Consider the following 53,858-nt stretch of genomic DNA (forward strand, 5'->3'; position numbering starts at 1 on the left):
GGTGGCCGGCTTCATACCGGAATGGTGGCCGGTGTTTGATCGGAATGGCGGCCGGCTTCACGTCGGAATCCGCACGACATTATGGCCTGCTCGCCGGCTCCGCCCACAAGGCCAGCCTCGCACGCGCCCGCGAACTGCTGGACGTTGCTGCCCCGTCCGATGACAACACACCAGACGAACCGGAGGACTTCCGGCCGCCATGCCCCTGCTGCGGCGGACGCATGATCGTCATCGAGACGTTCGAACGGTGGAGGCAGCCACGCGGACCGCCGGACGCAACGGCGACGAACCGGGAGAACTCTCCATGACCCGGCATGGCATGCTCCAGCCTTCAGCCGCAGGCACTCAGCCCCCGGCAACGGACCCACGCGTGTCCATGGTGATCATCGACGCCGAACGGGTCGCATCCGGCCGCGCGACGAGCCGACAATACCGCGTGGCTGAAAGGCGAAACGGTCCGTCCGCATCAAACCCGCCGCTTCCCAGCGGCGGTCGCGCCATCGCCGACACCAGCCGCAAATCGAAATCCCCATAACCATCGCCTGTGGCCCGCGGGTTCCTTCCTCGGGGACTTTCGTACGCCTGCCGGCGCCCGAAACTCTTCACGTGACCAGACTGTCTGCTGTTGGGGAGCACTGAGTCGGTAGCTGCCATTTCGGAAGACACCGCCGCTCCAGCGTTTGCAGGTCAATCTTGAGACAAAGCAATGAAGCGCGATTGAGTGACGGCACTTCCAACCGCATCGTCATCTTCCAAGCTGTCCGGCAGCACCTTAAGGCCCACGGCGCCCACACGATCTGAAGGCTAAGATGCCGATGTCGAGAAAATCATTCGCAGGGATGTCTACGGATGGTTCGTGGATCGGAACGGGGTGTCTGAGACTTTGCTCTCGCTCGACATCACGGGTCCGAAGAAGAGTCAGAGCGTCGCCTCGACTCTTGATCTCATACGTCGATCTTCATCTCGACTCCTTCGCCGAAGAAGCATTCGTGGCCGAAGGCATCGCGCATGGCCTGTGAATTCCAGACCTCAGTATATTTTGTCCGATAGTTGAAATAGAAATGCAGTTCCTTTGGACCGTATTGGATCAGCCTCGCGACCGCTTCCGGGTTCGGGTGTCGGTTTCGAGCGCCGCTGGTCGAAATCGCGACGCGCTTAGCTGCCATGGCCCTTACCAGTGGGATGGTCGTGTTCGCCTTGCTTCCGTGATGCGAGAGCTTTACCAGGTGAAGTTCCTCGGTGTCGAGCTTCCGCAACCCTTCCAAGAGATCCGACGGGTGGGCATCCGCAGCCAACAGGACTCGCCGGCCCTCGAATTCGGCGACGAATGCAATGCTCGATCCGTTCGGGACGGTTCTGTCCTCCACATCCGGCGCGTCCGCCAGCGCAGCGACGTTCCCAGGGACGGTCGCGAGCTTCGGGCCAAGGATCTCAAGCCCGGCTGGGACTGGATCAGGATCCACAGGCAGGGTCTTGGACTGACGATACTCGATCCAGTCCGAGCGTAGCCGGGATAGCGCTTTGATCGTCGGTGTCAGGAGGGTTATCTTCATCCCGCCTACTACGTCAATAACTGGAAGTTTCGCTTCGCGGATTGCCACCGCCTTGCCATCGAAGTCAGCGTTCCAGGGCCATGCTCGTTTCAGAAGACCGTCCGAGAAGGCGTCTCCTTGTCTGGGCCCCAAGATCTCCAGATCCGATAGCTGGTCAAAACCGTTGAACCAGACCTGGGCCACGGATCCTGACAGGTCAGGATCCTCGATCAGGGGCAGTAGTCCTTCGATATGGTCGGCGTCGATATGAGTGAGCACGAGGAGATCGATGCGTTCACTGCGCGCGCGTATATCCTTCAGCGCTGGGGCGATCGAACCGGCGTAGGTGGACCCACGTCCACCATCGATCAGGATATGATGCTGTCGATCCTCCGTTCCGTAATCCAGAAGAAGGCAGTCGCCGTCATCGGCAGGCAGCATCCGGACGCGAAACATGACATCTCTTTCAATGACGTGGGAACTGAAGTGTCGTGAAGGCCTCGCTGATCTCGCATCGAGAACTCATCGAGCGGACGCGGCCCAACATCTGCTTTGCTTCGGCATCGTCAGCCGAGAAGATCGTGAAGATGTCGCGCAGGTGACTGAACCCGACAGTGAAGAACGGCAGCCCGCGGTTAAAGGCTTCCTTGGCAAGTTGAAGGATTTCGGACCGCGTATCGCTAGAGACCGGGCCATCCATCAGTATGCAGGCTCGGATGATCGCACCGTCGGGCATCCACGGAAAGAAATTCATCAAGTTGGGCGCCCAGTTCCGCCAACGTTCGATCTGCTTCCTGTCCGCCGTCGCCAGGCTCACATAGGCAGCCGCGCATGCCGCCAGGGGATTGGAACGCTTGTCCCGGATGGCATGAACGATCGTGTTGTCATCCGAGAACATTGCGACCGATGCCGCTGCGGCCGAAAGCCTGCCCGCTTTGAGATACTCAAGCAACACATCCAGTCTGGAGTCGCGTACGGTGACGCCGAGATGATTACTTACCCGCTCAAACCTGGCTTCAACCGAAGCCCCGGGAGATTGGGTCGCACCGGACAACCAGGCCAGCGGAAGGACTCCGAGGCTCTCCCCGCGATCATGACGCACACGAACCCACCAACGTTCGAACTGCGACCCGAAGTAGTCATGGCCGTCGCCGGCACTGATGGACAAGGCATTGGTGCCAGCATCGAAACTGACGTCCAAGCCGTGCCCGATTTCTCCATCAACTTCGACGATGCGGTCATGCACGTCGGTCCAGGACACGAAGGACGGGGTTTCTGTGCATATATCCAACGTCTCCATCGGTTCGTCGTCGAATCCGGAAGTGAACGCGGGTTGCAACTCGAATGGGTCGTATTCCTTGCTGAGATTCACCCTGTACATTCCGAGGTGGTACCTGGTGTCGGCGGTCGCGCGCGAGATTGGCGGCCTCAATTCCACCGGAGTTTCGGAGGCTTCTTCCACGTCTGCCCTGTACTGCAGGATTTGTCCGGATGGGAGCCAGGCCTGTAGACCGTAGGTTCCCGCATTGACTTCAACGGAGAGGCCGTGAGGAGACGTAGGGACGAGGACTGACCAAGCTGTCGCTTCCCCATCGCTTTCGGAGACCGCTCTCTCGATCCGGACAGCGATGCCCGAGGGCAAATCCCGGATGCCTTCACCACGGGCGAAATAGAGTTTCAACGTGCCCTTCATGGCACGGCCCCGGCTTGTATCGTCAGGGTGTAGACCGTCTCCGGCGGAGCGACCATCACCACTTCGGCTGCGTGATTGTAGGCAGCACCGTGCTTGAAGGCGGCTGCGACCATGTGCTCGCGCAGAGGCACGACACATGACCATTCCTCGATCGGATACGCGGGATCGTGGGTAAAGCTCGCCGAGATGCCCGTCGCACAGCGCGCCTCCATGTTGTCCAGCTGTCCCCAGGCTTCGGCGAGATCGAGAGAGATATGGAGCGGTACGTCCACTTTCGCGGGTTTGGAAATCATGAAGAACTGGCCACGCGATCTCTCCGGAACCTGTATCACGGAGTGCTTTCGCGCGGCCCGTGACACATACGCTCCCAACGCCTGCTCCAGACCACTCGTGCCAACATGCCATTGCAGATGAGGTTGCGCACCCCCGCCGCGCAGTGCACGAAGCAACGCTTCGGTGAACAGACTAACCCCATCCGTCATCCCATAAGCCACGGCGAATTCAGTGGAAGCATGATGGACGCTTTGGAGAGCCAGCTTTCGACCGGTTCCGGTGGGGTCAACGGCGGAAACCAGCCCTACACCCCGGTGCTCGCCGGCGAGTTCGACGGAGGTCTTCTCCGTTGTCCGGCAGGCGTCGATAAGGAACAGCTGCTTTCCGGGAATCATTGTTCGCATTCCACCAAGAAAGTCTTCAAGGTTTATAGAAGTCGCGTATTTGTCGAATGACCGGGCACCGAAATCCTGGAGGAAAAGCAGGGGGGCCGATGAAGATACACCATGCCCTGCGAAGAAGAACACCACCATATTGTCAGGAGACTTCGCAGAACGGCCGAGCCAGCCGTCGATCGCAGCGGTGACGTTCCCGATCGTAGCGGTCGGAGGTACCTTCGGCTCGCCCAGGTGCCCAGGAAGGCTGAACGGTGTATGCGAAGGATCCGAGATCAAAAGCGAGAGGCTTTGAAGGGGAGTGTCGGCGTTCTCGAACTCCGTCAGAAACCATTCGGCGAGGGCGCGCGCCGACTTGGCAGGCGACGCCAGCTGCCCCATGTCGTTGGCGAGGTGCGGTTTCTCGTCGATGCCCCCTAGCAGATGATCGTAAGCGGAGACGCCGATCAGCAGGACGTGAGTTCCGGGACTGTCTGGCGCGGGACCCTCGAATACGAGTGCAGCATCGGTCATGGTCGAGACCATACTTGCGCAGCGCTCATACGTTTGCCGAAACGATGATTGCGTGGGCCGGCACGTTGGCCATCGCCTCAGTGTAAAGGTCGACGTCGGCGTGCGCCGTGCGTAGCGAGATGACTAGGCTGAACGGTGTGGAAAGTCGACATTCGGGCGAACTACGATCAGCCCACCAGCCTTTGACTGGATAGACACATACGCCGCCGCGGACCGCCAGCTCGTGCGCAGGCCCCGTCCATATGTTGTTATGAACGGTACCTATGTCACTGCGGCGCCAATCCATGAACCAACGACCGTCATCGAGGTTCGGGACCTCAACTTCGTCGTCATCCAGGTCGACGAGTTGATTCAATCGACTTTGTGCAGTTGTGGCAGTGTCGTCGGGCTGGTTGAATCGGAACCGCAACCTGTGCGACGCGTACCGATCCTTCCTAGCGCGTTTATCCGCCAAAGGGTCGGGTTCGATGAAATATGATAGGGTGCAGGCAAGCCTGACTTCGGCATTGCCGATCCGTTCGAGTTCACGTTTTGGCCACGGAAGGTCGAAATACTTCATTTCCTTGAGGCCGCATCGACCGTCTCGCGTTTCGAATGGGGTGATTTCGTCTTCAATGACAAGAGTAAGCGAATTGCTGCCGCTTTCCTGAATGTGCCGCTCGTCCGGAACTCCCCAGCCGAACGTGTCGAGTACCCGCTTGCGATCTTCGGAGCCGCCCTCTGCCTGCCGTTGCATCGCTGGTGTCCAAGACGCGCCGTTCACGATCAGGCCTCGAACGCTTTCCGATCGCATCTGAGGATATCGGGAAAGTACACGGGTCGCGAGACCGGCGATCCCGGCTGTCGCTGCACTGGTTTCGCCTGTGAGATCCAACTCCTGCCCGGCTGCCCGACCCGTCGTCAAAACGCGTGTGTCGGCGGAACCACGCGACGTCTTCTTGCCGGGATCGAAAATGTGGTTGCCACCTTCGAAAACCACGTCCGGCTTGTTGGAGGTCCGGTATTTGTTGTCCCACTTCTGGCTGGTGCGCGAGACCGGGCAAAGGTCGCCCTTCGGTGCAACCGACGTGCCGAAGCTGATGTCCTTGTCGGTATAGGCGCCTACCGACAACGCATTTACTGCCTGCCCGGGAGATTGAACGGGGAAATCCGCGTTTCGCCCGTCGTAATGAACTACCTGATAAGGCGTCTCCCGGCTCACGGGAACATTGCCGGCCGCCACGCAGAAAAGCCTCGACCGAACTCCGTCGTTCCATGCCAGCTTGTCGACGGCAGCCGAAGTGGCGCTCTGGCGTCCGCTCTCGTCTTCGCCAGGGATCGTCGCCGACAGAGAGAAGACACGCTCCACTCCGGAATCACGCTCCACCAGTTTGACTGCCTCCTGGATCGCGTCGCGCGGAACGATCAGGTTCGTTGAAGACAACGGTCGGAAAACCTTAACGGACTCCAACGCGGTCGTCAGGATGATCGGCGCGCGAGAGGTAGCAGCGGCCTCGAGGTTCGGGAACAATGCCACACCCGCCATCGCGGTGCCGTGGCCGCTGTTATCGTCCGTTCCCCAATCCACATCGACGGTTTTGAGGTTGGCCCGGGATATCGAGCCTCGCAGCAACGGGTTGGCTGCATATACGCCTGAGTCGAGGATCACGGTGCGAGGCGCGCCGGCTGGCGCGGGAACGATCCGTTGAGCGACCGCATTCGAAATAGCCTGGCGTGCGTCGCCGTCCACGCCTCGATAATCGTGCACGAAATGGGACGAGGGACGGAACTCGATGACAGCTCCCGTGGAATCCAGCAGCGCCTGCATCTGGGCCGCGTTCAGGGTCATGTCGACGACGATGCTGTCCGTGAACTTTGTAGGATTCCCGATGGTGGAAATCCCCAGCCGCTCGGACACCCGATAAAAGTAAGCCGCCCTGTCGGAGCGGATCCAGGTTTCGACGGACTCGGACTTCCGCTTGGGCATGTCGTCGATAGGTCCGGTCCAGATATCTTCCAGCAAAGCAGGGTTGAATTCTGAAGTGCTTTCGAACAGCTGAAAGCGTGCAGGTTTCTTCGTTGAGCTGACGTTCGAACGGCGCCCTTCAAAGGCTGAGTACGCGTCGATTTGGTTCGAAATAGTCTCCAGGCTGTTCCTCGTCACGAACAGTTTCGCCGACGCAGGCTCGTCATCGTGGGCGGCCGAGACGGACAGCAGGCTAACGCCAGGGCTGGAGGCCTTCATTTCGCCGACCCATAGCTTCTGTAATCCGAAGCCAGTGGCGGTGATCACCACTCCCTGCTTGTTCTTGGGGATTCCAGCTTCTTCCTGCGCGGGAGTATGCTCCGCAAGACGATCCGCTATCTTTGCGAGATTCGCTTTCAGGGCACCGGCATGGCCCGCCCTATCCGGAATAGTCGCCGGATCTCTCTTTGTTCGTCCGCTACGATGAGGCCGAAACGGAGTAGCATCCAAGGTAAGGTTTCGTAGATGAAGATGAGGCTGAAGCGGCATCTATATCCTAATCCTTGGAGTGATTCCCTACCTCAGGAATACACCTGATGCCGCCCTTAGTTCGAGTGAATTTGCATCCGTCCCTCGAGCGCCCACACCAATTCTTTGGTCGTAAGCTTTCCACCGTTTTCGAGCACGGCTTTTCGCGCTGCATCGACTGCCGCCGCCGCGAGATCTGCCTGTGACAACCCGCTAGTATGCTTTTGGACCGAATTCCAGTCCACCGAACCCACATCGAAGGTCAGAATGTTGTTTCGAATGACATGGCGCGCTTCGTCACCCGCGGGCAGCTCGTATCGGAAGGCGCTATCGAACCGCCGAAAGACGGCGCGATCCAGAAGAGAACTGTGATTAGTCGCGGCGATAATAATACTATGCGACTTGTCACGGTCCACGAGTTGGAGGAACGAGTTCAGCAGCCTACGAGCCTCCCCGATATCGTTCTCATGCGCCCGACTTGCAGCGATCGCATCGATCTCGTCGAAAAAGTACACGCCTCTGACGCCGGTCATCGATTCGAATATCAACCGCAGCTTGGATGCCGAGGCTCCCATAAACTTTGTGATGACGCCATCGAGTTGAACGGTAAAGAGGGGAAGCCCAAGCTCGGAAGCGATACCGTGAGCAGTCATCGATTTGCCCGTGCCGGGCGGGCCGACGAAGAGAAGCTTGCGGCGTGGCTTCAGGCCATATGCTTCGAGTTCAACACGTCGCTTATGCTCATCGACGATTCGGTCGATGCCATCACGCAATTCCCGACGGAGGACGACATCCGGAAGAAGGATGTCAGGATACGTAACATCGAGGAGCTCGGCGAGGTCGCCCCGCGGCTTCGCCAACTGGATCGTCCCCGAGGTCTTTTCGCTACGCGCGGCAGTCACGAACTTGTGCAGGGACTCGGCAAATTTTCCCCGCCCGGCCTTTTCGGCCTCGAGCGCGATCTGCTCTGCGATCGACAGAAAACGAACGCCATCCCCGGCGATATGGCTCTGAACCATTCCCAGTACCTGTCGAGAAGTCGTCATGGGTTACCCCTTCTGGGTTTTGGCTTCACGCATCAATACATCGAGCTGTTTGAGCAAATCATTAAGTTTATGGGACATCGACAATATCTGTCCCATAATTCTGACTTCCCGATCCGCTTCAGGTTTCGTTACAAACTCCGACGGGGACGTGTCCACCGTCTTCAGCCAACGGGCCACAGCTTCGCGTGAAGCGTACGATACAGTGCCTTTGGATAGAAGTCGATGAAGCGTTGATTTGGGAACGCCCGTTGCTGCACTTACATCTCGGACAGATAAGCTCCGTTCACGACTGACAGTCGCTACCGCAGCGGCCAGCGCATGATCGAGGCTATTTTTGGGACGACCAGACATGTCCCATCAATACGCTTCCCGGTGTTTTCGGTCAAGCGGCGAGCCGTAGCAAACTCGAAGGTGGGCCGACTTCGCGGAAGCTGTCATGAGGCAGACGAGAATGCCCGACGTGTTGAACAGCTTAAACACGGCATCATTGATGAAGCTCGCGCTAGCGGTCGCAAGCTGCTCGGGTACGTCAAGTGCAACATAGTTTCCTACCTTGATTGAAGCTGCCTCCTGCCGGGTTCGTTGAACTCACCTTCCCGTCGGATTCGACCGTGAAGTCGCTTACATGCTCCGATCGCCAGCACAGGCGTCCGCAAGGGGCGCTGGTCCGCGGGCGATCGAATTTCAATGCCTTCCTCGAGCAACAACGCGTAAAGGCCAGTAGCAACCTTCCATCCATGGGGCAGGCATAGGCACCGCGAATCTATTAAGATCGATCTAGGCTGAGGCCCAGCGGCACACGGTAGCTAGCCCTGGCCCCTCAGCGTAACAGACGCTGCCAGGAGATCATCTGGCTGCGGACGGAGCCGGGGGCGGGGGACGCTATCGCCCCCCTTTTGATACTCCGACCGACGTCGGCTTTCAGGAAGTGAAGTGGTCTGTCGCTACAGCCGACTTAGGGCGCAAACCTGCCGTTCAAGAAACGCTTCTTTGATGCAGCTCACGGCCCCCTAACGCGACTTCAGGGTAGTGGTTCTGATCGCCAGCTCAGCGAAAGCCCTCCGCCGACTTGCCCATGGATTGCGTCCTGCCGGAATGCACCCCGTTCACACGTAGCCGCCAGCTTATGCCGAACGAACTAGTCAGGCAGCTTCCGCTTCACGAGGCTCTTCCTATTTTAGCCCACACGATCTCCGCGCTACGAATGGCAACTAGGATGTGGCTTTGTGCTTCGATTCCACTACGCCCGGATCATCAGGACCGAGGCAGCGTCCATGAAGAGTGACGCAATCTCGTATGCCCCACGAGGGCTATCTCGTGAGGAAGCAGCTCGTTACATCGGTGTCGGATCGACGCTTTTTGACGAGATGGTTGCCGATGGGCGGATGCCGAAGCCCAAGCGCATCAATAGCCGCGCTGTCTGGGACCGTGTGGCCTTGGATATCGCTTTTACCTCGCTACCGGACAAAAATGGCGGCCTTCAAGAGCTGTTGCAGCGAAGCAAACGGGACGTAAAATAGAGACTACGCTGATTGCGTATGCGCTGCAGGCGTAGTATAATGATGACCGGCGCGGAAGGGATGACGTGAACGAGAATGAGAAACTTGCGCAAGACGTGAAAGCATGGCGGGCCAAGGGAGGATTCACTGCCGAAGCCGCGGCCAAGGTGCTGGGGATACCGAAGCGCACCTTTGAAGGTATAGAACAAGGCAGAGGCTTTCCATATTCAGTCCTGCTGCGCGTTGCGATGAAAAGTGAGGACTTGTTGCAGAAGCCCCTGCGCGAGGACTTGCAGCGCGGAGACTGATTCAATGGCCAAAAATCCTGACTATCCTGGAGCTTCTTCGCGCCTGGTCAATGGCAAGGAGTACTGGCGCTTCCGAGCTAATCGCCGTGCTCGACAAATAACCTTACCCGGCCAGCCCGGCGACGAAGCGTTTGAGATCGCCTACCGGCGTGCCGTTGAAGGTCGCGCTGCCGGCGCGGAAATTATCAACATGCCGGGGCGCGCCTTGCCGCGTACTTTTGGGCATGCAGCACGTCGACTCGAAACTACTATGGAATGGCTGGACTTTGATGAGGCAACGCAGCGGAAGAACCTGCGGCTCATTGAACGCTTCCTTGAGATGCAGGTCGATCCTGACTATCCACTGACGTGGCGCTATACCCCGGTGGAACATCTCGATGCCGATCGTCTGCGCGCGATAATCGAAGGCATCTTTCTGGCCAATCGGACGGTCGCCAAGCACCTTCTCGTCGCGATCAAAAAACTGCTGTGGGTGGCAATTCAAGTCGAGAAATGGATCAAGCCGCAGGACGACCCATCACTGTCCATTCGTGTACGCGTGCCAAGGTCCACGAAGAACCCGGCCTGGCCAATCGGGATCAGAGAAAAGTACGAAGAGCGGCATCCAATTGGTACGCCTGCGCGGACCTGCTACGCACTCGGTTTCTGGCTCGGCAATCGGCGCGCCGATATCGCCGCTCTTGAATGGTGCGATCTGGTGAGCGAGGAGATCGAGCTGTTCGACGGCTCGCTGGTGTTGATCGAAGCCTTTGACTTTCGGCAGAAGAAAAACCGCAATCGCCACGGGGGTCGAGAGATGTTCATTCCGGTCGTAGACAAGCTGGCAGCCGCGCTTGAACCACTCCACCGATCGAAAGACGGCACCGTCTTAAAGACTGCTTATGGCAGCACTTTCTCGGAAAAGAGCCTAACCGGCATGATGCGGCATTGGACTCGGCAGGCTGGAATACCGGATGGCTATACGCTTCATGGCCTGCGCCGCACGTTTGGAACCTACCTCGCCGAGTGCAACATCCAAGCGCGTGCCATAATGGAGGCTATGGGACATTCGTCGATGACAGTGACCGACGAATACGTCCGAGAGGCGAACAAGAAGCGCATTGCCGTCGACATTGCTAGAGCGATAAACCAGCGTGAAGAAAAGCGCGATCAGGCGAAGCGGCGGGCCAATTTGCGCATCGTCGGCTCACAATGAAGCACGAAGAATCGCGAACTGTTCCAAGCACGCCCGTTAAGAGGATTTTCTGCTGCCAAAGTGCCGTGGGCAAACTGTGGGCAGGGCGTGGGCAAAGGCCAATTTTCGTCAACAAAATCAAAGGTTATGGTGGGCCCGGAGGGACTCGAACCCCCAACCAAGCGGTTATGAGCCGCCGGCTCTAACCATTGAGCTACAGGCCCCACGCGGGCTGGCTTAGTGTTTTTCGCCGGCTCGCACAAGGCTTTCGAAAACTCTGGCGGCAGCCGCCAAAATCAGCCCATATTCGCTGCGTAGAGCGGCTTGCGCCCATAAGGCGCGTGAACAGGTCCAGGCCCATGCACCGCATTGCACAAAATCAACGCCTTTGCGGCGTGGAGGCGGATTACGGCACCGGGCTGCGGACCGCAGACTTCGAGGAGTTTTCATGACCAGACATCTTTTGCCCATCGCGCTCGCTGCCGCGGTCGCCTTCCCGGCGCTGGCAAGCGCCGCCGACACTCAGCCCCCGCCCCGCGTCATCGTGTCGGGCGAAGGCGAAGCGATCGTTGCGCCGGACATGGCGATCCTCTCGCTCAGCGTCATGCGTGAGGCAAAGAGCGCGCGCGAAGCGCTCGATGCCAACAACGACGCCATGGCGGCGGTGATCGCGGCGATGAAATCCGCCGGCATTGCCGACCGCGACCTGCAGACAGCGGGCATCCAGATCAACCCGCGCTACAACTATACCAACAAGGCCGACGGCAGCCAGGAGGCCGAGCTGGTCGCGTACCAGGTGACCAACACGCTATCGGTGCGCGTGCGCAATGTCGACAAGACGGGCGAGATCCTCGACAAGGCGGTGTCGCTCGGCGTCAACCAGGGCGGCGGCATCACCTTCACCAATGACGATCCGAAGGCGGCGATCACCGCGGCGCGAAAGAAGGCGGTCGCCGACGCGATGGCCAAGGCAAAGACGCTCGCCGAAGCGGCCGGCGTCAGCCTGGGCAAGGTGCTCGAGATCACCGACCAGAACGTTGCGCCGGTGCCGATGCCGATGGCCGCCAAGTCGTTCGACGCCGCCCGTTCGGCCGTGCCGGTGCAGGCTGGCGAGAACTCCTACAACGTCCAGGTCACGGTCACCTTCGAGCTGAAGTGACGCCCCCAGATAGCCGACAATAAAAGCCCCGGAGGATCGATCCTCCGGGGCTTTTTTTCGAACCGCGCCTCACCTTGAGGGACCCCCCGCTTATAGGCGATCCACGAAGGGGATCGTCCTTACACGCGATCCGAAGAGGATCGTCCTCACAGGCGATCCGCGAAGAGGATCGTCCTTTCAGCGTCAGCGATAGATGATCGGGCAGCCGCGCTCGTTGGCGAACACCACCACGACGCGATCGCCATACTGGCGGCCGGCCACTTTCACGGTGCGGCGGCTGATGTCGACGACGCGGGCGCGATGCAGACCCATGCGCTCGGCCTTGTCGAGGGCGCGATCCGGCGAGCAGCCCCGCCAATCGCGGTCACGGCGCCAGTCACGGCGATAGCCGTCGTCGTCGCCGGTGTAGACGCCGAAACGCGGGTCGTGGTTGTTGCCGAAGCCGAGATAGAGGCTGTCCGCATGGGCGGCGCCGAGCGTGCCAAGCCCGACAAGGGCCGAAAGGGCTGCCGTCTTGATCTGATTGAACATCGTCTCTCTCCTTGTTGCGGGCTCTCGCCCTTGAACTGATGATTGGCGAACCAATGATTGCAAAATGCCATTTCGTGTCTGAACTTTTCGCGAACCGGGTGTTCATGTCCGGTTCATGTAGGCGCGAACCCGCAGGGTTCGTCGCTCGGCTCACGTAAGCGCGAACCCGCCAGGGTTCGTCGCCCATCACTAAACGCAAATCCCAGCCGGATTCGTCCTTGAATGCCAACCCGTCAGGGTTCGTCATCAAGATGCGGACCGCTTACGGCTCGTCGTCCAATATGTAATCAAAATAGTCGTCCGGCTCGGCCAGATCGGTTTCCTTGGCCTTCACCCGGCCTCGGATTGAAATGCCGGCTTCGTGCACGGTCTCAGCGCTTCCCGAAACAAGCGGGTGCCACCAATAGAGATCGCGGCCTTCGGCGATCAGCCGGTAACCGCAGGTTTTTGGCAGCCAGGTGATGGTGCGCACATTCTGCGGCGTCAACCCGACGCAGTCGGGCACGCGCGACAGCCGGTTGGCATAGTCCGAGCAAAGGCATTTTTCGGCATCGAACAGCCGGCAGCCGACACTCGTCCAATAGATCTCGCCGGTATCCTCGTCCTCGAGCTTCGACAGGCAGCATTTGCCGCAGCCGTCGCAAAGCGATTCCCATTCGGCAGGGGTCATCGCCTCAAGCGTCTTGGTTTTCCAGAATGGTGCGGTCATTTCGGTGGATTTGGCCCTCCGCGGCCTTGCGGTCAAGCGCTGCTGTCACTGTGACCCGGTATCAACATTAGAAAAACACGAAATTGCCTTCAAAAGGCCGGCCGGGCATCCTTGGTTGGCGCCAATGCCCGAAGGAACCAATTGCGGCTGATGAAAGTTTGGGCAGGGATGGGACCCCATTAGGAGAAAATGATATGAAACGCCAACCACGGATTCTGGCGGGTACGGCAATCGGCCTGCTTATGGCATCCGCGCCGTTGGGCGCGTATCCGCTGCAGGGGGGTGTCGCTTCCGGCAGCCTGCATGGCGCGCCGGTCGTCCTGGCTCAGGCCGCTTGCGCCGAAGGCCAGTCGGCCGAGGAATGCGCCCAAGCCGGCCAGCAGGGTGGCGAACAGCCACGGAAAAGGAAGCGCGATCAGCAGCAGCAAGGCGAATCGGCGCCGGCCGAACAAGCAGCACCGGCCGAGTCTGAACAGCAGCCACGCAAGAAGCGGCACGAGCAGCAGCAGCAGATGGAGTCCAACCAGGGGGAACAAGCAGCACCGGCCGAGCAGCAGCTCAAGCCGCGCAAGAAGCGCGATCAACAGCAGCAGATCGAGGCGGCCCCCGCAGATCAGGGCGGACAGCCCGCAGCCGAAGAGCAGCAGCCGCGCAAGAAGAAGCGCCAGCAGCAGCAAACCGAAACCGCGCCGGCCGAGCAGCCCGCCGAGCAGGCGGCGCCGGCGACCGACGAACAGCAGCCGCGCAGGAAGAAGCGCCAGCAGCAACAGACCGAGACCGCGCCGGTCGAGCAACCCGCCGAGCAGGCGGCACCGGCGACCGACGAACAGCAGCCGCGCAGGAAGAAGCGCCAGCAGCAACAGACTGAAACCGCGCCGGCTGAGCCGCAGGTCGCTCCGGACCAGCAGCAGCAACCGCGCAAGAGGAAGCTCAACCAGCAGCAGGAAGCCGCGCCCGCGGAACAGCCGTCAGAACAACAGCCGGCAAATGACAACCAGCCTGGCAAGAAACGGAAGCTGGGCCAACAACCTGCCGAGCAAGGCCAGACCCCGGCCGAACAGGCCCCCGCGGGTAAGCTCAAGCCGTTGCCGGTTCCGGGAACCGAGCAGGCACCGGCCGGGACCGAGCAGGCGCCGGCTCAAGGCGAACAGCCTTCAAACCAGAATAAGAGGCAAGCTAAGAAACCGCTGACCGAGCAGCCTGCAACGGGGCAGCAGCAGCCTACCACAGGCGAACAGCCTGCTAACAACAATCAGCCCGCGAATGGCGGCAATGCCGCGCAGGGCGAAGCGCCTGCTAATCCGAACGAGGCCCCTGTCCTGGACAGCCAGAAGGATGTCTTGCGCAGGCACAAGGGCCGACAGCCGGCCGGCCAGAACGAGAATGGCCAGGTCGAGCAAGGCGGCAACCAGGCCGAGCAGCAGGGAGGCCAGCAGGCGCAAAGGCCTGCGCCGGTCGATCAGGGCCCGCCGCCCACCGACGACAAGACGGCGCAACAGGCGATCCAGCCTGAAAAGATCGTTCCTGCCACCGAGGAGAAAGGCAAGCGGATCGACCGCACGCCCGAAGACTTCGCTCGCGAGCGGCGTCGGCCGCAGGGCGCAGACGTCGTGAAGCAGTTCGGCGACCGCGTGATCCTCCAGTTCAACAACCAGACGTTCGTGGAAAGCAACGAGGCGCCTCGCATCACCCGCGGCGCCAGGGATGTCTACTACGAGGATCTGTCGGGCGATCGCACCCGCGAAATCGTCGAGCGCGATAACGGCATCCGGATCGTCACCATCCGCAACCGCAATGGCGACGTCATCAGGAGATCGCGCATCACGCCGGATGGCCACGAATATGTGCTGAGCTATGTCGACGAGCGGTACTATAACGATGTCGACGAATGGCGCGATCCTGGCGACGACCTGCCGCCGATGCGGCTCGACATCCCGCGGCGGGACTACATCCTGGATTCCGAGGATGTCGAGAGCGACGACGACTACTACAATTTCCTCGAGCAGCCGCCGGTGGAAAAGGTGACGCGTCTCTACTCGATCGACGAGGTGAAGCGGTCAGCCCGCGTGCGCGACATCGCCCGTCGCATCGATCTCGACACGCTGAACTTCGACTTCGGCTCGGCCACGATCTCCGACACCGAGGTGCAGAAGCTCGATGGCGTCGCCAACGCCATGGAAAAACTTCTGAAGAAGAACCCGGCGGAAACTTTCCTGATCGAAGGCCATACCGACGCGGTCGGCACGCCGGACGCAAACCTCGCTCTGTCGGACCGGCGCGCCGAGTCGGTTGCCGAGGCACTTACCAATGCCTTTGGCATCCCGGCCGAGAACCTTACCACGCAGGGTTATGGCGAGGAGTATCTCAAAGTGAACACGCCCGGTCCGAACCGCGAGAATCGCCGCGTCGCCATCCGCCGGATCACCTCGCTGGTGGCGCCGGTGGCAAGCAACAGCGAGCAGTGATCAATGCATGTCGCCCAAAAGTGTGCGGCGGTTTTGGGACAACGACATGCATTAAAGACATAAACCGCGTCACGCCGAATCCGTTTCAGCGCGGCGCGGTTTAGCGTTTGATTTCAAGATCCTGTCCGGATCTTCGGAATCAGTGCGTAAGATGAAGGCCCGTCCGCTCCGGACGGGCCTTTTTGTTGCCGGCTCAAGAAGAATTGTCCTGCCTAACGCGCCCTGATCATTGAATCGCCGCATTGCGACACCCAGATTCTGTGCAGGGCGTTCCCTGCCCTGTCCCGACTCCAGCGGGACATACTGAGCCCCGTCGGATCCCCTCTCCGGCGGGGTTTTTATCTTGAAAACCGGTCCTATCTAGCCGAAATACCCCCTATCGCAATTTGACCGGAATCCTTCATGAAGCGTCTCGAACTCGCCATCGAATCCGTCATCCTGGCCTCGCGCTGGCTGCTGGTCGCCTTCTATCTCGGGCTCGGCTTGGCGCTGGCGACCTACGCGCTCTCCTTCGGCAAGAAGCTCTACGAGTTCGTCATGAGCGCCTTCACGCTCGGTGACACGGACACCATCCTGAAGATGCTGGGGCTGATCGACGCCGCCCTCGTCGCTTCGCTGGTGGTGATGGTGATCATCTCGGGCTACGAGAATTTCGTCAGCCGCTTCGACGAGCAGGATGGCGAGGTCCATTGGCTGGGAACGATCGATGTCGGCTCGCTGAAGGTCAAGGTCGCCTCGACCATCGTCGCGATCTCCTCCATCCACCTTTTGCAGGTGTTCCTCAACCACGCTTCCTACAGGACCGATCAGCTCATGTGGCTGACCGTCATGCATCTGGCCTTCGTCTTTTCGGCGTTGATGCTCGCCTATATCGACCGGGTGATGGCGTTGGCGAAAGGCAAGAAGGTCGGGGACTGATACTTTGAAAGAGACTGAAGATCGTTTGCGCCTCGAACGGCTTCGCAAGGCGATCGACGAAGGTGACCGATCAGGTGATCCGCAACTGTTCGATTTGGAGTCCTTTGTCGAGATGAAGAAACGTTCGCGTGATCCCGGTCAATAGATGTTCTTGATGTTGGTTTCGGTCCTGGCGAACACCTCGTCCGGCACGAAGAAATCGCCGGCCAGCAGCCCCTTGGCGTCCGGCGCATAGACCGAAAAGTCCGTGACGCCTTCGGCGCGCAGCACCTCCTCGTCGATGTAGAAATTGCCGGTCGCGTCGCGTGACGGGCGCATGAAGATCGCATGCGCCGCTTCGGCCATGATGTCGGGCGAGCGGCTCATCGCCGCCACCGTCGCGCCGCCCAGAAGATTGCGCACCGCGGCGGTATCGATGGTGGAGATCGGCCAGAGCGAATTGACAGCGACGCCATCCTTGGCGAACTCGGCGCTCATGCCCAGAGTGCACATCGACATGCCGAACTTGGCCATGGTGTAGGCGACGTGGTTCTTGAACCACTTGGCCTTCATGTCGAGCGGCGGCGCCAGATTGAGGATGTGAGGGTTGCTGGCCGACTTCAGGTGCGGAATGCACATTTTCGAAACCAGGAACGTGCCGCGCGTGTTGATCTGGTGCATCAGATCGTAGCGCTTCATGTCGGTCTCCAGCGTGCCGGTGAGCTGGATGGCGCTCGCATTGTTGACGCAGATGTCGATGCCGCCGAACCGCTCGACCGTCTTGGCCACCGCGTCGGCGACCTGCACCTCGTCGCGGATGTCGCAAAGCACCGGCAGCGCCTTGCCGCCGGCCTGCTCGATCTCCTCGGCCGCCGTGTAGATCGTGCCCGGCAGCTTCGGATGCGGCTCGGCGGTCTTGGCCGCGATCGTCACATTGGCGCCGTCGCGCGCCGCGCGCAGCGCGATCGCCAGCCCGATGCCGCGCGATCCACCCGAGATGAACAGCGTCTTTCCGTTGAGCGACATCCTCGCCTCCCTCTGCAACAGGCAGGCAACTTGCGCGGCGGACAGCCATGGCGCAAGGCCCAACGCGCCAGTCCGAGGTTACCCAGCGTCGTGCCGAAAGGTCTAATGCATGTCGCCCAGAAGTGCGCAGCGGTTCTGGGACAACGACATGCATCAAGACAAAGACTTAAAAGCGCGTCGCCTCAATCCGTTTCGACGCGACGCGCTTTAGACCAGCACCAGCCCCTGCCGCATGGCGATGGCGATCGCATCGGTGCGGTTGGCGGCGCCGAGCTTGATCAGGATCGCCGCGACATGGAACTTCGCCGTGTGCACCGAAATATTGAGACGCCGGGCGATCACCTTGTTCGGCGCGCCTTCGGCCAGCAGCGCCAGCACTTCCGCCTCGCGCGGCGACAAAGCCGGGCGAGGCTGGTTGTCGTCGGGCGCCTCCTCCTCGGACAGCTCGCCGTGGAATTCGCCGTGAGCGGCGACCTCTGACGGCCCCGCCCGCCTGACGCGATAGCCCGACGCCGCCAACCGCAAGGCGGCGGCGATCAGCAGGCCGTCGGCCGAGATAGGCAACACGGCAAGCACGTTGGCGGGCAGTTGTTCGCTGCCAGCGCGCCGCGAGAGCAGCACGACAGGCGTGGCCGAACCGATCGCCCGGTTTGCCAATGCCGTCTCATCGGTCACCGCGACATCCACCGCTTGGTTCACGTTGCCGGCCAGCGCCGGCAGTAGATCGTCGCTCGCCGCGAGCATGTCAGCCAGTTGCTCGGCGCGCTGGGCATCGCCAAGCGCGACCAGCACCGTCAGCCGGTGTATCGCCGGCTCCGGTCTCGCAATCGTTTGTGCCGCGCTGCTCGCCATCGATCCTCTCAGCTCAGCGGCTTCTCGCCGATGGTGACCGACACGTCACGTTGCGCGCCGCCGCTCGAAACGCCGAGCGTCACGGTCGTGCCGGCGCTGTCCGGCCCAAGCTTGCGGATCAGCTCGCGCGGCCCGTGCACGGCTTCGCCGTTCCAGGCGACGACGATGTCGCCGACATGCAGGCCGGCGGCCTTTGCCGGACCGCTGTCGTCAAGGCTCATCACCATGGCGCCCTTGGTGTCGCCATTGCGGATCGGATGCAACCCGGCACCGAGATAGCCGCGCGCGACATGGCCCTTCTCGCGCAGCGTCGCCACCGCCCGCTCGATCGTCTCATAGGGCATCACCAGCGCGCGACGGCGCGGTCCATACAGGAGCATGCCGACGAGGCCACCCTTGGCGTCGAGCACCGGCCCGCCTTCGAAGCGGCCTCCGGTGTTGATGGCAAGGTTGATGCGCCGGTCGATCGTGCCGCCACGCATCGAGCGCCAGGCCGGCCCGACCTCGCCGATCGTGCCGAACACGGCAAGCGCGGCGCCTTCGCTGTTGCCAACGGCGATCGCTACATGGCCGGGCCGCACGGCGGCGGCCTGGGTCAATTGCAGTAGACCGGCAGCACCGGAAGCCGGCTTCAGCAGGGCAACGCCCGTCGACGGATCGCGGCCGACGAGCTCTGCCTTGACGGTTTCACCCGAGGCCAGCGTCAGCTCGATCTCCTCGCCGGCTTCAACCGCCTCCTCGGCGGTGACAAAGAAGCCGTCGCGCCAGTGGAAGGCGCTCGCGGTGCGATGGTGGTGCGTGACGAAACTTGCCACTGCCGGAGCAGCAGCGGCCGCGATATCGGCGATCGCGTCGGAAAAGGCACTGAGGTTGAAGTCGCTCATAAGAATACCTCCTGGATTCGGTGACCCAGATATCGCTCCGTAGCGCCGTCGGGGGTACTCGCCTGACGGCTAGTCGACGGCTGGACTGGCCATCTGGTCAGGTCGCGGCAATTGCGGCCGCTCCGCACATATAGTGCGTGTCTCCCAAAAGCTGCGCGGTTTTGGGGCAACGATACGCACCAAGGAAAAACATCATTCCACATTAGGAACACGCAGATGGCTTTAGCGGCCGAAAAACTTCCACCCGACGACATCCTGCTCGACGCCTATTCGTCATCCGTTGCCGACGCCGTCGACCGCATCGGTCCGGCCGTCTGCCGGATCGAGCGCATTGGCGCCGGCGGCCACGGCTCGGGTTTCGTCATCGCGCCGGATGGCCTGGTCGTCACCAATTTCCATGTCGTCGGAGATGCGCGCGCCGTGCGCGTCACCATGCCGGACGGCGCCGCGCGCGAGGGCCATGTGCTCGGCCGCGATCCCGACACCGACATCGCGCTGGTGCGCGCCGACGGCAGCTTCGCCGACGTTGCGCCGCTCGGCGATTCCAAGCGGCTGCGCCGCGGCCAGATCGCGATCGCCATCGGCAATCCGCTCGGTTTCGAATGGACGGTCACCGCCGGCGTCGTCTCCGCGCTCGGCCGCTCGATGCGCGCCTCGACCGGCCGCCTGATCGACGACGTCATCCAGACCGACGCCGCGCTCAATCCCGGCAATTCCGGCGGGCCGCTGGTGTCGTCGGCCGGCGAGGTGATCGGCGTCAACACCGCCATGATCCACGGCGCGCAAGGCATCGCCTTTGCTGTCGCGTCCAACACCGCCAATTTCGTCATCTCCGAGATCATCCGTTTCGGCCGCGTGCGGCGTGCCTTCATCGGTGTTTCCGCGGACACCACCAACCTGCCGCGCCGGGCGGCACTGCTGTCGCAGGTGACCACGAACACGGCTGTGCGCGTGCGCAGCGTCGAGAAGGACGGTCCCGCCGCGAAGGCCGGCCTGAAGGAAGGCGACATCATCGCCGCCATCGACGGCCGGCCGGTGACCGGCGTCGACGATCTCGTGCGCATGCTCGATGCTGAGCGCATCGGCCGTGAGACGCTCTGCACCGTCGTGCGCCGCACCGGCGTCAGCCAGGTGGTGGTGATGCCGGTGGCGCGGACGGGCTGAGACCCGCGCGTCCGGCCTAGCTCCCTGGCGCCCCTCCGGCATATTGCGCCAGGAATTCTCCGCTCGGCGGGATCGGCTTGATGACGTCGATCAGCACGCCATTGGGGTCCCTGGTGATGAAATGGCGCTGGCCGAAGGGCTCGTCGCGCAAGCTGCGCAGGATCGGCAGGCCGGCGGCGACGACGCGCTCGTAAACGGCATCGGGGTCGCGGACTTCGAAATTGATCAGCAGGCCCGACGTACGCCCCCGCCCCTCTTGCGGGATTGTCTCATGGTCGCCCTGGACGATGCCGAGATTGACGCGCCTGTCCTCGGCCGAACGAAGATGCACATACCAATCGCTCTCAAAGAGCGGCGCGAAGCAGAAATGCTCGACGTAAAAGGCGGCCGTGCCCGCGACATCGCCGGTCATCAGCACCGGATAGTAGCTCGTCGTCTTCATCTTTCTTTCTCCACTCACACAACATACAGTCTGTATGCAAATGCAAATAACATACAGGCTGCATGTATGCAACAAGAGTCCGGACGACGCTCGAACCGCGACCGCACGGAGGCGACTCGCGCCGATCTGATCCGCGCAGCGCGAAAACTGTTTACGGAAAAATCCTATGCCGAGACCGGCACGCCGGAGATTGTCGCCGAGGCCGGCGTGACGCGCGGCGCGCTCTATCATCACTTCGCCGACAAGCAGGCGCTGTTCGCGGCGGTCGTCGAGCAGGAGGCCGCGGCCGTGGCGGCGGAGATTGATCATGCCTCGCCTCCGTCGCTATCGGCGCGTGACGCACTGATCGCGGGATCGGACGCCTATCTGGCGGCAATGCGGGTGCCCGGCCGCACCCGCCTCCTGCTGCTTGACGGCCCCGCCGTGCTCGGCCGCGCCGCCATGGACGAGATCGACAACCGCCACGGCAACCGCTCGCTGCGCGAGGGCCTTGTCGCGGCGATGCGCGCCCAGTCGATGACCAGATTACCGGCCGAGGCGCTGACGGCCTTGCTGGCTGCCGCCTTCGACCGCGCAGCACTCGCCATAGATGCCGGCGCGTCGGCTGAGGATTACCGCGCGGTGCTGATCGCCCTTATGGACGGCTTGTCTCCGGCCCCTCCTCCGTCCACACGCCCGGCTCCATCTCGTTGAAGCAGCTGAGCTGCCGCTTGAACTCGTCGATCAGCCAGGACGCCGCCGGCTTGGGGCTGCGGTCGGTGCGGTGCATGGCGTAGAGCGGCGAGCGTATCTCGCGATAGGGTTCGAGATCGAGCTCGACCAGCCGGCCGCTGGCGAGGTCGTCGGCAATCAGCCAGCGTGGCAGACCGCCCCAGCCGAGGCCCTCGCGCATCAGGGCATGCTTGGTGCGCATATCCGTTAATCGCCAGGTGCGGTAGGCGAAGACGCCATAATCGCGGCCACGCGTCCGCTCCGACTGGTCGGAGACGACGAGTTGGATATGTTCGCGCAGCTCCTCGACGGCCACGGGTTTCGGCAGTTTCGCCAATGGGTGGCCGGGCGCCGCCGCCGGCACGATCGAGGTGAAGCCGATGCGCAACAGATTGACGTCGGCATCGCCTTGCAGGCCGCCAAAGCCGAGATCCGACTGGCCGTTGACGACCTGATCGACGATCAGGCCAAGCGAGCCGATATAGAGGCGCAGCATGACCGCCGGAAACTGGGCCTCGAAAGCCTTGAGCACGCGCACCAGCGCCGGTGAAGGCAGCGCCACGTCGACCGACACCGCCACCTCCGCCTCCAGCCCTTGCCGGTAGCCGTCGGCGCGCGAACGGATGCGCTGCAGAACGCCGATCATGCGCCGCGCGTCCTCCAGCATCGCCGTGCCGACATCGGTCAGTTGCGGCTCACGCATGCCTTCGCGCTCGAACAGCTTGAGGCCGAGCTGCGCTTCCAGATTGGCGATGCCGTAGCTCACCACCGACTGCGCCCGGTTGAGCTTGCGCCCCGCAGCCGAGAAGCTGCCGGTATCGGCCACCGCTACCAGGATTTGGAGCTGATCCAAGGTCGGGTTCGGCTGCACACCGCTCTCCATCTGTTTTGTTGATAGGTTGTATGTATTTTATACCAGTTATCCTGATAGGGCAGCAATCCCATATTGGCGGTGAAGTTTCAATCCAACCCCAAGGGGACACCGCCATGTCTATTCTTCTTGTTACGTCCAGCCCGCGCGGCGCAGCTTCGCACTCGACCCGCGTCGCCACCGATCTCGCCCGGAAGCTGGTTGCCGCCGATGCATCCAACACGCTTGTCGTGCGTGACCTGGTCGCCAATCCGCTGCCGCATATCGACCCTGACTACGCCACCGGCATCTACACGCCGGCCGAAGCCCGTTCGCCGCGCCAGGCTGAAGTCGTCGGCGTTTCCGACGCCGTGCTCGACGAGCTTTTCGCCGCCGACACCGTGATCCTCGCCACCGGCTTCATCAACTTCAACATCTCCTCGACATTGAAGTCCTGGGTCGATCATATCGCCCGCTCCGGCAAGAGCTTCGCCTACGGCGATGGCGGCCCGAAGGGCCTCGTCACCGGCAAGAAGGTCTATATCGTGCTCGCTTCCGGCGGCATCTATTCGGAAGGCGCCGCGGTGCAGATGGACCATGCCGTGCCTTATCTGCGCAGTGTGCTCGGCTTCCTCGGCATGACCGACGTCGAAGTCATCCGCGTCGAGGGTGTCAGCATGGGCGCAGACGCCGTCACGGCAGCACTTGCCAAGGCCACCGCCAAGGTCGATGCGATCGCTGCCGCCAATGCCGATCAGGCCGCAGTCGCCGCCTAGTCTCTGATGCCAGAATGAAAGAGGCAGGCGCCCGCCAGCGCCTGCCTCTTTCTGCATTTCGCCGCGACCGGCGCTGGTGATCATGGCGATCCAGAACGCGGTGCCAATCTGGAACGACTTTTTCTTCCCACTGGTGCTGATCACTTCCGACAATTTGAAGACACTGCCGCAGGGGCTGACCGTGTTCGTCGGCGAATTCACCACCGATTGGGGGGTGCTGTTCACCGGGCTGACACTGGCGGCGCTGCCGATTACGCTGCTCTACATTGTGCTGTCGAAGCAGTTCATTTCCGGCATTACGCAAGGCGCGGTCAAATAAGGCGCGGTCAAACAGCGAAAGTCAGGGCATCAAAAGTGGCAAACCAGAACAAGATCATCATCACTTGCGCGGTCACCGGATCGATCCACACCCCGTCGATGTCGCCGCATCTGCCGGTGACGGCGCAGGAGATTGCCACCGCCGCCATCGAGGCGGCCGAGGCAGGGGCTGCGATCGTCCATCTTCACGCGCGTAATCCGGTCGATGGACGCCCCGACCAGTCGACCGAGGCCTTCGCCCCGTTCCTGCAGGTCATCAAGCAGCGCTCCAACTGCGTCGTCAACATCACCACCGGCGGCGCCGCGACGATGAGCGTGGAGGAACGCGTCAGGCCGGCAAAGGTTTTCGCCCCCGAAGTCGCCTCGCTCAACATGGGGTCGATGAATTTCGCGCTGTTCCCGATGCTGGAGCGGTTCAAGACCTTCGAGCACGACTGGGAGCGGCCCTATCTCGAATCCTCGCGCGACCGCATCTTCCGCAACACTTTTGGCGACATCGAGCACATATTGCGCACCTGCGCCGACAACGGCACCCGCTTCGAGATCGAGTGCTACGACATCGGCCATCTCTACACGCTGGCGCATTTCGTCGAGCGCGGCCTAGTGAAGGCGCCGTTCTTCGTCCAGAGCGTGTTCGGCATCCTCGGCGGCATCGGCACGCATCCGGAGGACGTCGCTCATATGAAACGCACGGCCGACCGCCTGTTCGGCAACGACTATCACTGGTCGGTGCTGGGCGCCGGCCGCCATCAACTGCCGATCGCCACGCAGGCGATCGCGCTCGGCGGCAATGTGCGCGTCGGCCTGGAGGACTCGCTGTGGATCGGCAAAGGCAAGCTCGCCCGCTCCAGCGCCGAACAGGTGACCAAGGTGCGCCAGATCATCGAGGGGCTCGGCGCCTCCATTGCCACCCCAGACGAAGCGCGGCAGATCCTGCAGCTCAAGGGCGGCGACAAGGTCTCGTTCTGATCTGAAAGGAGTGCTGGCGGGATCTGAAGCTTCGACCCCCGCGCATCTACCCGAAAATCCGCTCGCCCTGCTCATCTACGAGCTGGATGCCCTTCTTGATCGAGATGTCGACGGCGTCGTCCAGCCCGGCGAAGCGGTCGGCGCGGATGAAGCGGTGCTCCTTCATCACGCCGTCCACTTCCTTCGAGACGACGCCGCAGGTCTGGTATTGGCCCTCGGCCTTGTAGGGCGTGGCGCTGATCAGGAATCCCTTGTGCTCGACCTGCTTGGCCGGCTTGGCAGTGCCGGCCTCCGTTGCCTCACTACCGCCGCCGCCAAAAAGCTTTTTCAGAAAAGACATCTCTCAAAACTCCCATTCACGCTGACACAAGAGGAATCATGGCATCCCTTGTTCACACAGGCTTTGTCCCAGCATGCGCGAATGCGCCGCCGCGTTCCAGCCCCTTGACGAAGACGCCGACCAGAAGCTCGACCTGACGCCAGATCTCCTCGGCCTGCCTGCTGTCCGAATTCGCCACATAGCCGCTGGTCACGATGCCATGCACGCTTGACCACAAGGTTCGGGCCGCAAGCGCGCGGCGGTCGTCGTCGAGGTCGAAATCTCCCGCCTTGAGCACGCCGGCGACGATGTCGAAGAGCGCGTCCAGCAGCGCGTCGTAGGCATCCGGGCCGGGCCGCGTGGCACGGCGGCGGTTGAAGGCAAGCACCGCCGGCCAACTGCCGGGATGCGCCTCGACGAAGCGCACATAGGCGGCGGCCATCGCCAGGATGCGATGCCGGACATCGGTCACCCCCTGCCTTTCGAGATCGGCCATGGCCGCTATGCCTGTCGCGCCGAGCCGGTCGAGCAACCGCATATTGACGGCGCGGTGCACTTCGTCGAGGTCGGCGAACAGGTTGTAGACGGATCCGACCGAAATGCCGGCTTGCTCGGCGATGGTGCGCGCTTTCAAATTGTCGGCGCCGCCCTCGTTGAGCAGTGCCTCGGCAATGGCGAGCACCTTCTCGCTCATTTCTTCCTTGTCCAGCGCCATGCTCTTTCCTGTGTTTGTGGCGGGTACCCGGGCGCCTCCCGCCTGGAATCCGTTCCATTTCGTTGCGTTTACCATGTCCAGCGCCTCATGAACAGCGTTCAAAATAGACCTTGAACAATGTTCATTTCCTGCTATGTTGACTTCGTGAACATTGTTCACACAACCAGGGAGAAGACCATGCTTAGCCTGATCAAGACATTGCTGGACGGCGCCAGCGCACGGGCCGAGGACAATCTGAAGGATCGTTTCGCGATCGACCTTCTGGCCCAGCGCATCCGCGACGCGGAGGCGGGCCTCGCCGCCGCCAAGCAGACGCTCGCCTCGCTGATCGTGCGCCAGCGTGCCGAGCAGACCAGCCTCGACCAGCTCGACCGCCGCATCGCCGATCTGGAAACCCGCACGCTGAGCGCGCTTTCCGCCAACAACCAGGCGCTTGCCGAAGGCGGCGCATCCGCAATCGCCGAACTCGAGAACGAGCGCGAGGTCCGCCGCGCCACGGTCAAAAGCCTCGGCGACAAGACCTTGCGGATGCGCCTGTCCGTCGAACAGGCACATCGCCGCATCATCGATCTCAACCAGGGCATGATTTCCGCCAGGGCAATCGATGCCGAGCGCAAGGCACAGTCGCGCCTCAACCGCTCGATCGGCCGCAGCGCAAGCATCAACGAAGCGGAGGAACTGCTGGCCCGCATCAAGGACAGCAGCGACCCGTTCGAGGAGGCCGGCATCCTCGACGAAATCGACGGCGAGCTGCGCCACGAGGCGATCCGCGAACGCCTCGCCGAAGCAGGCCACGGACCAGCCACCAAGGTGCGCGCTGAGCACGTCCTGGCACGCCTGAAGTCCCTGAACTGAACCCGCATTTTTCCCGAAACAGATCAGATCCAAGGAGCAATACGATGAACGGCAATCAGACCTACATTCTGTTCAATACGGTATCCGTGGGCGCCGCCTATTTCATGCTCGGCCTGTCGCTGTGGCTGGCGCCGGTCGACCTCTCGACCAAGGGCTACTGGGCCATGGGCGTCCTTTTGCTCACCGGCAGCCTGGTGAACCTTGTCAAGTACCGCACCGACGAACGCATCTCCGCCGAGACCACCGCCAAGATCGAGAAGGCGCGCAACGAGAAGCTGATCAGCGAATATGTCGGTAAGGATTGATCCGTCTTTCTTGACCGATCGACAACAAAAAAGCCCGGGCACTCCGGGCTTTTTCCATTGCAAGTGTAGGGCAGCGCTGGCGCTAGAGCAATTCCAGGAAAAGTGTGAGCGGTTTTCCGTCTGGAATTGCGTCAAAACAAAGAGATAGAGCGGTTCGCCGTTTCCGTGAAACGGTGAAACGCTCTAGCGCCGCGACAGCGCCTCGATCGCCTCGGCGGCGTCTTCCAAGATACTGATCGCCTCAGCCTGCTTGTCATCCGGGGCATCGGCGATGTCGCCGAGTGCTGCGCGCAGCCGCTGGCGCAGGGTGCGGAAACGGTCATGCTGCTCCGAGCGGCCGCGTCCACGCCGTCCTTCCTCGCCATCATCGCCCCAGCCGAACCACTCGCGCGCCTTGGCCATCTTGCGGCCGAACCGCTCGAGATGGTCGAGCACGCCGTCGATCATCTCGCGGTTCTCCTCGAGATGCGCCTTGCCGGTATCGGTGATCGAAAACACCTTCTTGTTGCCTTCGCTCGACGAAACCGCGTAGCCGGCTTCCTCCAGGAAGGTCAGCGTCGGATAGACCACGCCCGGGCTCGGGCTGTAGACGCCGCTGGTGCGCTCTTCCAGCGCCTTGATGATGTCGTAGCCGTGGCGCGGCGCCTCGGCCAGAAGCGACAGCGTGATCAGCTTGAGATCGCCATCGGCCAGCATGCGCCCAGCGCGGAACATGTCGCCCGGGCCGCGTCCGCCGCCCCTGCCGCCATGGCCGAACGGGCCGAAACCGCCGCCGCGGCCGCCGAATTTGCCGGCCATATGCATGAACATGCGCTCGCCGAAATGATTGTGCCCGAAGTGACCGTGTTTGTGCATGGATTGCTCCTTGAGTTATATCTTACGATACATCTTAGGTAGGCGTCAGCGTCCGGCGAGTCAAGATATATCTTACGATGTATCTCACAATGGCGCGAGCCGGATTGATTTCGTCGACATGGCCGCTAGAAGGGCAGCCGAGGGTCGAAGACCGCTCCGTAAGCGTCTGACGTCAAGCAACGCATCCAAACCCGGTCTTTCCGGGCAATTGCGCCGGGAGCCGGCCAATGGATGCCATGCGACAGACCGGATTCTTCAAGGAAAATCCAAAATGACCATGACCCGCGACCGCAGGAAACTGCCTGCGCATTACGCCGCTGTCGTCAGCCCGCTGGTGCTGTCGCTGCTGATGACCTTCATCGTCTCGTTCATCTCGACGCTGAAAAGCCTTGGGTTCCAACACGACCTGCCGACCATCTGGCTGACGGCATGGGGCCTGTCCTGGCTGGTAGCGTTTCCGACGCTGCTCCTGGTGCTGCCGGTGGTGCGCCGCATCGTCGGCTGGCTGTGCGAACCCGCGACCAGATGACTTGCCGCCAAAGGTCCGGAGATCGCTCCGGACCTTTCTAATCGCTGGTGTTCAATGGACAACGGCTACCAGCGGCCCTTGCGTCGGTTCCAGCCGTAGAGAATATCCGCGAAGCGGTCATAGGCAAAGCGCGTTAGCGGCAGCGCGGCAGGGTTGCCGAACAGGATCGCCAGCCACCCCTCGCCCGGCGTGAGCCGCCAGACCGCGATCGCCACATCGGCGCCGACCAGCAGCCGTCCTTCGGCATCGGTCGCGTGCAGCCGGCGCCGGATATCCTCCAGCGAGGCGCCGAAGGCGGAAAGCGCCTCAGGTTCGAAATTGATGTCGCGGAATTCGACGCGACCCGCCTTGACCGCTTCGATGAGCCGCCGCTTCTGGCGGTTGATGCCGGCGTCGCAGACCGGACAGCGCGTGTTGTACCAGACGGTGAGCGAAGGCTCAGGCATGGCGCGACTATCGGGGATGCGGCGCGGCTCCGCAACAGCCGCGCCGATCGCTGCTTCAGCCACTTCACCCGAGCGAGCTGATGATCTCGCGGTAGGCGAATTCCGGAAACGCCTTCATCGTCCGCGTCTTGACATTGCCGCCCGACGACAGCATCAGCGCGAAGCGGGCAAGCACCGCATCGTCCGGGGCTTCGACAATGGCGACCATGTCGCATTCGCCCATGGTCAGGTAGAATGACTTGAACGAGCCGCCCATGTCCCCCAGCAGCTTCTTGGCGGCATCGAGCCGCTTCGGCGAATCCCGCACATTCTTGGCGCCTAGTTCGGTCCAGTTGATAAGCACGATGTAGGTTGTCATGGCACACCTCCCTCCGGGGCCACGGTGCGGGCGCCTGACCGTTAACGGCCGGCGCCGGGCGGGCACCCGGTTTGTCGCCCACAAATGCATCCGACCCTGAAATTATCCTCCCGTTGGGCAGCTCCGGCAAGGCGGCATGAGAGGTAGCCGGAAATGCAAAAAGGGCGCCGAGGCGCCCTTTCAGTTTCGTGTCGTTGCGTTTCCGCTCAGCTGTCGAGGAAGCTCCGCAGCTTGCGGCTCCGGCTCGGGTGCTTGAGCTTGCGCAGAGCCTTGGCTTCGATCTGGCGGATACGCTCGCGAGTGACCGAGAACTGCTGGCCGACTTCCTCCAGCGTGTGGTCGGTGTTCATGCCGATGCCGAAGCGCATGCGCAGCACGCGCTCCTCGCGCGGCGTAAGCGAGGCAAGCACCCGTGTCGTCGTCTCGCGCAGATTGGCCTGGATCGCCGCGTCGATCGGCAGGATCGCCATCTTGTCCTCGATGAAGTCGCCGAGATGCGAATCCTCCTCGTCGCCCACGGGGGTTTCGAGCGAGATCGGCTCCTTGGCGATCTTCAGCACCTTGCGCACCTTTTCCAGCGGCATGGCGAGCTTCTCGGCCAGTTCCTCCGGCGTCGGTTCGCGGCCGATCTCGTGCAGCATCTGGCGCGAGGTGCGCACGATCTTGTTGATCGTCTCGATCATATGCACCGGAATGCGGATGGTGCGCGCCTGGTCGGCGATCGAGCGGGTGATCGCCTGCCGGATCCACCAGGTCGCGTAGGTCGAGAACTTGTAGCCGCGGCGGTACTCGAACTTATCGACCGCCTTCATCAGGCCGATATTGCCTTCCTGGATCAGGTCGAGGAACTGCAGGCCGCGGTTGGTGTATTTCTTGGCGATGGAGATGACCAGGCGCAGGTTCGCCTCGACCATTTCCTTCTTGGCGATCGCGGCCTCGCGCTCGCCCTTCTGCACCTGGTTCACGATCTTGCGGAATTCCAGGATCGAGATGGCCGTTTCGGTGGCGAGGTTCTGGATCTCGGCGCGCAGCTCCTTGATCGCGTCCTTCTCGTTCTTGGTGAACTCCTTCCAGCCGCGCGAGGTCAGGTTGGCGATCGAACGGGTCCAGTTCGGATCGAGCTCCGAACCCTGATACTCCTTGAGGAATTCCTCGCGGCGCACGCCATAGCTCTCGGCGAGGCGCAAAAGCTTGCCCTCGTTCTGCACCAGGCGCTTGTTGATGTCGTAGAGCTGCTCGACCAGCGCCTCGATGCGCGCGGCGTTGAGCGACAGCGACTTCACCGCCTTGATCAGCTGGTCCTTCAGCTCCTTCAGCCGCCGGTCCTGGCTGGGCGAGAGCGTGCCGGCCGCGGCCAGGCGGTTCTCGACCTGCTGGTCCTGCAGCTTCCTGAGCTTCTTGTAGGTATCGGCGATGACGTCGAGCGTCTCCATCACCTGGGGACGCAGTTCCGCTTCCATTGCGGCCAGCGACAGGCTCGCCTCGTCCTCGTCGTCTTCGTCTTCTTCCAGACCGCGGGTGTCGCCGCCGACATTGGTGATGTCGTCTTCTTCCTCGCGTGTCGCCGCGCGGCCGCGCGGCTTCTCCTCGGGCTTGGGCGCCTCCTCGACGCGTTCGACGACAGGCGCCTGCTTGGCTTCGGGGCCGGCATAGGTCGCCTCGAGGTCGATGATCTCGCGCAGCAGGATCTTCGATTCGTTGAGTTCGTCGCGCCAGATGATGATGGCCTGGAAGGTCAGCGGGCTTTCGCACAGACCGGCGATCATCGTTTCGCGGCCGGCCTCGATGCGCTTGGCAATGGCGATTTCGCCCTCGCGCGACAAAAGCTCGACCGAGCCCATCTCGCGCAGATACATGCGCACCGGATCGTCGGTGCGATCGGTCGGTTCTTTCTTTGCGGGTGTGGCGGCGACGGCGGTGCCGGTCTGCTCGGCCAGTTCGTTGGCGTCTTCCTCGCTGTCGCCGGCCGGCTCGGCTTCGGTCTCTTCGCCTTGTTCGTCGTCTTCGACGACGTTGATGCCCATGTCGCTGAGCATCGCATTGATGTCTTCGATGCGGTCCGGATCCGTCTCTTCCGAGGGCAGCACCGCGTTGAGCTCGTCAAGGGTGACATAGCCGCGTTTCTTCGCGGCCTTGATCATCTTCTTGACAGCATCGTCGGAAAGGTCGAGCAGAGGGCCATCGGTGGCGCCTTCGCGTTCGGTCTCGACCTCTTCCTTTTCCTTTGTCGCCATTCTTTGTCGTCTCCAAGCGGCCATGTATCGAAGCCGCGTAAAATGCCGGACCGGTCATGCTGGGCGCGCTCGCGCCAGAACGCCTTTTACCGGCCCAGTAACCGCATCATCTCTTTACTTTGGTGTATGTCGTTTGCCCCAAAACCGGGTTTCCATTTTTGGGCGACATGCATTAAGTCCAGATTAACCGTGATATCTGGAGCAAGCACTTTGCCTGTCCAGCCATCACCTGTACCTCGCATGGCTCGAATTTCCGCCGACGCCGGGGCACGGTTAACGTTTCGAATCGTCCTGATTCCGCCAATCTGCCAGAAGGTCAAGCGCCTCTGGCATGATTCGCATGAAAAAAGCGAATCAATTACCCGACTTAGAGGCGTCGATTCGACGCGCTGCGCATTTCCACTTCGCTTTTTGGGAGCAGTTCGACCCTAAACGCGTCCGACCCTGCCCGACGAGACGCCGAACCCTTCGATCAGCGCTTCCGTTGCCTGCACATCATTGAATTGCGCTTGAATCTCGACGAGATGCCGGAAGTTTTCGTCCGAAGGGTCTGCATCGAGCGCCGCCTGCGCCTGTTTCAGCTCTCTATGTAAGGTGCGAGCGCTGCGCTGCAAGTGCAGCGCTTGGTTGAAGGCGTCGCGGGCATCGTCGAGCGCCGCGGTTTCGAGCGCCGGCCACTGCCGCGCGCGCTTGATCAGTTCCACCGCCCGCCCCCAGATGCCGCCGCAGCCGGCGCGCTCGATGGTGGCGATAACCGCGCCGCGATCGTCGGCTGCGTCATGCGCCATCGCGTCGAGGATGGCGACATGGAGCTTGCGCAAATCCGAATTGGCAAGGTCGAGGAATTCGACATGCGCGAAATTCTCATCGATCAGCGCCGGATGGTTGACCAGCGCCACGATGATCGTCGCCTCGCGCACCGACATCCCTTCGCTGCCACGCTTGACCAGCGCCGAACGCCCCAAGCTCTCGGTGATCGCGGCGCGCGCGCCGATCCCGCCGCCTTTCGCGAACTGCCCGCCGGGTGCTGGCTTCTTCTGCCCCGGTTTCCAATCCTGACGACCCTGCCGAACATTGCGCTGGGCGCCGAAGAAATTCCGCACCCGCTCGTCCATTGCCTGCTGGTAGTAATAGCGCACGCTCTCGTCGCGAATGCGGCTGGTCAACTCCCGCAGCGTCTTTTGCAACTCCGCCCGCCGCTCCGGTGTGTCGAAGACACCGCCCGCCGTCTCGCGCATCCACAACAGTTCGTCCAGCGGCCGCGCGTCGGCAAGCACGGCGCGGAACGCGTCCGGTCCCTCGGCCTTGACCAGATCGTCGGGGTCCTTGCCTTCCGGCAGCAACGCAAAGCGCGCCCGGCGCCCGGCCTGCACCGACGGCAGCGCCAGATCCGCGGCGCGCCATGCCGCTTTCAGCCCGGCCTGGTCGCCATCGAAGCACAGCATCGGCTCGGGCGCCATGCGCCACAAAAGCTCGAGCTGGTTTTCGGTGAGCGCTGTGCCGAGCGGCGCCACCGCATTCTCGAAGCCGGCCTGCGCCAGCGCGATCACGTCCATATAGCCCTCGACGGCAATCACCGTGCCGCCTTTCGCGAGCGTCTTGCGAGCGCGAGCGAAATTATAGAGCACATTGCCCTTGTGGAAGAGCTCGGTATCCGGCGAGTTCATGTATTTGGCCAGCGCATCCGGCCCCAGCGCCCGCCCGCCGAAGGCGATGATCTTGCCGCGCGAATCGGGGATGGGAAACATGATGCGGTCGCGGAACCAGTCGTAGGAGACCGGGATGTCGTCGCCGTGCCGTACCAGCCCGCAGGCCTCGATATCGGCCTTCGGCACGCCTTTTGCCGCAAGGTGTTCCTTCAGCGCGTTGCGGCTGTCGGGCGCGTAGCCCAGCCGGAACGATTGCTGCGTCGCCGGTGTCAACCCACGGTCGCGCAGATACGCGCGCGCCTTGGCGCCCTCGGGTCCTTGCAGCCGCTCCTGGAAGAAGGCAGTCGCCATTTCCATCACGTCGGTCAGGCTGGCGCGTTCCTTCTCGCGCCGTTCTTCCTGGGCGTCGCGCACCGGCATCGGCACGCCGGCCATCTCGGCGACCTTTTCGACCGCCTCGGGAAAGCTTACTCCCTCGAGCTCGGTCAGGAACTTGAAATGGTCGCCCGACGCCGAGCAGCCGAAACAGTGGTAGCGGCCCTTCTTGTCCTCGCAGTGGAAGGACGGGCTTTTCTCGCCGTGGAACGGGCAGCACGCCCAATAGTCGCCCCGCGATGCATTGGTCTTCTTTCTGTCCCATGCGACGCGCAAGCCGATCAAGGATGAAATCGGCACGCGGTCGCGTATCTCGTCGAGGAAGGCAGGCGGAAAGCGCATCGGGAAACTCGTTTGCCCTCCATATAATCAAGCCGACCGGGCGCGGCGACTCTGTCCGGCCCATCGTACCCGCTTTTCCCCATCGTACCCGCTTTTCGCAAGACGAAAAGAAGGCGGCCAGGCGGCCGCCTTCTGCTGGATTTCCGGATTGTCGCGGATTACTGCGTCGCGATCGCGCCGAAGATGATGCCGGAGAGGATGCTGACCAGCACATAATCGTTGCCGACGCGGATCCACTCCTGGCCGGGGCCGGGGCGGCGCAGGCCGTAGCGGTTCCAGTCGCGGACCGGCTGGTGACGCCTCCAGTTGGAATATCTCTGGCCGCTGCGCCAATGGCTGCGCTTGACGATGACCTTCTTCTTCACGACTCGCTTGTCGACATGCCTGCCGGGCTTCTGCCAGTCGACCTGCGTGTAGTTCGACTGGGACGCGCTCGGCTGGGCGAGCGGCGCGGCCTGGCCGGAAAAGGCCGAGGCGGCCAGCATCGAGGCGGTGACGGCGGAAAGTATGAGACGCTTCATGGTCGGTGCTCCTTGGTTGTCGATAGGCAGGAGATAACCGGACCAGCATGAACCGAAACTGAACGTCTTGATTACAATTCTGTAATGATTTCCAATGCTTATAAAAGCAACTTCAACAACTTGCATGAGCTGGACCGACATTCTGCCTGGCGCCCGCGCGATATTGCCGCTCGATCCGCCTCCCGCATGCAACCAATGCGCCTTTCGTCCATTTCCGACACACGCCGTCGTGCGCCGAACGTCGGCAAAATCAGGCATAATTTATTACCCGGCTAAAATTGTTTGGAGTAATCTCGGCCCCTGAAATGCTTGCGATTCGTGCCCTTTCCCCCTTCCCTGCCGCCTCATCGCGAGGCCGGGCATGAGCGGCTCCGTTGTCCTTCTGCACCTTGCCGGCGCGGTGGCGCTGATGCTTTTTGCTACGCGCCTGGTGAAGACCGGCGTCGAGCGTGCCTATGGCGACGTGCTGCGCCACAAGCTGCGGGCCACCATGCGCAATCCGATCATGGCGGTACTGGCCGGCTGCGGGCTGGCGATTGCGCTGCAGAGTTCCACCGCGGTGACGCTGCTGGTCGGCTCCTTCGCCGGCGCCGGTATCGTCTCCGGCGCGGCGGGGCAATTGGCAGTGCGCGGCGCCGAGATCGGCTCGGCGCTGGTGGTCAAGCTCTTGACCTTCGACCTGTCGCTTCTGGTGCCGATCTGCCTCGTCGCCGGCACCGTCATGTTCATGGCCACCGAGCGGCGCAACTGGCGCCAGTTCGGCCGTATCCTCGTCGGCATCGGCCTGCTTCTGCTCTCGCTGGAGATGATCGGCCAGGCTTCGGAGCCGCTGCGTCAGAGCACGCTGATGCCGATGATCGTCAACTATTTCTCCGGCGATTTCGTCACCGCCTATCTTCTCGCCGCCCTGATCACCTGGCTATTCCATTCCTCGATCGCCGCCGTGCTGTTGATGGTGACGCTGGCCGGCCGCGGTTTCATCCCGCCTGAACTCGGCATCGTGCTGGTGCTCGGCGTCAATCTCGGCTCCTCGATCATCGCGCCGTTGCTTACCCGCAACGCCGATCCGGGCGTGCGCGTCGTGCCGGTCGGCAACCTCCTGATGCGCGGCATGGGCTCGCTGGTCATGCTCATCCTGTTCATGGCGCTGAAGCCGCCGGTCGGCTTTCTCGGCGCGACCGGGCCGGACCAGATCGTCAACGCCCATATCCTGTTCAACGTGATCATCCTGCTTGCCGGGCTGCCGCTCGCCGGCCTGGTCTATCGCGCTTCCGAGAAGATCGTGGCGCTCGGCACCGGGCCAGCGCCGGCAGCGCTCGATGTCGTCGAATTGTCGGCGCTGAACGAGAGCGCACTCGACACGCCGAGCCAGGCGCTGGCCAACGCCGCGCGCGAGGTGGTGCGGGTCTGCGAGACGGTCGAGATCATGCTGAAGCGTATCATCGAGCTTTATGAGAGCGCAGACAGCGACAAGATCAAGGCGCTTGCGGCGCTCGACGACCGTGTCGACAGAAAGCACGCGGCGATAAAGCTCTATCTCGCCAAGGTCACCAAGAACCCCTTGAGCGAGGACGAGGCGCTGCGCTGCCAAGAGCTGATCGGCGCCTGCGTCAAGCTGGAGCAGGTCGGCGACATCATCGTGCGCAACATGCTGGTGCATGTCAGGAAGAAGCTGGAGCGCGGGCTGGAATTCACACCCGAGGGCTGGCGCGAGCTTTGCGCCTTCCATGCCTCGGTGCTGGCCAACGCGCGGCTTGCCTTCAACGTGCTCGTCTCGCGCGATCCGGAAACCGCACGCCAGCTGGTGCTGGAGAAGGACCTGCTGCGAGAGCGCGAGAAAGAGACCAGCGCGAGCCACTTTGTACGATTGCGCGACGGCACCGCCAAGAGCGTCGAGACCAGCTCGATCCACCTCGACACCATCCGCGACCTGAAGCAGATAAATTCGCTGCTTGCCTCCATGGCCTACCCGGTGCTGGAGGAGCGCGGCCTGCTCGGCGGCTCGCGGTTGAAGGCCAGCTAGGGCAATTCAGGAAAAGTGTGGAACGGTCAGGCTCGGCGGCTTCGCCGTAGCCTTCCGCCCGGAAAGCAGGCAGACAGAGCCGTCGCATCGGCCGCGCCCTCACGCCGGACCGAACAAAATCTTTGCCCATCCTCGCTCCTGTCGGCTAAGGATCGCCCGAGGACCTGTTAGGAGGACGATCGGTCGATGGACACGCATTCGCGCAGCTTCGTCAAGGCGCTTTCGTGGCGCGCCACCGGCACGATCGACACGATGATCATATCGCTGGTGGTCACCGGCAGCATCAAGCTCGCGGCCACGATCGGGCTCACCGAAGTCCTCACCAAGTCGCTGCTTTACTATCTGCACGAGCGGGCCTGGCTGAAGATCCCATATGGGCGCAAAACGCCCATCTGATGCGTGTCGCGCAAAAGCGTGCCGGCGGTTTTGCGAACACGGCATGCACAAAAAGGCCTAACGCGCGACGCGCTTCAGGCCCGACGCTCAAGAAAAGCTAAAGCGGCATCGACAATTTCTGCATTGCCGGACCGGCCCAAGCGTGGTTTGAGGCGTGCATTCCTCGCATACGTTTTGAAGCATGCTGCCACTGATTGCCCTTTTCCTTGCCGCCTTCGCCTTCGGCACAACCGAATTCGTCATCGCCGGCGTGCTGCCCGAGGTGGCGCAGGGCCTTGGCGTTTCGATACCGACCGCCGGCTATCTCGTCTCCGGCTATGCCTGCGGCATTGCCATCGGCGGCCCGCTGCTGGCTTTAGCCACCAGCAAGGTTTCGCGTAAGACGTTGCTGATTGGGCTGACAATTGCGTTCACCCTTGGCCAGGCGGCCTGCGCGCTGGCGCCCGATTTCACCTCGATGCTTTTTCTGCGCGTCGCGATCGCGGTCGCGCATGGCGCCTATTTCGGCGTCGCCATGGTGGTTGCTGTCAGCCTGGTGCGCGAGGACCAGCGCGGCAGGGCAGTCGCGGTGATCCTGTCCGGCCTGACGGTTTCCAATGTCATCGGCGTGCCGGCCGGCACCGCGATCGGCAGCCTGTGGGGCTGGCGCGCGACCTTCTGGGTGATGGGCGCACTGGGCATCGTCGCGATTTTCGCCATGCTGGCGCTGTTGCCCCGCACTGCCGGCGCCGCCAACCGGCCGGCTGGCCTGGCCCGGGAGGTCCGCGTGCTTGGCCGCCAGCAGGTCTGGACGTCGTTGATCCTCATGCTGATGCTGATGATCGGCCAGTTCGGCCTCTTCACCTACATCACGCCGACCCTGATCGAGGTCACCGGCCTCGACGAAAGCCTGATCCCCTGGGTGCTGCTGCTCAACGGCGTCGGCGCCACGATCGGCGTCTTTGTCGGTGGCAAGCTTGCCGACTGGAAGCTGATGCCGTCTCTGATCGCCATGCTTGCCCTGCAGGCGGTGACGCTGGGCGTCATCCATCTTGTCAGCCCTTACCCGGCGCCGATGATCGTCGCCATCATCATCTGGGGTGGTCTCAACTTCGCCATCGGCGCTCCGATCCAGACGCGCATCCTCGCCTGGACGGCCGACGCCTCCAACCTCGCCTCCTCGCTGATCCCGTCCGGCTTCAATGTCGGCATCGCGCTCGCCGCATCGCTTGGCGCGGCGATGCTCAATGCCGGCTACGGCTATCGCAGCCTGCCGCTCGCCGGCGCCTTGGCCATGCTGGTGGCGGTGGTGGTGGCTGTCGCCTCGCAGGCCTGGGAATGGCGCAGCCGCGCGATGCCGCCGCTGCCAGCGGCAGCGGAGTAGCCGAGAGCGTTTCAGGGAAGCGGCAGGGCGCTCTATCTCTTTGCTTTACGCAATTTTGGACGGAAACCGGGACACACGTTTCCTGGAATTGCTTTTAAAGATCGATCCGGAACCTGAGGCTTTCGGCGCCGCCATAGGCGGCGTCCTCGAAGAAGCGGCCGACCAGCCTGCCGCCATTGGCTGTTATCACCCTGTGCGAGGCCGGGTTGCCCGGCTTGGCAGTGATCTCGACATGGTCGAGGCCGACCGCCCTCGCCTCGTCCAGCATCAGCCGCAGCGCCTCGGTCGCATAGCCGCGGCCCCGCTTCCAGGGCACCACGGCATAGCCGATATGGCCAAGCACATGTGAAGGCAGCGCCGACGTGCCCTTCTGCCAGCGAAAGCCGATCGAGCCGGCGGCCTCGCCATCCCAGATCCAGCGCCGGAAGCCCGGCAGCCGCGCGACCTTGGTGCCGTCGGGCAGAGTGACGGGCGGTCCCTTGGCTTCGGGGTCGTCGAGGCTGTCAAGAAATTCGACAGGATCCTTCTCGATCGCCTCAAGCTGCTCGCGCGTCGCCTCCATGAGCCGAACATTGTCGGGCGACCACCCGCGCTCCAGCGCCGCCTTGTAGGACGGCAAATGTTCGAGCGCGGGTTTGACGATTTCGATCATGGTTCGTTTCCCCGTCGGGATCGGCAGACATAACCGCGGGATAGATCGCTCTCAAGTCGCCTGAAACTGGATTTCACCCCTGTTCAGGAAACAGGCCTTGTCGAACAGTGACAGGTCCAGCGGGTTCGGCAGCCGGATATCGCCAATATCCGGGAACGGTTTCCTGGCGGAATCATATGACCTGTCGACCTGCGAAATGAAGACCAGCACCAGTCCGCGTTCCCGGGCAAACGACTTCAAAGCGCGGACCTGGACCATGAGCTCGGGATTCTCCCGCTTCTGGTCGAGCAGCTGCAGATAGTCGATGACCGCCAGCGTGCCGCGCGGCGCCGACCGCAACGTCTCGATGATGTAGCCGGCACTGATGGCGTCGGAATTGTCGAACTCGAACAAGTGGTCGAAATCGGCAGGGTCGGCCCCGATGTCGCGGAACCGGTCCAGGATGTCGGCATGCATATATTCCAGGGTGAAGAACACAGCGCGATTGCCTTGCTTCATGGCCGTCACGGCGAGTTCGAGGCTCATTAGCGTCTTGCCTTGGCCCGGCCGCGCCGCCACGAGGACCATGTCGCCGGGCATCAGCCGCGCCAACAGCCTCCCGGCGGGCGCAGCCTCGGCGGCTTTGGCCGCAAGCAGGCTCCAGCTGCCAAAACCTTCCTTGGCGGCAACGCGGTCGAGCGCCTGGTGAAGGGGAACATTCTCCCTGCGGGACAGTAGCTTCGCCTGACGCTTCAGATGATAGACGGGTGCGGAAAGGCGCATCGAAAAACCTCCTGCCGCGAGCAGTCTTCGCAACCCCTCCTTATGCCTGGCGCCCGAACAGTTGGTTGAGTGATCGACAGCCCTGCATGAACAATGCTTTCCCGATAGAGGGAGGAGGCGTGGGCGCGCCGAATCGAATGATACCGCAATTTTCGCTGGCGCAAAAATCGCGGATGTCCGGGCAGCCAGTGTCATGTTGCCGGGGTCGCCAGCCCCTCCACCAATGTGTTCAAAGCCGCATCCAACGGGGCCGATCCCACCTTCTCGGGCACCAGGAGCCCATCGATCGCAAGCATGGTCATGCCGTGAACGAGCCCCCACCAGGTCGCCGCCTGACCTTCTATCGGCCGCTTGCGAATGCTCCCCGCGGCCTGGCCGCGCCGGAGGATTTCGAGCGCCACATCGAAGACCGCGAGCGCCCGCTCACTGAGATGCATCCCCGCGGCTTTCTCCTCCCCTGCGCTGAACATCAGGCGATAGAGAGCCGGGTTGTCCGTTCCGAACGCGACGTAGGCATGAGCTACCGGAGTAATTTCGTCGCGCAGAGATTTGGGCGCCTTGGGCTTGGCTGCCGATAAGGACTCGCGCAGCCGGTCGAAGCCAATCACAGCAAGCTCGGCAAGCAGCGCAGCCTTGTCGGGGAAGTGTTTGTACGGTGCCGCGTGGCTTACACCGGCCCGGCGGGCGACTTCCCGCAGCGTGAACTGCCAGTTCTTCTCCTCCTGAAGCATATCCAACGCCGTCTCGATGACCGCGCGACGGAGATCGCCGTGGTGATAGGGGCGGTTGGTTGGGTCCTGCATGGATGCCCTCAAAAGTTTCTTGCGGATACATTGTTGACAGTGACTACTTAAGCGCCTATGTCAAGGGCATAAGTTTCCCCTGTCTACATCGGAGTGGGCGGCACATGACCACCGACACATCGTTGCCGCTACGCGGCTCATGCGAATGCGGCGCCTGCTCGTTCGAGGTGCATGCCTCGCCGAAAGCCAGGTTCCGGTGCCACTGCCTGATCTGCCAAGCCTTCAACGGCAAACCGTTCGCGGATGTGGTCGCCGTTCGCGCCGGGGATGTCGAGCTGAAAAACGCCGGCAACATCTCATTCAAGAAATACCGCCCGCCGCCGAACTTCAATCGCGGTGTCTGCCGAACTTGCGGCAAACCCGTTGTCGAGGTTGCGGGCGTCGGGCCGTTCAAGGTGATCTTCATCCCGGCCGGCAACTTCGAGCCCGAGGTCCGGCTGCCGCCGGTTCGGATCGACATATTCTATCACCGTCGTGCGCTGGACATGCCCGATAGCTTGCCCAAATACAGCGGCTATTTCGCGAGCCAGATGGCGATCGGGAAAATGATCATGAGCGGCTTGTGAAGTGGCGAGGCGATCTATTTGGCGAAGCGTGAACCGATCGCTCCACTAGGCTTGAACTAGAAGTGTTTCGCCGATTGGCACGAGACGTTTTATGATCGCATCAGGGTGATTCCCGACAACGCTTCGAGAGGGGGAACTGAGCTGGTGCGGTTGAGATCTGTTCCGCTGGGTGCGGCTGTGCTTTGCCTCCTCGCCGTTGCCGTCGCCCTGACGATGTCGGTTCGATCTTTCGCGGCCTTGCAACCCTCAACCATTCCAGCCTGGCTGCAGGCCCATGTCGGCGATGGCGAGGGCCAGATCTCGCAGGTCGTGCTGGAGCGGGCGCGCGCGCTTTACCAGAAGAAAGCCAGCGATGGTTCGGTCAGCAATCCCTGCTACTTCGCCATGGATGCCACGCGCCCCGGCGATCTGGGCAACAGCGTGCTTGGCCAGCGCTACTATATCATCTGCGAAGCCAAACAGCTCTTCCGCGCGGTTTCCTCGGGCCATGGCGGCGGCCGCAACTTGAAGGGCGTCGCCGATTTCTCCAACGGCAGGCGTTGCGCGAAAAACTTCAGCAACGCGATGGACTCCGAGCTGACGGCCGGCGGTGCCTACATCACCGCCGAGACCAAGACGTCCTTCAAGGGCTACTACCGGGTCGGCGCGCAGAACGCGGTATTCATGCGCAGCTTCATCCAATTCGACGGCGAAGGCGAAGCGGCCAATGCCAGGCAGCGCGTGATCGGCGGGCATCCTGCTGCCTTGCTCAGGGGCATGTGCCTGCGCAAAGATCCGAACAGCTCATACGCCGATCATGACGGCTTTGTCCTGTTCGGCAAGCTGGTGAATTATGCCGGCGGCCGCAGCAATGGCTGCACCAGCTGGTCGCCGGCCGATGCCGAGCAGATCATCCCCATCGTGAAGAACAAACCGACGACGCTCTACATCTATCCGGAATCGCGCGATATCGCCGCTGTCGCCCGGGCGAAGGCCGCCAGACAATCGCTGTCAGGCGCCGGTCTCTATTGGAATGCATCCTGCCTGAAGGAGATCGGCTCGCCAAAATTCTGGCCGAAGAAGACGCTTGAGCCGATCATCGCGCAGTACAAGAAGGATCACCCGCTGCCGCCGCCGCAGCCGGTGCCGATCTGCAAGGGTCCGTGAGGTTTCCAATGGACGCGTGCCTTCAACGCGGCGAACCTATTGAAGCAATCCCTTGACGATGGCGCTTTGGCTTGGCCAAGCTCCTCCGGCCGTCACCGCCCGCGCCCGTTCGCTTGCAAACATCGTCAGGTTCCACTCCGATCGGAATTCGTCGTACCGTAGGATGTAGAGCCCGCCATCGCTGCCTTTGACCTTGCAGTAGCGGTAATCGGCACCAAACCATTGGTCGATCATCTCGAAAACATCCACCGGGTCGCCGTTGAGGCAGAACCTGCGGGGCACTTCGATGCCGCGGTCTTTGTGGGTTTCGACCTCGATCCGCATACGCGGCTCCGCACTTGATAGAAGCTGATCGTTGTCTTTCAAGGTAGGCACTTACCTGACCACCTTCCACCCTGAGCGGATCGGGCAGGCCCGGTCATCGCCGGCGAAAGGACCGATACGCGGCGCGTAGGCATCGTCCACATCGCGGAAGAGCAGTGGTCTTTGGGTTTCTCCGGTCGCCTCTTCCGCCAGTGCCCTGGCGCCGACTTGAAACCAGGATACGCCGCTCCAATTCCCTTCGGCAGACTGTTCGGAGGCGCCGATGGTCGTCTTTTCCCCTAAGGCCGGATTTCGCTCAGCCAGAATCGGATTTCTCGCTTTCGCCTCGGTCGCGGCGGCTACCCTTGGTACAGCCGTCGGCCCGGCGCAGGCCGCGCTTCTCGCCCGCGTTCCCGCCGCGCGCGAAATGGCGGTCTGCGGCGACATGCTGTTCGTCGGAACCAAGGGATCGTCGGTCTATGCCTTGCCGGTGTCCGGCGGTCGCGCCCAGCGGGTCGCTTCCGGATTCTCAGCTCCGAGCGGTGTCGCCTGCGCCGACCGTCGCCTGTTCGTGGCCTCGAGGAACAGCGTGACCGCGTTCGATATCGGGCCGGGAGGCGCTCTGAGCGGCAGGCGCGACATTCGCCGGGATTTGGCGAATTCGGGGGTCCACAGTTTTCGTTATATCGGCGTCGGCCCGGATTCGCGGCTCTATGTCTCGCTGGGATCGCCTTGCAACATTTGCAGCCCGCGCGGGCTGCAAGGCACGATCGTCAGCATGAAACAGGACGGGTCCGATCTTCGGCGCGTCGCCTGGGGCGTGCGCAACTCGGTCGGCTTCGACTGGCACGGCGGCGCGATGTTCTTCACCGACAACGGCGCCGACCGGATGGGTGACAACATTCCGCCCGACGAGCTGAACGAGCTCCGGCCCGGCGGCTTCTACGGCTTTCCCTATTTCGGAGGCCAGGCCCGGCTCAAAGGATTCGAGGATGAGCGACCGCCCGCGCAGCAGGTTCCGCCCGTCTTCGACTTCCAGGCGCATGTCGCAACGCTGGGAATTCATTTCTTCCGAAGCCTCGGCGGCGACGCTCTGGTCGCCGAGCACGGAAGTTGGAACAGGTCGGTTCCGGTCGGGCGCCAGGTCGTGCGCGTGCGCTTTCAGGGTGGCCGTCCGGTTTCGGCGACGACTTTCGCCAAGGGCGTCGGCCGGCCCGTGGACGTCAAGGAAGCGCCGGACGGTTCCGTCCTCGTATCCGACGACGCCGAAGGCGCGATTTACGTCTTCAGACAATGACGAGCCGGAGCGGGTATCGCACGGCTGGCTCGGGCTCGGCACAAGACCATCATGCGTCGGACGCTCGCGCAACAGATCCCCGGTCTGTGTTTCGGATGTAACCAAACCCCGTCTCCTTGAAATCGCTCCGTAGTCCGCTTTTGCGATCGTCGCGGCCGGAAATCAGGAGCAGCAGATGAACAGCTATTTCGCCACGGAGCGCCACGATCGGATCCGCGAGCAAGCAAGGACCTTTGCGGAGGCAGAGATCGCCCCCCGTATCGCCGCCATGGAGGCGGCGCGATCGGTGGAAGAGGGCTTGTCCCGGCTGATCGCGCGCCAGGGCTGGATCGGCATCACCATCGGCGAGGAATATGGCGGCATGGGTCTCGGGCATTTGGCCAAGACCATCGTCATCGAGGAGATCTCGCGCGTCAGCGGCGCCATGGGCGCGATGGTGCAGGCGTCACAACTTGGCGTCGCGAAAATTCTCCATTTCGGCAGCGAAAGCCAGAAACGCGAGTGGCTTCCAGCCATCGCCAAGGGTGACTGCCTGCCGACCATCGCCGTTACCGAACGTGAGTCCGGCAGCCACGTGCTCGGCATGGCGACCAGCGCCGAACGCGATGGCGGCGGCTACATCCTCAATGGTCGCAAGGTGCATGTCGGCAACAGCCATGTCGGCGACCTGCATGGAGTGGTCGCCCGCACCGGAAGCGGCTCCAAGGGATTGTCGGCATTCTTGGTGGAGGCGGATCGTCCCGGCGTCTCACGCGGCGCGCTCAAGCCGACGATGGGATTGCATGGCTTCGGTTTCGGAGAGCTTGTCTTCGACAATTGCCGGATCCCGGCCGAAAGCATGCTGGGCACCGAGGGCGACGGCCTGGCCGTGGCCTATTCGTCCAGCATCCTCTACGGGAGGCCGAACCTCACCGCCGTCGCGCTGGGGATTCATCGCGCGCTCGTCGAGGAAACCGTGGCATTCGCGACGCGGCAGCGCCGCTACGGCAAGCCTTTGTGGGAGCTTCCCACCATCAAGCAGAAGCTTGGCCAGATGCCGTCGCGCCTGATGACTGCAAGGCTCGCCGCCTACCACGCGGTGCATCTGCTGGATCACGGCCAGGCTTGCGACGCCGAACTGATGAACGCCAAGCTGATCAACGTCGAATACGCCCTGGATTCGGCTCGCAACGCCATGGAAGTGCACGCTGCCTGCGGGCTGTTCACCGACCGGCCCATCGAAAGGTACCTGCGCGACGCGCACCACATCTTCGCGCCGGCGGGCACTTCCGACGTGCAGCTTCTCAGGCTGGCGGAATTCGCCTTGGGCCACGCCAAGGCACAGTGGTCGCAACGCCTGACATCGGCCGGATCGGAAGCGCGTCCTCCACAGGAGGATGAACCTGACCGCCGTTGCGCGCGGCTTCATCGCGCGCCTGTCGAGGAAACTGCGGCCTTGCCGGGTTGCGACTTTGATACGCATGAGCGCCTCCGCGCCTGACAGGCCTCCGATCCCGGTTTTCGCGTAAGCGCTTGCCCGGCCACCCTGAGCCTGCGGCGGCCGCTGCGGTCTCTCTACTGCAGCAGTCCCTTGATGATGGCGCTCGCCTTGGCGAAATCCATCTGCCCGGCATATTTCTGCTTCAGCGCGCCGATCACCTTGCCCATATCTTTCTGGCTGGCAGCCCCCGTCGCTGCGATCGCCTCGCGCGCCGCCGCCATGATCGCCGCGTCGTCGAGCTGCGTCGGCAGGAATTCGCGGATGATTTCCATCTCGCCGCGTTCCTGCGCCGCCAGCTCCGGCCGTTTGCCGTCTTCGAAGGCCTTGGCCGATTCCTCGCGCTGCTTCACCATCTTGGCGAGTATCTGCAGGATCTCCTCCTCGCTCGCCGGCGGCTTGCCGGCGCCGCGATTGGCGATGTCGCGATCGTGGATGGCGGCCTGGATCAGCCGCAGCGTCGGCAGGCGGTGCTTGTCCTGCGCCTTCATCGCGCTCTTCATGGATTCGGCGATTTTCTCGCGCATCGTGCTTCTCCTTCGAATGCGGCGGACAATAGCTTTGCCGAACGGGTAACGCAAATCCCGGCAAGCCGCTGATATTGCTGGACGAAAGCAAATCGTCTGCGGTTTCGGGACGCCGCATTGACCGCTCCGGCGCCTTCCCCTATGTACTCGGTCCTGCATGAGACAATGAAGTCATGTCGCCCGAAAGTGCGTAGCGGTTTTGGGAAAACGGCATGACGAGAACGAACTGGCGTGTGAAAGCGGCAAAGCCTGCTTTGCGCGCCTTGCTGCGCGAACGGCCCAGCCGGCCGGTTTGAAGCGCCTGACAGGAGTGCCGCCATGGCCACGACCACCGCCCCCTGGGCCACCGAAAAGCCGACCGCCCTTCTGGTCCTCGCCGACGGCACGGTGATCGAAGGCTGCGGTCTTGGCGCCACGGGGTCGGCCGTTGCGGAAGTGTGCTTCAACACGGCGCTTACCGGCTATGAGGAAATCCTCACCGACCCGTCCTATGCCGGCCAGATCGTCACCTTCACCTTCCCGCATATCGGCAATGTCGGCACCAATGACGAGGATATCGAGGATTTGCACCCGGCTGCCCGCGCGGGCGCTGTCGGCGCGATCTTCAAGGCCAATGTCACCGACCCGTCCAACTATCGCGCTGCCGGCCATCTCGACCAGTGGCTGAAGCGGCGCGGCATCGTCGCGCTTTGCGGCATCGACACCCGTGCGCTGACCGTGCTGATCCGCGAGAAAGGCATGCCCAACGCCGTCATCGCGCATGCGCCCGATGGCGTCTTCGACATCGAGGACCTGAAGCGGCAGGCCGCGGCGTGGTCCGGCCTGATCGGCCTCGATCTCGCCAAGGAGGTCACGTCGGGCCAGTCTTCGGTCTGGCGCGAGACGCCCTGGATCTGGAACGAGGGCTATGGCGAGCAGGACGCTCCGTCGATGCATGTCGTGGCCATCAACTATGGCGTCAAGCGCAACATCCTGCGCCTGCTGGCCGGCCTCGGTGCCAAGGTCACCGTCGTCCCGGCCAAGACAGGCGCCGAGGAAATCCTGGCCATGCAGCCGGACGGCATCTTCCTGTCGAATGGCCCGGGCGACCCGGAGGCGACCGGCGAATATGCCGTCCCGGTGATCCAGGATATCCTCAAGACCGACATACCGGTGTTCGGCATCTGCCTCGGCCACCAGATGCTGGCGCTGGCGCTCGGCGGCAGGACGCAGAAGATGCACCAGGGCCATCACGGCGCCAACCATCCGGTGAAGGACCACACCACCGGCAAGGTCGAGATCGTCTCGATGAACCACGGGTTCGCCGTCGACGCCGACTCGCTGCCCGATGGCGTCGAGGAAACCCATGTCTCGCTCTTCGACGGCTCGAACTGCGGCATCGCGCTGACCGGCCGGCCGGTCTTCTCGGTCCAGCATCATCCCGAAGCCTCGCCCGGCCCGCAGGATTCGCACTATCTCTTCCGCCGCTTCGTCAACCTGATCCGCGAACGGCGCGGCGAGGAAGCGCTGGCCGAACGAGCGTAGCGACCTGAGGCATGTTGAGATTCAGGTCAGGCCGAGTCGAAAGTTGTGGCTTCCGAGAACCGGAGCGGAGCGTACCTAAGTACGTGAGCACCGGCCTACGCCGGTCGTAGCCTTAATTTTACTGCCACGTCGCCGATGAGTGCTTCGGCCGGCGAAGGCCGGAAGCGCAGGAAGCCGCCATTTGCAGGCCGGCTTCACCTGAATATCAACACGCCTCAAGCCGCGTCGGTCGCGGCTTCCTGGGTATGCATGCGCTCGACTTCCTTCGGCGTCGGCTTGGCCACTTTCGTCACGAAGACGATAACCGCCAGCGTCAGGAAAATCGCGCCGAGCACATAGGGCGCGCCGCCGAACGCAACCGGCGCCGTCGGGCCCGTGAACCAGGAAAAGATCGCGGTATAGAGCAGCGGTGTGATGATCGAGGTGATCGAGAAGATCGAGGTCATCGCGCCCTGCAATTCGCCCTGCGCCGAAGGCGGCACCTTGGCGGCGGCGAGGCTCCTCAGCGGCGGGTCGGCCAGCGCCTCCAGGCAGCCTGCCACGATCACCGCGTAGATCATCCAGCCTTGCGTCGAAAACGCATAGCCGAAGGCGCTGAGCGCGGTGAAGGTCAGCCCGATCGCCGCCGTCTTCCACTCGCCGAGCTTGGGAATGACCCGCGGCAGCACCGTCGCCATGATGATCGCGCCGCACAGGCCGAAGACTCCGAGCGAGAAGCCGATCTGCTGCTGGTTCCAGCCATATCGATAGGTCGAAACGAACGACCAGACCGCCGGATACATCATATGGCCGAGCGTCATCAGGAAGAACACCAGCCCGATCCAGCCGATGCCCGGATAATTGCGCATCTGCATAAGCGTGCCGACCGGATTGGCGCGCTTCCACTCGAAGCGTCGACGGTGTTTTTCGTCCAGCGTCTCCGGCAGAAGGAACATCGCGATCAGGAAATTCACCAAGGCAAGCGCCGCGGCGAAATAGAACGGCACGCGCGGCCCGAACGTGCCGAGCAGCCCGCCCAGCACCGGGCCGATGACGAAGCCAACGCCGAAGGCGATGCCGAGCAGGCCGAAATTCTTCGCCCGGTTCTCGTCGTTCGAGATGTCGGCGATGAAGGCGGAGGTCGTTGAATAGCTGGCGCCGGAAATGCCGGCCAGCACCCGGCCGATGAACAGCATCGGATAGGACCAGGCGACGGCGCAGATCAGATTGTCGATGGAGAAGGTCAGCACCGAGGCAAGCAGGATCGGCCGCCGCCCGAAGCGGTCGCTCAAGCCGCCCATGATCGGCGCGAAGAAGAACTGCATCGCCGCATAGACGAAGAACAGCCAGCCGCCCTCGATCGCGGCCTGGCTGACGCTGACCCCGCTCAGTTCCTCCAGATAGGCCGGCAGCACCGGCATGATGATGCCGAAGCCGATGATGTCGAGCAGCAGCGTGGTGAAGACGAGCGCAAGGCCCCGCTTGGCGGTTTTGGGGTCGATCATGGTGATAAGCTCCTGAGCCGCCCGGGGCAAAGGCGGGAGGCACCTTATAGGCGAGGTTGCCGATTGGAACAATACGCGAACGAAGGCAAATGCCTCATCCTGACATCACTTGCCAGGCGCATTCGATCGCAGGCCGTCACCGATAGGAAGCGGATACACCGCCGTCTCAGATTGCTCCGCTGAGCGTGTTGCAGTCAGTCAGCTTGCCGCTCTTGTAGCCGCGCGCCAGCCAGGTCTGCCGCTGTTGCGAGGTGCCATGGTTGAAGCTCTCCGGCACGACATAGCCCTGCATCTTCTTCTGCAGCGTGTCGTCGCCGATCTGCTTGGCCGCGTTCAGCGCGCTTTCGATATCGCCCTGCTCCAGGATGCCCTTTTGCTGCGTGTAATGCGCCCACACACCGGCGAAGCAGTCGGCCTGGAGCTCGATGCGAACCGACATCTGGTTGGCCTCGACCTCGCCCATGCTTTGCCGCATCTGGTTGAACTTGCCCATGATGCCGGTGAGGTTCTGCACATGGTGGCCGACCTCATGCGCGATCACATAGGCGCGCGCGAATTCGCCGGACGCGCCGAACTGCTGGTCGAGCTGCTGGAAGAAGGTCATGTCGAGATAGACCTTGTGGTCGCCCGGGCAGTAGAACGGCCCGGCCGCCGCCGATGCGAAACCGCAGGCCGAACGAACCTGGCCGCTGAACAGCACGAGCTTGGGATCCTCGTAGGTCAGGCCCTCGGATTTGAAAATGCCCGTCCAGGTGTCCTCGGTTTCCGCCAGCACCGTCGCGACGAACTGTTTCATCTCGTCGGAAGCCGGAGAACCGCCATCCGGCGCGCTGTTGTCCTCGGTGATCTGGCCGCCGCCGCCCGGCACCAGGCCGCCGCTGCCATCACCCAGGATCTGCGATGGATCGAAGCCGAAATACCACCCGGCGAGCACGACTAGGATGACGAGGATGATGCTGGAGCCGCCGCCGGCACGGCCGCCGATCGGAATGCGGAACTGACCGGGGCTGCCGCCCAACCCGCCACCAAGTCCTCCGCCGCTATCGCTGCGCTGGTCCTCGATATTGTCGCTCTGACGACGGCCTCTCCAAAGCATGGCAACTCCTCGCAATGCGAATGTCCTGAAGGGACCGGCCCGCGACCTCCCCCTCGCAAACAATTATCCCAATGGCCAAATCAAGTCACAGCATTTTTCGCGGCCGGGATACGAGCCCGGCGGCAGGCACCGCAATGTTAGCTCTTCCGTTTCCAGCCAGCGCCTTTACCAGCTGTCGGTACCCAGGCGGAGACGCTTAGCGATGCGTCATCGCCCGGCGGAAAGCGTCCAGCGTTTCGGCGCTGACATGGTGCTCGATGCCCTCGGCGTCGATGCGCGCCGTCTCGGCGCTGACGCCCAGCGAGCGCAGGAAGGCTTCCACGGTCTGGTGGCGGATGCGGCTTTCCTCGGCGACCTTGCGGCCGGCCTCGGTCAGGAACACGCCGCGATAGGGCTTTCGCGAGACCAGTCCGTCGGCGCACAGCCTGGTCAGCATCTTTGCCACCGTCGGCTGCGCCACGCCTAGCCTTGCCGCGATATCCACCTGCCGCGCTTCGTTGCCGTCCTCGATCAGGTCGGCGATTAGCTCGACATAGTCCTCGACCAGCGCGCTGCGGCGCGCCTCGCGCGTCTGCCGGAATCCTTCCGAATGGATTTCGGCATCGGGAAGCGGCTCTTCGCGCCGAACCGGTTTGTTCCTCAGCGCCAATACGCGCTCCTCTTGGCTGCCTTACGGCTGAAATGGGATCGCATCCATAGCACGAACCCCTGTTGGTCCGGCCGTTTATTTGCATTCCCGCGCGGGCGCAACCGGCGTTTGCGGCAGCCCACCGCCCGGCTTGCTCCAGCGCATCACGAAAGCATGATCAATGAAATATAGCCTATTGCATAATGTTGAGCCATGGCGTAGATAAAAGGGACGCCGATACAGTCAAGCGGAAACCCCCATGTCCGATGCCGATGCAGCAACCATAGCCCGACCCGCGTGGCGATTCGACAGGCCCGGCGACGAGCAGCCCAGCTTGCGCGAGGTGAATGCCTCGATTGCGGTGCCGCAGACCGGCGTTTGGTTCCGCCGCCTGTTCGCCTTCATGGGACCGGGCTACATGGTCTCGGTCGGCTATATGGATCCGGGCAACTGGGCGACTGATCTCGCCGGCGGCGCCCAGTTCGGCTACACGTTGCTTTTCATCATCATGCTGTCGAACCTTATGGCGATCCTGCTGCAGGCGCTGGCCGCGCGTCTCGGTATCGCCACCGGCCGCGACCTCGCCCAGGCCTGCCGCGCCTACTATCCGCGCCCCGTCAATCTGATGCTCTGGATCGCCTGCGAGCTGGCGATCATCGCCTGCGACCTCGCCGAGGTGATCGGCACGGCGATCGCGCTGCAGCTTCTGTTCGGCATCCCGCTGATCGGCGGCGCCATCCTCACCGCGCTCGACGCTTTCATTGTGCTGCTGCTGATGAACAAGGGCTTCCGCTATCTCGAGGCCTTCGTCGTCGCACTGCTGATCATCATCTTCGGCTGCTTTGCCATTCAGATCTTTGTCGCCGCGCCACCGGCCGGGACGATCCTGCATTCGATGTTCGTGCCGTCGTCGGAGATCGTCACCAATCCGACGATGCTCTACATCGCCATCGGCATCATCGGCGCGACGGTCATGCCGCATAACCTCTATTTGCACTCCTCGATCGTGCAGACCCGCGCCTATGAGCGCACCGACAGCGGCAAGCGCGACGCCATCAAATGGGCAACGACGGATTCGACCATCGCGCTGATCCTGGCGCTGTTCGTCAACGCATCGATCCTGATCGTCGCTGCGGTCGCGTTCCACGACACCGGGCATCACGACGTCGCCGAGATTGGCCAGGCCTTCGAGCTGCTTTCACCGCTCTTGGGCTTGAGCATCGCCTCGATCCTGTTCGCGGTCGCGCTGCTGGCCTCCGGCCTCAACTCGACGGTCACCGCGACACTCGCCGGTCAGATCGTCATGGAAGGCTTCCTGCGCCTGCGCATCCCGCAATGGGCGCGCCGCCTCTTGACGCGCGGCATCGCCATCGTCCCCGTCGTGATCGTCACCGCGCTCTACGGCGAAAGGGGCACGGCGCAGTTGCTGGTCTTCAGCCAGGTCGTGCTGTCGATGCAGTTGCCCTTCGCGGTCGTCCCGCTGGTGCAGTTCGTGTCCGACAAGAAGAAAATGGGCAATCTCGCCATCCCGCGCGGCGTTGCAGCCCTGGCCTGGGTGGTCGCCGCCATCATCCTCGTGCTCAACTTCAAGCTGCTCTACGACACCGTCGCCGGCTGAAATCGGACCGCGACATTCCACCCGGCAGTGCTATCTTCTTCAAGCATGGCCGGATCGGATGACGCCCGCAAATTCTACGCCAAGCTGATGGCCGCGCAGGCGCGCTCGGCCGACCCGCGCATCGAGCAGGTCTTTGCGTCAGTGCCCCGCGAGGCCTTTCTTGGCCCGGGGCCGTGGACGGTCTTTGCCGGTGACGGCAGGATAGAAACGCCCACGGCCGATCCAGCCTATATCTACCAGAACGTGCTTGTCGTGCTCGATGCCGACAAGGGCATCAACAATGGCGAGCCGCTTCTGCATGCCATGTGGCTCAACAAGGTCGGGCCGAAGCCAGGCGAGGCCGTCACTCATATCGGCGCCGGCACCGGATATTATACTGCGCTGCTGTCGAGGCTGGTCGAGCCGGGAGGCAGCGTCACCGCCTTCGAGCTGGAGGCCGATCTCGCCGCGCAAGCCAGGGCGAACCTCGCGGCTTACGGCAACGTCGAGCTTATTGGGGGCGACGCTGTCGCCAATCCGCTTCCGTCGTCCGACGTCATCTATGTCAATGCCGGCGTCGTCGCTCCGCCCACCGCATGGCTGCAAGCGCTGAAACCCGGCGGCCGCATGATCTTCCCCTGGCGTCCATCCGAAACGGTCGGCCTCGCGGTCCTCGTCACCCGCGCGGAGAACGGCTTCGCCTGCCGGCCTTTCATGGGCTCCTGGTTCATCCCTTGCGTCGGCGCCTCCATTGCCGAACCCGGGGCGAAGATACCGACCCGCGAGCGCGCAACCCGTACCCGCTCGATCTGGCTGACAGCAGCCAAGACACCGGATCGGACGGCAACCGCCGTGTTTGGCGATGTCTGGTTTTCGTCACGCGCCATTCGCGCCGATGGCGCGCGATAGAAATTTGAAGGGCCCTTGTCGAAAACGCGCCTTGCCGTTCGTCCTTAGCTAGAAATCCGGCCCTGATGGCGCGGATCAGTGAACAGGAGAAGACAGATGCGCAAGATCATTGCCGCCACATTCGTCAGCCTCGACGGCGTCATGCAGGCGCCCGGCGGACCGGAAGAGGATCCGGTCGGCGGCTTCAAGTTCGGCGGCTGGACCTTCCATTACTTCGACGAGGTGGCGGGCGCGGCCTTGGATGAATTATTTTCCAAGCCCTTCGCGCTGCTGCTCGGCCGCCGGACCTACGACATCTTCGCCGCGTACTGGCCGTATCAGAAAGATCCGATCGCGGATGCCTTCAACCCCGCGACCAAATATGTGGCGACGCATCGGCCGGATTCGCTGACCTGGCAGAACACCCAGTCGCTGGGGTCCGATATCGTTGCAAGGCTTAAGGAACTCAAGCAGGAGGACGGGCCTGACCTGCTCATCCAGGGATCGGGCAATCTGATCCAGACCCTGCTCGCCAACGGGCTGATCGACGAGATCCGGCTGATGACCTTCCCGCTGTTGCTGGGCAAGGGCAAGCGGCTGTTCGGCGATGGCGCGATGCCGGGCGCCTTCAAGCTCGTCAAGTCGCAGGCCTCCACCACCGGCGTCATCATGGCGACTTACGAGCGCGCAGGAGAAATCCGCACGGGCTCGTTTGCTCAGCAGGAGCCTTCCGAAGCCGAGCTCGAGCGGCGCAAGACCTGGAAGTAGCGATAGATGGCGGGCGGGGCCGGCCTGGCTGGCGCCTCGCCCGCGCACGATGCCTTCGCGGAACCACGAGACATTTAACGCCATCACCAGGAGCCTGCCGATGATACCCACCATCACCGCCTTTGAACGCTCGCCCGATGGCGGCAGGGGGCTGGCGCGCGACATGCACGTCCGCTGGGCACTTGAGGAAGTCGGTCAGCCTTATGACGTTCGTCTTGTTTCGTTCGATGCGATGAAGCAGCCCGCGCATCTCATGCTCAACCCCTTCGGCAGTATCCCGACCTATGAAGAAGGCAATCTCGCTCTGTTCGAGTCGGGGTCGATCGTCCTCCACATCGCGGAGCGTCATGCTGGCCTGTTACCCAACGATGCGAACGCGCGGGCGCGCGCAATCGC

General features: G+C 62.6%; 57 protein-coding genes, 1 tRNA gene and 1 pseudogene (1 of these 59 running past the window's edge). 28 read left to right on the forward strand and 31 right to left on the reverse strand.

Annotated features, from left to right (window positions below; translation table 11 throughout):
- Positions 1–308 (forward strand): annotated as a pseudogene (locus AC0L2L_RS16640) (hypothetical protein); the annotation flags it as partial.
- A gap of 636 nt (positions 309–944) precedes the next feature.
- Here the strand turns inward: AC0L2L_RS16640 and AC0L2L_RS16645 are convergent.
- The 6 genes from AC0L2L_RS16645 to AC0L2L_RS16670 all read right to left on the reverse strand — a co-directional run bounded on the left by AC0L2L_RS16645 (position 945) and on the right by AC0L2L_RS16670 (position 8,276).
- Positions 945–1,988, reverse strand: coding sequence for a ComEC/Rec2 family competence protein (locus AC0L2L_RS16645; RefSeq protein ID WP_473579673.1), 1,044 nt, complete (start codon positions 1,986–1,988; stop codon positions 945–947).
- A 10-nt stretch (positions 1,989–1,998) separates the two neighbouring features.
- Positions 1,999–3,225: a hypothetical protein gene (locus tag AC0L2L_RS16650; protein WP_473579674.1), complete on the reverse strand. Its 1,227-nt coding sequence runs from the start codon at positions 3,223–3,225 to the stop codon at positions 1,999–2,001.
- Complete coding sequence (locus tag AC0L2L_RS16655) at positions 3,222–4,406, reverse strand: caspase family protein (RefSeq protein ID WP_473579675.1); 1,185 nt, start codon at positions 4,404–4,406, stop codon at positions 3,222–3,224. The genes AC0L2L_RS16650 and AC0L2L_RS16655 overlap by 4 nt, the downstream gene beginning before the upstream one ends.
- A 25-nt stretch (positions 4,407–4,431) precedes the next feature.
- Positions 4,432–6,678: a S8 family peptidase gene (locus AC0L2L_RS16660; RefSeq protein ID WP_473579676.1), complete on the reverse strand. Its 2,247-nt coding sequence runs from the start codon at positions 6,676–6,678 to the stop codon at positions 4,432–4,434.
- A gap of 278 nt (positions 6,679–6,956) precedes the next feature.
- A complete protein-coding gene (locus tag AC0L2L_RS16665) occupies positions 6,957–7,925 on the reverse strand; it encodes an AAA family ATPase (protein WP_473579677.1) in 969 nt (322 codons plus the stop codon).
- 3 nt (positions 7,926–7,928) lie between these two features.
- Complete coding sequence (locus AC0L2L_RS16670; protein WP_473579678.1) at positions 7,929–8,276, reverse strand: helix-turn-helix domain-containing protein; 348 nt, start codon at positions 8,274–8,276, stop codon at positions 7,929–7,931.
- Between the two features lie 923 nt (positions 8,277–9,199).
- On the opposite strand from AC0L2L_RS16670, the gene AC0L2L_RS16675 reads away from it, so the two are divergent.
- From AC0L2L_RS16675 to AC0L2L_RS16685, 3 genes are all read left to right on the forward strand, one after another.
- Entirely contained in the window at positions 9,200–9,445 is a 246-nt protein-coding gene (locus AC0L2L_RS16675; protein ID WP_473579679.1) for a helix-turn-helix transcriptional regulator, read from the forward strand.
- A 65-nt stretch (positions 9,446–9,510) separates the two neighbouring features.
- Positions 9,511–9,732: a helix-turn-helix domain-containing protein gene (locus AC0L2L_RS16680; protein WP_473579680.1), complete on the forward strand. Its 222-nt coding sequence runs from the start codon at positions 9,511–9,513 to the stop codon at positions 9,730–9,732.
- A gap of 4 nt (positions 9,733–9,736) precedes the next feature.
- Positions 9,737–10,927, forward strand: a complete 1,191-nt coding sequence (locus AC0L2L_RS16685) for a tyrosine-type recombinase/integrase (RefSeq protein ID WP_473579681.1) — start codon at positions 9,737–9,739, stop codon at positions 10,925–10,927.
- 127 nt (positions 10,928–11,054) lie between these two features.
- On the opposite strand, the gene AC0L2L_RS16690 is transcribed toward AC0L2L_RS16685, so the two are convergent.
- Positions 11,055–11,130 (reverse strand) — tRNA-Ile (locus AC0L2L_RS16690).
- A 224-nt stretch (positions 11,131–11,354) separates the two neighbouring features.
- On the opposite strand from AC0L2L_RS16690, the gene AC0L2L_RS16695 reads away from it, so the two are divergent.
- Entirely contained in the window at positions 11,355–12,065 is a 711-nt protein-coding gene (locus AC0L2L_RS16695) for an SIMPL domain-containing protein (RefSeq protein WP_473579682.1), read from the forward strand.
- Positions 12,066–12,248: 183 nt separating this feature from the next.
- Here AC0L2L_RS16695 and AC0L2L_RS16700 read toward each other — a convergent pair whose 3' ends face one another.
- The 3 genes from AC0L2L_RS16700 to AC0L2L_RS16710 form a co-directional block, all read right to left on the reverse strand.
- The gene (locus tag AC0L2L_RS16700; protein ID WP_473579683.1) at positions 12,249–12,596 is read right to left on the reverse strand and encodes a hypothetical protein; all 348 of its coding nucleotides are present in this window, start codon (positions 12,594–12,596) and stop codon (positions 12,249–12,251) included.
- A gap of 262 nt (positions 12,597–12,858) precedes the next feature.
- A complete protein-coding gene (locus tag AC0L2L_RS16705) occupies positions 12,859–13,305 on the reverse strand; it encodes a YcgN family cysteine cluster protein (RefSeq protein WP_473579684.1) in 447 nt (148 codons plus the stop codon).
- A 179-nt stretch (positions 13,306–13,484) separates the two neighbouring features.
- On the reverse strand, positions 13,485–14,219 hold the full coding sequence (locus AC0L2L_RS16710; protein ID WP_473579685.1) for a hypothetical protein: 735 nt from the start codon (positions 14,217–14,219) through the stop codon (positions 13,485–13,487).
- 426 nt (positions 14,220–14,645) lie between these two features.
- Between AC0L2L_RS16710 and AC0L2L_RS16715 the strand changes: the two genes are divergently transcribed.
- The 3 genes from AC0L2L_RS16715 to AC0L2L_RS16725 all read left to right on the forward strand — a co-directional run bounded on the left by AC0L2L_RS16715 (position 14,646) and on the right by AC0L2L_RS16725 (position 16,833).
- Positions 14,646–15,770: an OmpA family protein gene (locus AC0L2L_RS16715; RefSeq protein ID WP_473579686.1), complete on the forward strand. Its 1,125-nt coding sequence runs from the start codon at positions 14,646–14,648 to the stop codon at positions 15,768–15,770.
- A gap of 402 nt (positions 15,771–16,172) precedes the next feature.
- Positions 16,173–16,688, forward strand: a complete 516-nt coding sequence (locus tag AC0L2L_RS16720; RefSeq protein WP_473579687.1) for a TIGR00645 family protein — start codon at positions 16,173–16,175, stop codon at positions 16,686–16,688.
- A gap of 4 nt (positions 16,689–16,692) precedes the next feature.
- Positions 16,693–16,833: a type II toxin-antitoxin system ParD family antitoxin gene (locus tag AC0L2L_RS16725; RefSeq protein WP_473579688.1), complete on the forward strand. Its 141-nt coding sequence runs from the start codon at positions 16,693–16,695 to the stop codon at positions 16,831–16,833.
- Here AC0L2L_RS16725 and AC0L2L_RS16730 read toward each other — a convergent pair.
- The 3 genes from AC0L2L_RS16730 to AC0L2L_RS16740 form a co-directional block, all read right to left on the reverse strand.
- Positions 16,827–17,693, reverse strand: a complete 867-nt coding sequence (locus AC0L2L_RS16730; protein ID WP_473579689.1) for an SDR family oxidoreductase — start codon at positions 17,691–17,693, stop codon at positions 16,827–16,829. The genes AC0L2L_RS16725 and AC0L2L_RS16730 overlap by 7 nt on opposite strands.
- 207 nt (positions 17,694–17,900) lie before the next feature.
- A complete protein-coding gene (locus tag AC0L2L_RS16735; RefSeq protein ID WP_473579690.1) occupies positions 17,901–18,545 on the reverse strand; it encodes a helix-turn-helix transcriptional regulator in 645 nt (214 codons plus the stop codon).
- Between the two features lie 8 nt (positions 18,546–18,553).
- Positions 18,554–19,429 (reverse strand): S1C family serine protease, encoded by an 876-nt coding sequence (locus AC0L2L_RS16740; protein ID WP_473579691.1) that lies wholly within the window; start codon positions 19,427–19,429, stop codon positions 18,554–18,556.
- Positions 19,430–19,645: 216 nt separating this feature from the next.
- Here AC0L2L_RS16740 and AC0L2L_RS16745 point away from each other — a divergent pair, with 216 nt between their 5' ends.
- A complete protein-coding gene (locus AC0L2L_RS16745) occupies positions 19,646–20,593 on the forward strand; it encodes a S1C family serine protease (RefSeq protein WP_473579692.1) in 948 nt (315 codons plus the stop codon).
- A 16-nt stretch (positions 20,594–20,609) separates the two neighbouring features.
- On the opposite strand, the gene AC0L2L_RS16750 is transcribed toward AC0L2L_RS16745, so the two are convergent.
- Complete coding sequence (locus AC0L2L_RS16750; protein ID WP_473579693.1) at positions 20,610–21,035, reverse strand: VOC family protein; 426 nt, start codon at positions 21,033–21,035, stop codon at positions 20,610–20,612.
- A gap of 66 nt (positions 21,036–21,101) precedes the next feature.
- Here AC0L2L_RS16750 and AC0L2L_RS16755 point away from each other — a divergent pair, with 66 nt between their 5' ends.
- Complete coding sequence (locus tag AC0L2L_RS16755) at positions 21,102–21,728, forward strand: TetR/AcrR family transcriptional regulator (protein WP_473579694.1); 627 nt, start codon at positions 21,102–21,104, stop codon at positions 21,726–21,728.
- Here the strand turns inward: AC0L2L_RS16755 and AC0L2L_RS16760 are convergent.
- A complete protein-coding gene (locus AC0L2L_RS16760; RefSeq protein ID WP_473579695.1) occupies positions 21,670–22,617 on the reverse strand; it encodes a LysR family transcriptional regulator in 948 nt (315 codons plus the stop codon). The two genes, AC0L2L_RS16755 and AC0L2L_RS16760, sit on opposite strands and share 59 nt — an antisense overlap.
- 116 nt (positions 22,618–22,733) lie before the next feature.
- Between AC0L2L_RS16760 and AC0L2L_RS16765 the strand changes: the two genes are divergently transcribed.
- The 3 genes from AC0L2L_RS16765 (at position 22,734) to kce (ending at position 24,659) form a co-directional block, all read left to right on the forward strand.
- Entirely contained in the window at positions 22,734–23,372 is a 639-nt protein-coding gene (locus AC0L2L_RS16765) for an FMN-dependent NADH-azoreductase (protein ID WP_473579696.1), read from the forward strand.
- Between the two features lie 82 nt (positions 23,373–23,454).
- Positions 23,455–23,691, forward strand: coding sequence for an ABC transporter permease family protein (locus tag AC0L2L_RS16770; protein WP_225248035.1), 237 nt, complete (start codon positions 23,455–23,457; stop codon positions 23,689–23,691).
- 35 nt (positions 23,692–23,726) lie between these two features.
- On the forward strand, positions 23,727–24,659 hold the full coding sequence (gene kce, locus AC0L2L_RS16775) for a 3,5-dioxohexanoate:acetyl-CoA acetone transferase (protein ID WP_027168206.1): 933 nt from the start codon (positions 23,727–23,729) through the stop codon (positions 24,657–24,659).
- A gap of 46 nt (positions 24,660–24,705) precedes the next feature.
- On the opposite strand, the gene AC0L2L_RS16780 is transcribed toward kce, so the two are convergent.
- Both AC0L2L_RS16780 and AC0L2L_RS16785 read right to left on the reverse strand, forming a co-directional pair.
- A complete protein-coding gene (locus AC0L2L_RS16780; RefSeq protein WP_473579697.1) occupies positions 24,706–24,999 on the reverse strand; it encodes an HlyU family transcriptional regulator in 294 nt (97 codons plus the stop codon).
- Between the two features lie 52 nt (positions 25,000–25,051).
- Positions 25,052–25,693 carry a TetR/AcrR family transcriptional regulator gene (locus AC0L2L_RS16785; protein ID WP_473579698.1) on the reverse strand — a complete coding sequence of 214 codons (642 nt, stop codon included), beginning with the start codon at positions 25,691–25,693 and terminating at the stop codon, positions 25,052–25,054.
- A gap of 177 nt (positions 25,694–25,870) precedes the next feature.
- On the opposite strand from AC0L2L_RS16785, the gene AC0L2L_RS16790 reads away from it, so the two are divergent.
- Both AC0L2L_RS16790 and AC0L2L_RS16795 read left to right on the forward strand, forming a co-directional pair.
- Entirely contained in the window at positions 25,871–26,548 is a 678-nt protein-coding gene (locus AC0L2L_RS16790) for a PspA/IM30 family protein (RefSeq protein ID WP_473579699.1), read from the forward strand.
- Positions 26,549–26,592: 44 nt separating this feature from the next.
- Entirely contained in the window at positions 26,593–26,853 is a 261-nt protein-coding gene (locus AC0L2L_RS16795) for a YiaA/YiaB family inner membrane protein (RefSeq protein ID WP_027168202.1), read from the forward strand.
- Positions 26,854–27,036: 183 nt separating this feature from the next.
- Here the strand turns inward: AC0L2L_RS16795 and AC0L2L_RS16800 are convergent, their stop codons facing one another.
- Positions 27,037–27,708, reverse strand: a complete 672-nt coding sequence (locus AC0L2L_RS16800; protein ID WP_473579700.1) for a PadR family transcriptional regulator — start codon at positions 27,706–27,708, stop codon at positions 27,037–27,039.
- 271 nt (positions 27,709–27,979) lie between these two features.
- Between AC0L2L_RS16800 and AC0L2L_RS16805 the strand changes: the two genes are divergently transcribed.
- A complete protein-coding gene (locus AC0L2L_RS16805) occupies positions 27,980–28,237 on the forward strand; it encodes a DUF2798 domain-containing protein (RefSeq protein WP_473579701.1) in 258 nt (85 codons plus the stop codon).
- Positions 28,238–28,302: 65 nt separating this feature from the next.
- On the opposite strand, the gene AC0L2L_RS16810 is transcribed toward AC0L2L_RS16805, so the two are convergent.
- From AC0L2L_RS16810 to AC0L2L_RS16830, 5 genes are all read right to left on the reverse strand, one after another.
- Positions 28,303–28,683: a thiol-disulfide oxidoreductase DCC family protein gene (locus AC0L2L_RS16810; RefSeq protein ID WP_473579702.1), complete on the reverse strand. Its 381-nt coding sequence runs from the start codon at positions 28,681–28,683 to the stop codon at positions 28,303–28,305.
- A 64-nt stretch (positions 28,684–28,747) separates the two neighbouring features.
- A complete protein-coding gene (locus AC0L2L_RS16815) occupies positions 28,748–29,041 on the reverse strand; it encodes a GYD domain-containing protein (protein WP_473579703.1) in 294 nt (97 codons plus the stop codon).
- 206 nt (positions 29,042–29,247) lie between these two features.
- A complete protein-coding gene (gene rpoD / locus AC0L2L_RS16820; RefSeq protein WP_473579704.1) occupies positions 29,248–31,275 on the reverse strand; it encodes an RNA polymerase sigma factor RpoD in 2,028 nt (675 codons plus the stop codon).
- A gap of 428 nt (positions 31,276–31,703) precedes the next feature.
- A complete protein-coding gene (gene dnaG, locus AC0L2L_RS16825) occupies positions 31,704–33,641 on the reverse strand; it encodes a DNA primase (RefSeq protein ID WP_473579705.1) in 1,938 nt (645 codons plus the stop codon).
- Between the two features lie 158 nt (positions 33,642–33,799).
- Entirely contained in the window at positions 33,800–34,162 is a 363-nt protein-coding gene (locus AC0L2L_RS16830) for an RcnB family protein (protein WP_473579706.1), read from the reverse strand.
- Between the two features lie 361 nt (positions 34,163–34,523).
- Between AC0L2L_RS16830 and AC0L2L_RS16835 the strand changes: the two genes are divergently transcribed.
- From AC0L2L_RS16835 to AC0L2L_RS16845, 3 genes are all read left to right on the forward strand, one after another.
- Entirely contained in the window at positions 34,524–36,185 is a 1,662-nt protein-coding gene (locus tag AC0L2L_RS16835) for a Na/Pi cotransporter family protein (protein ID WP_473579707.1), read from the forward strand.
- Between the two features lie 186 nt (positions 36,186–36,371).
- A complete protein-coding gene (locus tag AC0L2L_RS16840; protein ID WP_473579708.1) occupies positions 36,372–36,581 on the forward strand; it encodes a DUF2061 domain-containing protein in 210 nt (69 codons plus the stop codon).
- A 181-nt stretch (positions 36,582–36,762) separates the two neighbouring features.
- Complete coding sequence (locus AC0L2L_RS16845) at positions 36,763–37,944, forward strand: MFS transporter (RefSeq protein WP_473579709.1); 1,182 nt, start codon at positions 36,763–36,765, stop codon at positions 37,942–37,944.
- Between the two features lie 94 nt (positions 37,945–38,038).
- Here AC0L2L_RS16845 and AC0L2L_RS16850 read toward each other — a convergent pair whose 3' ends face one another.
- The 3 genes from AC0L2L_RS16850 to AC0L2L_RS16860 all read right to left on the reverse strand — a co-directional run bounded on the left by AC0L2L_RS16850 (position 38,039) and on the right by AC0L2L_RS16860 (position 40,161).
- Positions 38,039–38,596 carry a GNAT family N-acetyltransferase gene (locus tag AC0L2L_RS16850; RefSeq protein WP_473579710.1) on the reverse strand — a complete coding sequence of 186 codons (558 nt, stop codon included), beginning with the start codon at positions 38,594–38,596 and terminating at the stop codon, positions 38,039–38,041.
- 51 nt (positions 38,597–38,647) lie between these two features.
- Entirely contained in the window at positions 38,648–39,358 is a 711-nt protein-coding gene (locus AC0L2L_RS16855) for a DNA helicase (protein ID WP_473579855.1), read from the reverse strand.
- Positions 39,359–39,549: 191 nt separating this feature from the next.
- A complete protein-coding gene (locus AC0L2L_RS16860) occupies positions 39,550–40,161 on the reverse strand; it encodes a TetR/AcrR family transcriptional regulator (protein WP_473579711.1) in 612 nt (203 codons plus the stop codon).
- A gap of 104 nt (positions 40,162–40,265) precedes the next feature.
- On the opposite strand from AC0L2L_RS16860, the gene AC0L2L_RS16865 reads away from it, so the two are divergent.
- Both AC0L2L_RS16865 and AC0L2L_RS16870 read left to right on the forward strand, forming a co-directional pair.
- Positions 40,266–40,727 carry a GFA family protein gene (locus AC0L2L_RS16865; protein WP_473579712.1) on the forward strand — a complete coding sequence of 154 codons (462 nt, stop codon included), beginning with the start codon at positions 40,266–40,268 and terminating at the stop codon, positions 40,725–40,727.
- A 144-nt stretch (positions 40,728–40,871) separates the two neighbouring features.
- Entirely contained in the window at positions 40,872–41,873 is a 1,002-nt protein-coding gene (locus AC0L2L_RS16870) for a hypothetical protein (protein WP_473579713.1), read from the forward strand.
- Between the two features lie 36 nt (positions 41,874–41,909).
- Here AC0L2L_RS16870 and AC0L2L_RS16875 read toward each other — a convergent pair whose 3' ends face one another.
- Positions 41,910–42,197 carry a hypothetical protein gene (locus AC0L2L_RS16875; protein ID WP_473579714.1) on the reverse strand — a complete coding sequence of 96 codons (288 nt, stop codon included), beginning with the start codon at positions 42,195–42,197 and terminating at the stop codon, positions 41,910–41,912.
- A gap of 262 nt (positions 42,198–42,459) precedes the next feature.
- On the opposite strand from AC0L2L_RS16875, the gene AC0L2L_RS16880 reads away from it, so the two are divergent.
- Complete coding sequence (locus tag AC0L2L_RS16880) at positions 42,460–43,473, forward strand: PQQ-dependent sugar dehydrogenase (RefSeq protein WP_473579715.1); 1,014 nt, start codon at positions 42,460–42,462, stop codon at positions 43,471–43,473.
- Between the two features lie 175 nt (positions 43,474–43,648).
- Positions 43,649–44,953, forward strand: coding sequence for an acyl-CoA dehydrogenase family protein (locus AC0L2L_RS16885; protein WP_473579717.1), 1,305 nt, complete (start codon positions 43,649–43,651; stop codon positions 44,951–44,953).
- A gap of 74 nt (positions 44,954–45,027) precedes the next feature.
- Here the strand turns inward: AC0L2L_RS16885 and AC0L2L_RS16890 are convergent, their stop codons facing one another.
- The gene (locus tag AC0L2L_RS16890; RefSeq protein WP_140808067.1) at positions 45,028–45,477 is read right to left on the reverse strand and encodes a GatB/YqeY domain-containing protein; all 450 of its coding nucleotides are present in this window, start codon (positions 45,475–45,477) and stop codon (positions 45,028–45,030) included.
- A gap of 318 nt (positions 45,478–45,795) precedes the next feature.
- On the opposite strand from AC0L2L_RS16890, the gene carA reads away from it, so the two are divergent.
- The gene (gene carA, locus AC0L2L_RS16895) at positions 45,796–47,001 is read left to right on the forward strand and encodes a glutamine-hydrolyzing carbamoyl-phosphate synthase small subunit (protein ID WP_473579718.1); all 1,206 of its coding nucleotides are present in this window, start codon (positions 45,796–45,798) and stop codon (positions 46,999–47,001) included.
- Between the two features lie 215 nt (positions 47,002–47,216).
- On the opposite strand, the gene AC0L2L_RS16900 is transcribed toward carA, so the two are convergent.
- The 3 genes from AC0L2L_RS16900 to mntR form a co-directional block, all read right to left on the reverse strand.
- On the reverse strand, positions 47,217–48,485 hold the full coding sequence (locus AC0L2L_RS16900) for a TCR/Tet family MFS transporter (protein WP_473579719.1): 1,269 nt from the start codon (positions 48,483–48,485) through the stop codon (positions 47,217–47,219).
- 166 nt (positions 48,486–48,651) lie between these two features.
- Complete coding sequence (ypfJ, locus tag AC0L2L_RS16905; RefSeq protein ID WP_473579720.1) at positions 48,652–49,581, reverse strand: KPN_02809 family neutral zinc metallopeptidase; 930 nt, start codon at positions 49,579–49,581, stop codon at positions 48,652–48,654.
- Positions 49,582–49,777: 196 nt separating this feature from the next.
- Positions 49,778–50,230: a manganese-binding transcriptional regulator MntR gene (mntR, locus tag AC0L2L_RS16910; RefSeq protein ID WP_473579721.1), complete on the reverse strand. Its 453-nt coding sequence runs from the start codon at positions 50,228–50,230 to the stop codon at positions 49,778–49,780.
- 238 nt (positions 50,231–50,468) lie between these two features.
- Between mntR and AC0L2L_RS16915 the strand changes: the two genes are divergently transcribed.
- From AC0L2L_RS16915 to AC0L2L_RS16930, 4 genes are all read left to right on the forward strand, one after another.
- Complete coding sequence (locus AC0L2L_RS16915) at positions 50,469–51,827, forward strand: Nramp family divalent metal transporter (RefSeq protein ID WP_027168181.1); 1,359 nt, start codon at positions 50,469–50,471, stop codon at positions 51,825–51,827.
- A gap of 45 nt (positions 51,828–51,872) precedes the next feature.
- The gene (locus AC0L2L_RS16920; protein WP_473579722.1) at positions 51,873–52,715 is read left to right on the forward strand and encodes a protein-L-isoaspartate O-methyltransferase family protein; all 843 of its coding nucleotides are present in this window, start codon (positions 51,873–51,875) and stop codon (positions 52,713–52,715) included.
- Between the two features lie 96 nt (positions 52,716–52,811).
- Positions 52,812–53,462, forward strand: coding sequence for a dihydrofolate reductase family protein (locus tag AC0L2L_RS16925; RefSeq protein WP_473579723.1), 651 nt, complete (start codon positions 52,812–52,814; stop codon positions 53,460–53,462).
- Between the two features lie 100 nt (positions 53,463–53,562).
- On the forward strand, positions 53,563–53,858 hold the 5' end (the start) of the coding sequence (locus AC0L2L_RS16930; RefSeq protein ID WP_473579724.1) for a glutathione S-transferase family protein. 355 nt of this gene lie beyond the right edge of the window; 296 of the gene's 651 nt are visible here — the first part of the coding sequence; the start codon lies at positions 53,563–53,565; its stop codon lies beyond the right edge, outside the window.

The sequence above is a fragment of the Mesorhizobium sp. WSM4832 genome (assembly GCF_055811115.1).

What these genes read in the sequence shown, in the direction of transcription:
- AC0L2L_RS16645 (WP_473579673.1), bottom strand. Translation starts at nt 1,988, where the DNA reads ATGTTTCGCGTCCGGATGCTGCCTGCCGATGACGGCGACTGCCTTCTT.
- AC0L2L_RS16650 (WP_473579674.1), bottom strand. Translation starts at nt 3,225, where the DNA reads ATGAAGGGCACGTTGAAACTCTATTTCGCCCGTGGTGAAGGCATCCGG.
- AC0L2L_RS16655 (WP_473579675.1), bottom strand. Translation starts at nt 4,406, where the DNA reads ATGACCGATGCTGCACTCGTATTCGAGGGTCCCGCGCCAGACAGTCCC.
- AC0L2L_RS16665 (WP_473579677.1), bottom strand. Translation starts at nt 7,925, where the DNA reads ATGACGACTTCTCGACAGGTACTGGGAATGGTTCAGAGCCATATCGCC.
- AC0L2L_RS16670 (WP_473579678.1), bottom strand. Translation starts at nt 8,276, where the DNA reads ATGTCTGGTCGTCCCAAAAATAGCCTCGATCATGCGCTGGCCGCTGCG.
- AC0L2L_RS16675 (WP_473579679.1), top strand. Translation starts at nt 9,200, where the DNA reads ATGAAGAGTGACGCAATCTCGTATGCCCCACGAGGGCTATCTCGTGAG.
- AC0L2L_RS16685 (WP_473579681.1), top strand. Translation starts at nt 9,737, where the DNA reads ATGGCCAAAAATCCTGACTATCCTGGAGCTTCTTCGCGCCTGGTCAAT.
- AC0L2L_RS16695 (WP_473579682.1), top strand. Translation starts at nt 11,355, where the DNA reads ATGACCAGACATCTTTTGCCCATCGCGCTCGCTGCCGCGGTCGCCTTC.
- AC0L2L_RS16700 (WP_473579683.1), bottom strand. Translation starts at nt 12,596, where the DNA reads ATGTTCAATCAGATCAAGACGGCAGCCCTTTCGGCCCTTGTCGGGCTT.
- AC0L2L_RS16705 (WP_473579684.1), bottom strand. Translation starts at nt 13,305, where the DNA reads ATGACCGCACCATTCTGGAAAACCAAGACGCTTGAGGCGATGACCCCT.
- AC0L2L_RS16720 (WP_473579687.1), top strand. Translation starts at nt 16,173, where the DNA reads ATGAAGCGTCTCGAACTCGCCATCGAATCCGTCATCCTGGCCTCGCGC.
- AC0L2L_RS16730 (WP_473579689.1), bottom strand. Translation starts at nt 17,693, where the DNA reads ATGTCGCTCAACGGAAAGACGCTGTTCATCTCGGGTGGATCGCGCGGC.
- AC0L2L_RS16735 (WP_473579690.1), bottom strand. Translation starts at nt 18,545, where the DNA reads ATGGCGAGCAGCGCGGCACAAACGATTGCGAGACCGGAGCCGGCGATA.
- AC0L2L_RS16740 (WP_473579691.1), bottom strand. Translation starts at nt 19,429, where the DNA reads ATGAGCGACTTCAACCTCAGTGCCTTTTCCGACGCGATCGCCGATATC.
- AC0L2L_RS16745 (WP_473579692.1), top strand. Translation starts at nt 19,646, where the DNA reads ATGGCTTTAGCGGCCGAAAAACTTCCACCCGACGACATCCTGCTCGAC.
- AC0L2L_RS16750 (WP_473579693.1), bottom strand. Translation starts at nt 21,035, where the DNA reads ATGAAGACGACGAGCTACTATCCGGTGCTGATGACCGGCGATGTCGCG.
- AC0L2L_RS16755 (WP_473579694.1), top strand. Translation starts at nt 21,102, where the DNA reads ATGCAACAAGAGTCCGGACGACGCTCGAACCGCGACCGCACGGAGGCG.
- AC0L2L_RS16765 (WP_473579696.1), top strand. Translation starts at nt 22,734, where the DNA reads ATGTCTATTCTTCTTGTTACGTCCAGCCCGCGCGGCGCAGCTTCGCAC.
- AC0L2L_RS16770 (WP_225248035.1), top strand. Translation starts at nt 23,455, where the DNA reads ATGGCGATCCAGAACGCGGTGCCAATCTGGAACGACTTTTTCTTCCCA.
- AC0L2L_RS16780 (WP_473579697.1), bottom strand. Translation starts at nt 24,999, where the DNA reads ATGTCTTTTCTGAAAAAGCTTTTTGGCGGCGGCGGTAGTGAGGCAACG.
- AC0L2L_RS16785 (WP_473579698.1), bottom strand. Translation starts at nt 25,693, where the DNA reads ATGGCGCTGGACAAGGAAGAAATGAGCGAGAAGGTGCTCGCCATTGCC.
- AC0L2L_RS16790 (WP_473579699.1), top strand. Translation starts at nt 25,871, where the DNA reads ATGCTTAGCCTGATCAAGACATTGCTGGACGGCGCCAGCGCACGGGCC.
- AC0L2L_RS16795 (WP_027168202.1), top strand. Translation starts at nt 26,593, where the DNA reads ATGAACGGCAATCAGACCTACATTCTGTTCAATACGGTATCCGTGGGC.
- AC0L2L_RS16800 (WP_473579700.1), bottom strand. Translation starts at nt 27,708, where the DNA reads ATGCACAAACACGGTCACTTCGGGCACAATCATTTCGGCGAGCGCATG.
- AC0L2L_RS16805 (WP_473579701.1), top strand. Translation starts at nt 27,980, where the DNA reads ATGACCATGACCCGCGACCGCAGGAAACTGCCTGCGCATTACGCCGCT.
- AC0L2L_RS16810 (WP_473579702.1), bottom strand. Translation starts at nt 28,683, where the DNA reads ATGCCTGAGCCTTCGCTCACCGTCTGGTACAACACGCGCTGTCCGGTC.
- AC0L2L_RS16815 (WP_473579703.1), bottom strand. Translation starts at nt 29,041, where the DNA reads ATGACAACCTACATCGTGCTTATCAACTGGACCGAACTAGGCGCCAAG.
- rpoD (WP_473579704.1), bottom strand. Translation starts at nt 31,275, where the DNA reads ATGGCGACAAAGGAAAAGGAAGAGGTCGAGACCGAACGCGAAGGCGCC.
- dnaG (WP_473579705.1), bottom strand. Translation starts at nt 33,641, where the DNA reads ATGCGCTTTCCGCCTGCCTTCCTCGACGAGATACGCGACCGCGTGCCG.
- AC0L2L_RS16830 (WP_473579706.1), bottom strand. Translation starts at nt 34,162, where the DNA reads ATGAAGCGTCTCATACTTTCCGCCGTCACCGCCTCGATGCTGGCCGCC.
- AC0L2L_RS16835 (WP_473579707.1), top strand. Translation starts at nt 34,524, where the DNA reads ATGAGCGGCTCCGTTGTCCTTCTGCACCTTGCCGGCGCGGTGGCGCTG.
- AC0L2L_RS16840 (WP_473579708.1), top strand. Translation starts at nt 36,372, where the DNA reads ATGGACACGCATTCGCGCAGCTTCGTCAAGGCGCTTTCGTGGCGCGCC.
- AC0L2L_RS16845 (WP_473579709.1), top strand. Translation starts at nt 36,763, where the DNA reads ATGCTGCCACTGATTGCCCTTTTCCTTGCCGCCTTCGCCTTCGGCACA.
- AC0L2L_RS16850 (WP_473579710.1), bottom strand. Translation starts at nt 38,596, where the DNA reads ATGATCGAAATCGTCAAACCCGCGCTCGAACATTTGCCGTCCTACAAG.
- AC0L2L_RS16855 (WP_473579855.1), bottom strand. Translation starts at nt 39,358, where the DNA reads ATGCGCCTTTCCGCACCCGTCTATCATCTGAAGCGTCAGGCGAAGCTA.
- AC0L2L_RS16860 (WP_473579711.1), bottom strand. Translation starts at nt 40,161, where the DNA reads ATGCAGGACCCAACCAACCGCCCCTATCACCACGGCGATCTCCGTCGC.
- AC0L2L_RS16865 (WP_473579712.1), top strand. Translation starts at nt 40,266, where the DNA reads ATGACCACCGACACATCGTTGCCGCTACGCGGCTCATGCGAATGCGGC.
- AC0L2L_RS16875 (WP_473579714.1), bottom strand. Translation starts at nt 42,197, where the DNA reads ATGCGGATCGAGGTCGAAACCCACAAAGACCGCGGCATCGAAGTGCCC.
- AC0L2L_RS16880 (WP_473579715.1), top strand. Translation starts at nt 42,460, where the DNA reads ATGGTCGTCTTTTCCCCTAAGGCCGGATTTCGCTCAGCCAGAATCGGA.
- AC0L2L_RS16885 (WP_473579717.1), top strand. Translation starts at nt 43,649, where the DNA reads ATGAACAGCTATTTCGCCACGGAGCGCCACGATCGGATCCGCGAGCAA.
- AC0L2L_RS16890 (WP_140808067.1), bottom strand. Translation starts at nt 45,477, where the DNA reads ATGCGCGAGAAAATCGCCGAATCCATGAAGAGCGCGATGAAGGCGCAG.
- carA (WP_473579718.1), top strand. Translation starts at nt 45,796, where the DNA reads ATGGCCACGACCACCGCCCCCTGGGCCACCGAAAAGCCGACCGCCCTT.
- AC0L2L_RS16900 (WP_473579719.1), bottom strand. Translation starts at nt 48,485, where the DNA reads ATGATCGACCCCAAAACCGCCAAGCGGGGCCTTGCGCTCGTCTTCACC.
- ypfJ (WP_473579720.1), bottom strand. Translation starts at nt 49,581, where the DNA reads ATGCTTTGGAGAGGCCGTCGTCAGAGCGACAATATCGAGGACCAGCGC.
- AC0L2L_RS16915 (WP_027168181.1), top strand. Translation starts at nt 50,469, where the DNA reads ATGTCCGATGCCGATGCAGCAACCATAGCCCGACCCGCGTGGCGATTC.
- AC0L2L_RS16920 (WP_473579722.1), top strand. Translation starts at nt 51,873, where the DNA reads ATGGCCGGATCGGATGACGCCCGCAAATTCTACGCCAAGCTGATGGCC.
- AC0L2L_RS16925 (WP_473579723.1), top strand. Translation starts at nt 52,812, where the DNA reads ATGCGCAAGATCATTGCCGCCACATTCGTCAGCCTCGACGGCGTCATG.